The sequence below is a fragment of the Bittarella massiliensis (ex Durand et al. 2017) genome (assembly GCF_017566145.1).
Lineage (GTDB): Bacteria > Bacillota > Clostridia > Oscillospirales > Ruminococcaceae > Bittarella > Bittarella massiliensis_A.
Window position 1 is genome coordinate 114,983 of the sequence record NZ_JABFCL010000004.1, and the last position, 57,044, is coordinate 172,026.

At 64.9% G+C, this 57,044-nt stretch carries 46 protein-coding genes and 1 other RNA gene (1 of these 47 cut by a window edge); 13 read left to right on the top strand and 34 right to left on the bottom strand.

All coding sequences use genetic code 11. The features are described from left to right. Positions 1–1,631, bottom strand: partial view of a DNA-directed RNA polymerase subunit beta gene (rpoB, locus tag HJY11_RS06640; RefSeq protein ID WP_208075255.1) — the beginning only. The gene continues 2,089 nt to the left of window position 1, outside the view; 1,631 of the gene's 3,720 nt are visible here — the first part of the coding sequence; the start codon lies at positions 1,629–1,631; its stop codon lies beyond the left edge, outside the window. A gap of 451 nt (positions 1,632–2,082) precedes the next feature. Then, positions 2,083–2,583 carry a MarR family winged helix-turn-helix transcriptional regulator gene (locus HJY11_RS06645; RefSeq protein WP_208075207.1) on the bottom strand — a complete coding sequence of 167 codons (501 nt, stop codon included), beginning with the start codon at positions 2,581–2,583 and terminating at the stop codon, positions 2,083–2,085. A gap of 226 nt (positions 2,584–2,809) precedes the next feature. Here HJY11_RS06645 and HJY11_RS06650 point away from each other — a divergent pair, with 226 nt between their 5' ends. Further along, entirely contained in the window at positions 2,810–3,748 is a 939-nt protein-coding gene (locus HJY11_RS06650; RefSeq protein WP_208075208.1) for a hypothetical protein, read from the top strand. Positions 3,749–3,815: 67 nt separating this feature from the next. Here the strand turns inward: HJY11_RS06650 and HJY11_RS06655 are convergent, their stop codons facing one another. From HJY11_RS06655 to HJY11_RS06685, 7 genes are all read right to left on the bottom strand, one after another. Then, positions 3,816–4,211, bottom strand: a complete 396-nt coding sequence (locus tag HJY11_RS06655) for an RrF2 family transcriptional regulator (protein WP_208075209.1) — start codon at positions 4,209–4,211, stop codon at positions 3,816–3,818. A gap of 226 nt (positions 4,212–4,437) precedes the next feature. Then, the gene (gene rpoD, locus HJY11_RS06660) at positions 4,438–5,580 is read right to left on the bottom strand and encodes an RNA polymerase sigma factor RpoD (RefSeq protein WP_208075210.1); all 1,143 of its coding nucleotides are present in this window, start codon (positions 5,578–5,580) and stop codon (positions 4,438–4,440) included. Between the two features lie 11 nt (positions 5,581–5,591). Further along, complete coding sequence (gene dnaG, locus HJY11_RS06665) at positions 5,592–7,346, bottom strand: DNA primase (RefSeq protein WP_208075211.1); 1,755 nt, start codon at positions 7,344–7,346, stop codon at positions 5,592–5,594. 129 nt (positions 7,347–7,475) lie between these two features. Then, a complete protein-coding gene (locus tag HJY11_RS06670; RefSeq protein ID WP_208075212.1) occupies positions 7,476–8,483 on the bottom strand; it encodes a deoxyguanosinetriphosphate triphosphohydrolase in 1,008 nt (335 codons plus the stop codon). A 151-nt stretch (positions 8,484–8,634) separates the two neighbouring features. Further along, a complete protein-coding gene (locus HJY11_RS06675; RefSeq protein ID WP_208075213.1) occupies positions 8,635–9,261 on the bottom strand; it encodes an IMPACT family protein in 627 nt (208 codons plus the stop codon). Positions 9,262–9,344: 83 nt separating this feature from the next. Next, the gene (gene rpmE / locus HJY11_RS06680; RefSeq protein WP_044992125.1) at positions 9,345–9,548 is read right to left on the bottom strand and encodes a 50S ribosomal protein L31; all 204 of its coding nucleotides are present in this window, start codon (positions 9,546–9,548) and stop codon (positions 9,345–9,347) included. Between the two features lie 117 nt (positions 9,549–9,665). Next, positions 9,666–10,703: a threonine aldolase family protein gene (locus HJY11_RS06685; protein ID WP_208075256.1), complete on the bottom strand. Its 1,038-nt coding sequence runs from the start codon at positions 10,701–10,703 to the stop codon at positions 9,666–9,668. 281 nt (positions 10,704–10,984) lie between these two features. Between HJY11_RS06685 and HJY11_RS06690 the strand changes: the two genes are divergently transcribed. Continuing rightward, a complete protein-coding gene (locus tag HJY11_RS06690) occupies positions 10,985–13,615 on the top strand; it encodes a cation-translocating P-type ATPase (RefSeq protein WP_208075214.1) in 2,631 nt (876 codons plus the stop codon). A gap of 182 nt (positions 13,616–13,797) precedes the next feature. Here the strand turns inward: HJY11_RS06690 and HJY11_RS06695 are convergent, their stop codons facing one another. After that, entirely contained in the window at positions 13,798–16,359 is a 2,562-nt protein-coding gene (locus HJY11_RS06695) for a hypothetical protein (protein ID WP_208075215.1), read from the bottom strand. An 863-nt stretch (positions 16,360–17,222) separates the two neighbouring features. On the opposite strand from HJY11_RS06695, the gene HJY11_RS06700 reads away from it, so the two are divergent. After that, the gene (locus HJY11_RS06700; protein WP_208075216.1) at positions 17,223–18,371 is read left to right on the top strand and encodes an RNA polymerase sigma factor; all 1,149 of its coding nucleotides are present in this window, start codon (positions 17,223–17,225) and stop codon (positions 18,369–18,371) included. Between the two features lie 179 nt (positions 18,372–18,550). Here HJY11_RS06700 and HJY11_RS06705 read toward each other — a convergent pair whose 3' ends face one another. Further along, the gene (locus HJY11_RS06705) at positions 18,551–19,390 is read right to left on the bottom strand and encodes a metallophosphoesterase (RefSeq protein WP_208075217.1); all 840 of its coding nucleotides are present in this window, start codon (positions 19,388–19,390) and stop codon (positions 18,551–18,553) included. Positions 19,391–19,596: 206 nt separating this feature from the next. Here HJY11_RS06705 and HJY11_RS06710 point away from each other — a divergent pair, with 206 nt between their 5' ends. Continuing rightward, the gene (locus tag HJY11_RS06710; RefSeq protein ID WP_208075218.1) at positions 19,597–21,123 is read left to right on the top strand and encodes a YifB family Mg chelatase-like AAA ATPase; all 1,527 of its coding nucleotides are present in this window, start codon (positions 19,597–19,599) and stop codon (positions 21,121–21,123) included. Between the two features lie 71 nt (positions 21,124–21,194). Here the strand turns inward: HJY11_RS06710 and HJY11_RS06715 are convergent, their stop codons facing one another. The 9 genes from HJY11_RS06715 to HJY11_RS06755 form a co-directional block, all read right to left on the bottom strand. Continuing rightward, positions 21,195–21,458, bottom strand: a complete 264-nt coding sequence (locus HJY11_RS06715) for a hypothetical protein (protein WP_208075219.1) — start codon at positions 21,456–21,458, stop codon at positions 21,195–21,197. 35 nt (positions 21,459–21,493) lie between these two features. After that, the gene (locus HJY11_RS15470) at positions 21,494–22,348 is read right to left on the bottom strand and encodes a GNAT family N-acetyltransferase (RefSeq protein WP_208075220.1); all 855 of its coding nucleotides are present in this window, start codon (positions 22,346–22,348) and stop codon (positions 21,494–21,496) included. A 259-nt stretch (positions 22,349–22,607) separates the two neighbouring features. Then, positions 22,608–23,072: a 23S rRNA (pseudouridine(1915)-N(3))-methyltransferase RlmH gene (locus HJY11_RS06725; RefSeq protein WP_208075221.1), complete on the bottom strand. Its 465-nt coding sequence runs from the start codon at positions 23,070–23,072 to the stop codon at positions 22,608–22,610. Position 23,073: 1 nt separating this feature from the next. After that, a complete protein-coding gene (locus tag HJY11_RS06730; protein WP_208075222.1) occupies positions 23,074–23,874 on the bottom strand; it encodes an MBL fold metallo-hydrolase in 801 nt (266 codons plus the stop codon). A 31-nt stretch (positions 23,875–23,905) separates the two neighbouring features. Further along, positions 23,906–25,162, bottom strand: coding sequence for a UDP-N-acetylglucosamine 1-carboxyvinyltransferase (locus tag HJY11_RS06735; RefSeq protein WP_208075223.1), 1,257 nt, complete (start codon positions 25,160–25,162; stop codon positions 23,906–23,908). 402 nt (positions 25,163–25,564) lie between these two features. Then, entirely contained in the window at positions 25,565–26,770 is a 1,206-nt protein-coding gene (locus HJY11_RS06740) for a M20 metallopeptidase family protein (RefSeq protein ID WP_208075224.1), read from the bottom strand. Positions 26,771–26,925: 155 nt separating this feature from the next. Further along, positions 26,926–28,701 carry a M23 family metallopeptidase gene (locus tag HJY11_RS06745; RefSeq protein ID WP_208075225.1) on the bottom strand — a complete coding sequence of 592 codons (1,776 nt, stop codon included), beginning with the start codon at positions 28,699–28,701 and terminating at the stop codon, positions 26,926–26,928. Between the two features lie 232 nt (positions 28,702–28,933). Continuing rightward, on the bottom strand, positions 28,934–29,854 hold the full coding sequence (locus HJY11_RS06750) for an RluA family pseudouridine synthase (RefSeq protein WP_208075226.1): 921 nt from the start codon (positions 29,852–29,854) through the stop codon (positions 28,934–28,936). A 158-nt stretch (positions 29,855–30,012) separates the two neighbouring features. Beyond that, positions 30,013–32,331: a beta-glucosidase family protein gene (locus HJY11_RS06755; protein WP_208075227.1), complete on the bottom strand. Its 2,319-nt coding sequence runs from the start codon at positions 32,329–32,331 to the stop codon at positions 30,013–30,015. Positions 32,332–32,556: 225 nt separating this feature from the next. Between HJY11_RS06755 and HJY11_RS06760 the strand changes: the two genes are divergently transcribed. After that, the gene (locus HJY11_RS06760) at positions 32,557–33,015 is read left to right on the top strand and encodes a helix-turn-helix transcriptional regulator (RefSeq protein WP_208075228.1); all 459 of its coding nucleotides are present in this window, start codon (positions 32,557–32,559) and stop codon (positions 33,013–33,015) included. A gap of 17 nt (positions 33,016–33,032) precedes the next feature. Next, positions 33,033–33,338: a hypothetical protein gene (locus tag HJY11_RS06765; RefSeq protein WP_208075229.1), complete on the top strand. Its 306-nt coding sequence runs from the start codon at positions 33,033–33,035 to the stop codon at positions 33,336–33,338. A 146-nt stretch (positions 33,339–33,484) separates the two neighbouring features. Here the strand turns inward: HJY11_RS06765 and HJY11_RS06770 are convergent, their stop codons facing one another. Next, a complete protein-coding gene (locus tag HJY11_RS06770) occupies positions 33,485–34,558 on the bottom strand; it encodes a branched-chain amino acid aminotransferase (protein WP_208075230.1) in 1,074 nt (357 codons plus the stop codon). Between the two features lie 86 nt (positions 34,559–34,644). Further along, positions 34,645–35,997 (bottom strand): NADP-specific glutamate dehydrogenase, encoded by a 1,353-nt coding sequence (gene gdhA, locus HJY11_RS06775; RefSeq protein WP_208075231.1) that lies wholly within the window; start codon positions 35,995–35,997, stop codon positions 34,645–34,647. 336 nt (positions 35,998–36,333) lie between these two features. On the opposite strand from gdhA, the gene HJY11_RS06780 reads away from it, so the two are divergent. Both HJY11_RS06780 and rnpB read left to right on the top strand, forming a co-directional pair. Continuing rightward, positions 36,334–36,828 carry a TM2 domain-containing protein gene (locus HJY11_RS06780; protein WP_208075232.1) on the top strand — a complete coding sequence of 165 codons (495 nt, stop codon included), beginning with the start codon at positions 36,334–36,336 and terminating at the stop codon, positions 36,826–36,828. Positions 36,829–36,842: 14 nt separating this feature from the next. Then, an RNA gene (gene rnpB, locus HJY11_RS06785) (RNase P RNA component class A) lies at positions 36,843–37,191 on the top strand. 151 nt (positions 37,192–37,342) lie between these two features. On the opposite strand, the gene HJY11_RS06790 is transcribed toward rnpB, so the two are convergent. Next, positions 37,343–38,323 carry an ATP-binding protein gene (locus HJY11_RS06790; protein WP_208075233.1) on the bottom strand — a complete coding sequence of 327 codons (981 nt, stop codon included), beginning with the start codon at positions 38,321–38,323 and terminating at the stop codon, positions 37,343–37,345. A 3-nt stretch (positions 38,324–38,326) separates the two neighbouring features. Continuing rightward, positions 38,327–39,208 (bottom strand): DnaD domain protein, encoded by an 882-nt coding sequence (locus tag HJY11_RS06795; RefSeq protein ID WP_208075234.1) that lies wholly within the window; start codon positions 39,206–39,208, stop codon positions 38,327–38,329. Between the two features lie 279 nt (positions 39,209–39,487). Between HJY11_RS06795 and HJY11_RS06800 the strand changes: the two genes are divergently transcribed. Together HJY11_RS06800 and HJY11_RS06805 are read left to right on the top strand one after the other, a co-directional pair. Then, entirely contained in the window at positions 39,488–40,333 is an 846-nt protein-coding gene (locus HJY11_RS06800) for a PHP domain-containing protein (RefSeq protein ID WP_208075235.1), read from the top strand. Position 40,334: 1 nt separating this feature from the next. Further along, positions 40,335–40,589, top strand: coding sequence for a TIGR03905 family TSCPD domain-containing protein (locus HJY11_RS06805; RefSeq protein WP_208075236.1), 255 nt, complete (start codon positions 40,335–40,337; stop codon positions 40,587–40,589). A gap of 130 nt (positions 40,590–40,719) precedes the next feature. Here HJY11_RS06805 and HJY11_RS06810 read toward each other — a convergent pair whose 3' ends face one another. The 4 genes from HJY11_RS06810 to HJY11_RS06825 all read right to left on the bottom strand — a co-directional run bounded on the left by HJY11_RS06810 (position 40,720) and on the right by HJY11_RS06825 (position 45,237). Continuing rightward, on the bottom strand, positions 40,720–40,869 hold the full coding sequence (locus HJY11_RS06810; protein ID WP_208075237.1) for a hypothetical protein: 150 nt from the start codon (positions 40,867–40,869) through the stop codon (positions 40,720–40,722). A 259-nt stretch (positions 40,870–41,128) separates the two neighbouring features. After that, positions 41,129–43,009, bottom strand: a complete 1,881-nt coding sequence (locus HJY11_RS06815; RefSeq protein WP_208075238.1) for an ABC transporter ATP-binding protein — start codon at positions 43,007–43,009, stop codon at positions 41,129–41,131. A gap of 1 nt (position 43,010) precedes the next feature. Continuing rightward, entirely contained in the window at positions 43,011–44,732 is a 1,722-nt protein-coding gene (locus HJY11_RS06820; RefSeq protein WP_208075239.1) for an ABC transporter ATP-binding protein, read from the bottom strand. After that, on the bottom strand, positions 44,725–45,237 hold the full coding sequence (locus tag HJY11_RS06825) for a MarR family winged helix-turn-helix transcriptional regulator (RefSeq protein WP_208075240.1): 513 nt from the start codon (positions 45,235–45,237) through the stop codon (positions 44,725–44,727). Before HJY11_RS06825 ends, HJY11_RS06820 begins: the two co-directional genes overlap by 8 nt. A gap of 309 nt (positions 45,238–45,546) precedes the next feature. On the opposite strand from HJY11_RS06825, the gene HJY11_RS06830 reads away from it, so the two are divergent. Next, positions 45,547–46,680 carry an SIS domain-containing protein gene (locus HJY11_RS06830; RefSeq protein WP_208075241.1) on the top strand — a complete coding sequence of 378 codons (1,134 nt, stop codon included), beginning with the start codon at positions 45,547–45,549 and terminating at the stop codon, positions 46,678–46,680. Positions 46,681–47,074: 394 nt separating this feature from the next. Continuing rightward, complete coding sequence (locus HJY11_RS06835) at positions 47,075–49,789, top strand: hypothetical protein (RefSeq protein WP_208075242.1); 2,715 nt, start codon at positions 47,075–47,077, stop codon at positions 49,787–49,789. Between the two features lie 125 nt (positions 49,790–49,914). On the opposite strand, the gene HJY11_RS06840 is transcribed toward HJY11_RS06835, so the two are convergent. From HJY11_RS06840 to HJY11_RS06860, 5 genes are all read right to left on the bottom strand, one after another. Next, positions 49,915–50,598, bottom strand: a complete 684-nt coding sequence (locus HJY11_RS06840; RefSeq protein ID WP_208075243.1) for a hypothetical protein — start codon at positions 50,596–50,598, stop codon at positions 49,915–49,917. A 5-nt stretch (positions 50,599–50,603) separates the two neighbouring features. Then, positions 50,604–51,437, bottom strand: coding sequence for an ATP-binding cassette domain-containing protein (locus HJY11_RS06845; protein ID WP_208075244.1), 834 nt, complete (start codon positions 51,435–51,437; stop codon positions 50,604–50,606). Next, on the bottom strand, positions 51,434–52,165 hold the full coding sequence (locus HJY11_RS06850; protein ID WP_208075245.1) for a hypothetical protein: 732 nt from the start codon (positions 52,163–52,165) through the stop codon (positions 51,434–51,436). Before HJY11_RS06850 ends, HJY11_RS06845 begins: the two co-directional genes overlap by 4 nt. Beyond that, positions 52,158–53,918, bottom strand: a complete 1,761-nt coding sequence (locus HJY11_RS06855; RefSeq protein ID WP_208075246.1) for a hypothetical protein — start codon at positions 53,916–53,918, stop codon at positions 52,158–52,160. Before HJY11_RS06855 ends, HJY11_RS06850 begins: the two co-directional genes overlap by 8 nt. Before the next feature lie 378 nt (positions 53,919–54,296). Continuing rightward, a complete protein-coding gene (locus tag HJY11_RS06860; RefSeq protein ID WP_208075247.1) occupies positions 54,297–54,497 on the bottom strand; it encodes a hypothetical protein in 201 nt (66 codons plus the stop codon). 729 nt (positions 54,498–55,226) lie between these two features. On the opposite strand from HJY11_RS06860, the gene HJY11_RS06865 reads away from it, so the two are divergent. Beyond that, positions 55,227–55,703, top strand: coding sequence for an acyl-CoA thioesterase (locus HJY11_RS06865; protein ID WP_208075248.1), 477 nt, complete (start codon positions 55,227–55,229; stop codon positions 55,701–55,703). A 61-nt stretch (positions 55,704–55,764) separates the two neighbouring features. Here the strand turns inward: HJY11_RS06865 and HJY11_RS06870 are convergent, their stop codons facing one another. Further along, a complete protein-coding gene (locus tag HJY11_RS06870) occupies positions 55,765–56,694 on the bottom strand; it encodes a helix-turn-helix transcriptional regulator (RefSeq protein WP_208075249.1) in 930 nt (309 codons plus the stop codon). Between the last annotated feature and the right edge of the window lie 350 nt (positions 56,695–57,044).

Here is a 57,044-nt window from a genome sequence, read left to right on the forward strand (position 1 = left end):
TCAGGGGTCTCGATGGGGCACATCCGGCCGTAGTGGCTGTAGTGGACGTCCCGCACCTCAAACCCGGCCCGGTCGCGGGAGAGGCCGCCGGGGCCCAGGGCCGACAGGCGGCGCTTGTGGGTCAACTCGGCCAGGGGGTTTGTCTGGTCCATGAACTGGGAGAGGGGCGAGGAGCCGAAGAACTCCTTGATGGAGGCCACCACCGGGCGGATGTTGATGAGCGCCTGGGGGGTCACCACCTCCAGGTCCTGGGCCTGCAGGGTCATCCGCTCGCGGATGACCCGCTCCATCCGGGAAAAGCCGATGCGGAACTGGTTTTGCAGCAGTTCGCCCACCGAGCGGATGCGGCGGTTGCCCAGGTGGTCGATGTCGTCGGTGGTGCCGACGCCCTGCGCCAGGCAGAGCAGGTAGTTGATGGAGGAGAAGATGTCGTCGATGATGATGTGCTTGGGCACCAGGTCGTCCTTGCGCTCGCGGATGAGTTCGCGCTTCTCGTCGTCGGACTGGGCGGCCTCGAGGATCTCCCGCAGGACGGCAAAGCGCACCTTCTCGCGGATGCCCAGCTCGGCGCAGTCAAAGTCCACAAAATCGGCGATGTTCACCATGCCGTTGGAGATGCACTTGACCGGGCGGCCCTCCACGTCCAGCACCACGGTGTCCAGGCCGCTGCGCTCGATGCGCTCGGCCACCTCCCGCTTGATGGCGACGCCGGGCTCGCAGAGCAGCTCGCCGGTCAGGGGGTCGATGGCGGGCTCGGCCAGCTTCTGCCCGGTGATGCGGGCGGCCAGGGCCAGCTTTTTGTTGTACTTGTAGCGGCCCACCTTGGACAGGTCGTAGCGGCGGGCGTCAAAGAAGAGGTTGTCGATGTGGGTCTGGGCGCTGTCCACCGTCGGGGGCTCGCCGGGGCGGAGCTTGCGGTAGGTCTCCAGCAGTCCCTCCTCCACGCTGTCGGTGGTGTCCTTGTCGAGGGTGGCCATGATCTTGGGGTCCTCGCCGAAGAAGTCGATGATCTCGGCGTTGCGGCCCAGCCCCAGGGCGCGGATAAAGACGGTGACCGGGATCTTGCGGTTTTTGTCGATGCGCACATAGAAGATGTCGTTGGAGTCGGTCTCGTACTCCAGCCAGGCGCCGCGGTTGGGGATGACGGTGGTGGAGAACAGCTCCTTGCCGGTCTTGTCGTGATCCATGCCGTAGTAGACGCCGGGGCTTCTCACCAGCTGGGAGACGATGACCCGCTCGGCGCCGTTGATGACAAAGGTGCCGCTGTCGGTCATCAGGGGGAAGTCGCCCATAAAGATCTCCTGCTGCTTGACCTCGCCGGTGACCTTGTTGAGCAGCCGGGCGGTGACCCGCAGGGGGGCGGCGTAGGTGGCGTCGCGCTCCTTGCACTCCTCCACCGAGTACTTGGCCTCCTCGTCCAGCCGGTAGTCCACAAAGTCCAGCACCAGGTTGCCGGTGTAGTCGGTGATGGCCGAGACGTCAGAAAAGACCTCCTTGAGGCCCTGATCCAAAAACCATTGATACGAGTTTTTCTGCACCTCGATCAAGTTGGGCATTTCCAGCACTTCGTTGATCTTGGAGAAACTCATTCTCACGTTTTTCCCCAGTTGGACAGGCTTGACATTCACCATAGGCTCGATCACTCCATTCCTCTATTGCACAACCTGTTTTTTACAAAATCGACCCGTTCATTTTGTCAAAAATAAAGGTTGCTTTCGCCAGCGGTTAATGATATAATGCCTTTTAGCAAAGGCATAAATATCCATTTTGATACAGTATATCAGTATAGTACAAGTTGTCCCTTCTGTCAACTGATTTTCGTCGTTTTATAGGACTTCTTTTTCCCAGCGGGAAAAGGGGTCTTTTCTTTTTCCCCCTCTCCTCCCGTCCATCGCGGGCGAACGGAGAGGGGGCAGGGCGGCGCACAGGAGGCGGGCAGGAGGGGCCGCGCAGGCGCTGTGCAGGAAAAAGCGCCCGGCGCCGGGGGCAGGGGGGGAACGGGCCGGGCGGCGGGCGCAAAAAAGGGAGGGCGCCGCCCGCTGCCTGCAAGCGCGAGCGCCCCTCCCCTTCTCGATCTGTCTTTTAGCGGGACTCCGCTGGGGCCTCCCCCGCCATGGCCTGGCGCATGGCCCGCAATAGCAGCTGGTGACCGCCGGTGATGGCCTGGCGCTGCTCCTCGCTCAAGAGGCAGTAGGCCTGCTCCTCCGCCGCGGAGAGGGCGTCCAGCACCGGGTAGAGGGCCGCCTCCCCCGCGGGGGTGATCTGCACCGATTTGTTGCGGTGATCCCGCTCGTTCTGGTGGCGGCGGATGTAGCCCTGCCGCTCCAACCCGGAGAGGATAAAGGAGACCGTCTGCTTGGGGAGGGCGGTCTTTTCGCAGATGTGCTTTTGGGTGCAGCCCGCGGGGTTGTCGCGGATGACGTAGAGGGCCACCACGGTGTTAAACTGCAATCCGTGCCGCTGGCACCAGGCGCTGTACAGGCTGTCCATCTGGTACCAGTGCTCGTAGTAGGCGCGCACGTGTTCGCGTATTCTCTCCTGCTCGGTCATGGTCTCTTCCCCCCGGCCAACAAACGGTCTCATGTGATACGGTTTCTCCTGTCTTAGTATGGTCCTTTCCCCCACAAATTGCAAGGGCCACTTTCCCCAGAAAGAAGGCGTTTTTTTCGCCTTTGCTTAACCGGTGCGTTTTTGGTATAATCTTGTCAGAGAAACCGCCCGGCGGGAGGGGCTGCCGTCCTCCCCGCCGGGCGCCGGGGCCGCCAAAGGGCGGCGGCCGGCCATTTCAGGCGACGAGGAGGCGTGCGGTGTGAAGAGAGCGGCAACGGCCATTTTTTTGGCGCTGGCCCTTTTGCTCTTTGGCACGGGGCTGGGAAAAGAGCGGTCGGTGGACAGTGTCACCTGCAAGCGGATGGTGCTCTGCGGTGGCTCCATCTATGTAGAAAACCGGGGCGACACCCCTGTGCGGCTGCCCGACGAGAGCTGGCGCGAGGTGGGCGAGGTGCGAAATGCCGTCTTTGCCAACGAGCGCCCCTCCCTCCCCTACTACTCCAATGCGGTGGAGCTCATCGGCAGCAGCCTTTACGGCAGCGCGGACGCGCCCGAGACCCTCTATTTGCAGCTGGCCTCCGGCGGCATCACCAGCTACCTGCGCTTTGACCAGGCCAAGAGCGACGCCTCCATCTACCGGCCTGTGATCCGGCTGGACGGGCGCTACTACGCCGAGGCCGGCTATGTGGACAGCCTCCCCCCGGAGGAGGAGGGGTGGAAGGTGTCCGGGGTCATCACCCACTCCGGCGACCCGGGCAAGGCCCCCAAAAAGGACTACGCCGCCAACTGGCAGGACCTGGTGGGGGCCAAGGTCATCCGCCGGGAGGACGTCCCCGACACCCTCTATCTGCAATTTTCCCTGGGGGACCAGGACTATGTGATGCGCTGCACCTATGTGCCAGCGGACGAGGAGGGGGCCGTCCCCCAGCTGGTGGTGAACGGCAAACTCTACACCGAGGCGGGCGAGGTGGACGCCCTGCCGGAAGAGGGGTTTGTGCAGGCGGGCAACGCCGTCAAGGACGGCGGCGCCAACCGCTCCCCCAAAAAGGAGTTGGGCACCAACTACGCCGCCTTTGTGGGCAGCCCGGTCTACCGCAACCCGGAGGACGACAGCGCCGTCTACATCCAGTACTATCGCGGGGTCTCCAACCGCATTCTGGAGTTTCGCCTCACCGGCGCCGGGGGCGAAGGGAAATAGGCGGCCAAAAAGGGGCCGGTGGGAAGAAAATCCCACCGGCCCCTTTCTCTCTGCCCGGGGGCAGTGTTTAAAGGAATTGGTCCACCGTATAGCTCTCCATCTTTTGGTTGACGGTGTCGGCGATCTCAGAAAAGACGCCCCGCACCTTGCAGCCCTGCTTGTCGCCGCAGCTGCACTCCCCCTCTTCGTGGAGGCACTTGCTCAAGTAGACCGGGCCCTCGATGATCTCGACGATCTCCCGCAGGGTGATTTGGGAGGCGGGCTTTTGCAGCTCGTAACCGCCCTGGGTGCCCTTGTAGGAGCGCACCACCCCGCCGGACACCAGTTTGCTGAGAATTTTTAGGGCAAAGCGAAGGGTGACGCCGGTGGCCTCGGAAATCTTTTTGGCCTCGGTCCGGCAGTCCACCGCCGCCAGATGCCGCACGATCCGCACAGCGTAATCGGTCTCTCGGGTAAAATACATGGGACTTCTCCTCAAACTACACAAAATCACTATACATTTGTTTTAGTATACTCCAAACGGGGGCCATTTGTCAAATGCGCCCCCGGCAAAAAGCGCGCGGGCCCTGGGAGGAGAGGGCTTTGGCTTTACAGGGGCGGCGCCCCGCCACCGCGGCCCGGGGCAAAGGCAAAAAAGCCCCCCTCCCGCCGGGCGGCAGAAAGGGGGCTCTGTGGGGAGAGGGGCTCCCCTAGTCCAAAAAGTCCTTGAGTTTTTTGCTGCGGCTGGGGTGGCGGAGCTTGCGCAGGGCCTTGGCCTCGATCTGGCGGATGCGCTCGCGGGTGACGTTGAACTCCTTGCCCACCTCTTCCAGGGTGCGGGAGCGGCCGTCCTCCAGGCCAAAGCGCAGACGCAGCACCTTCTCCTCCCGGGGGGTGAGGGTCTGCAGCACCTCCCCCAGCTGTTCGCGCAGCAGGGTGTGGGAGGCGGCCTCGGCCGGGGCGGGGGCGTCGTCGTCGGGGATGAAGTCGCCCAGGTGGCTGTCCTCCTCCTCGCCGATGGGGGTCTCCAGGCTGACCGGCTCCTGGGCGACCCGCATGATCTCCCGCACCTTGTCGGCGGGCATGTCCAGCACCTTGGAGATCTCCTCGGCGGAGGGCTCGTGCCCGTTTTGGTGGAGCAGCTGGCTGGAGACCTTCTTCACCTTGTTGATGGTCTCCACCATGTGCACCGGGATGCGGATGGTGCGGGCCTGGTCGGCGATGGCCCGGGTGATGGCCTGGCGGATCCACCAGGTGGCATAGGTGGAGAACTTGTACCCCTTGGTGTAGTCAAACTTCTCCACCGCCTTGATGAGGCCCAGGTTCCCCTCCTGGATCAAGTCGAGAAACTGCATCCCCCGGCCCACGTACCGCTTGGCGATGGAGACCACCAGCCGCAAGTTGGCCTCGGAGAGGCGCTTGCGGGCATAGGGGTCGCCCTCGGCCATCCGCTTGGCCAGCTCCACCTCCTCGGCGGAGGTGAGCAGCTGCACCCGGCCGATCTCCTTGAGGTAGACCTTGACCGGGTCGTCGATGTTGGCCCCGTCGGCGGCGGTGGCGTAGCGCTTGCCCTCCTCGATCTCCTTGGAGGAGACCTTCTCCTCGGGGACGGCGGTCTCGGCGGCGGCCACCAGCTTGAAGTCCTCCTCCGGGTCGATGTCCTGGTCGGGGACCAGGTCGTCCATGATCTCGACCTTTTTGGATTCCAGCAACTCGTAGAGCTTGTCCACCTCCTCCACATCGAAGTCGTACTTCTCGATGAGGTCGGTCAGCTCCTGGGTGGTCAGCTTTCCCTTTTTGACCGCCATTTCGGCGATGGTGAGCATGGCTGCGGCGTTTTCGGTTTTCGACATATTCGCTTCTCCTATTTCTTTTTGTCCTTCAAACCGGCGATGAGATCGCCCAGTTGGGTTTCCGGTGTCTGCGCGATGCGCTCTGCCGTGAGCTTGCGGCTCTCCTCTTTCAGGTTGCGGATATTGAAGTCCACATCCTCTTTTCCCACCTTGAGCCCGGCGCTCTTGGCCAGCATGCGGGAGACCCGGGCCAGCTCTTCGGGGGTGAGAAACTTGGTCAGATAGGTCAAATCCGGCCCTTCAGGCAGGGGGCAGTTTTTGAGCAGGCCGTAGAGCCGGCGGTCAAAGTCGGTGACAAAGTCCCCCTCCTCCACCGCGGCAAAGATGTATTTGGCCCACTGGCCGTCCCGCACGGCGGTGGCGATGAGCATCTCCTCGGCGGTGGCGGCCCGGGGGTTGGCGGCGGCCTGGGGGTTGACGGTGTCCCGCCGGTCGAGGACGGTGTTCACCAGTTCCTGCCGCTCCCTCTTTCGCTCCTTGCGGCGGCGGGATTGGCGGATGTCCTCGACTTGCAGGAGGACGTTGTCCTTTTTGACCCCGCTCTTCTCGGCGGCCACCCCGGCGTAGACGTCCCGCTCCCCCGGGGTGGGGAGGGCGGCGATGGCCTGGGCGGCCTCCCGCAGGTAGGCGATGCGCCCCTCGGGGTCCTCCAGATTGTAGCGGCCCTCGATGCGGGAGAGCTCGTGCTCGGTGGAGCCCTTGGCCTCCTCCAGCAGCCGCTGGAAGCGGTGGGCGCCGTTTTTCTTGATGAACTCGTCCGGGTCCTTGGCCCCGGGGATGGTGAGGATGCGGATTTTCAGCCCGGTCTGGGCCAAAAAGCCCACCGCCCGCTTGGTGGCCACCTGCCCCGCCTCGTCGGCGTCGTAGGAGACGATCACCTCGCCGGTGTACTGGGCGATCAGCCGGGCCTGGCTCTCGCCGATGGCGGTGCCCAGGGTGGCCACCGCCGTGGGGAAGCCGGCCTGGTGCATGGCGATGACGTCCATATACCCCTCGGCGAGGATGAAGGGCTCGCCCTTGTGGTTTTTGGCAAAGCCCAGGGCGAAGAGGTTGCGGTTTTTGTGAAAGACCGGGGTCTCGGCGGTGTTGAGGTATTTGGGCTTTTCGTCCCCCAGGTTGCGCCCGCCAAAGGCGATGACGTTGCCCCGCACATCGATGATGGGGAAGATGACCCGATTGCGGAACTTGTCGTAGGCCCCGCCCTTTTTGGAGCGGGCCACCAAGTCGGCCGCCAGCAGCTCGCTGTCGGAAAAGCCCTTTTGGCGCAGGGCGTCCCGCAGGGACGACCAGCTGTCGGGGGCGTAGCCCAGGCCGAAGTGCTTGATGGTCTCGTCGGTGAGGCCCCGGCCCCGCAGGTAGTCCAGGCCCGGACGCCCGGCCGGGGTCTTGAGGACGGCGTAGAAAAAGCGGGCGGCGGCGCGGTTTGCCTCGAGGATGCGCAGCTTGAGCTTGCCCATGGAGTCGTCGACCCCTTGCTCGGGCACCTGCATCCCACAGCGCTGGGCCAGCCACTTGACCGCCTCCACGTAGTCGAGATTTTCGATGTTGCGGATGAAGGTGATGACGTCGCCCCCCGCCCCGCAGCCAAAGCAGTAGTAGGACTGGGTGTCCTTGTAGACCACGAAGGAGGGGGTCTTTTCGGAGTGGAAGGGGCAGAGGCCCTTGACGGTGTTGCTCCCCGCCCGCTTGAGGGGGACGTAGGGGGAGATGACGTCCTCAATGTCGTTTCGGAATTTCAGTTCGGTGATAAAGCTGTCGGGAATCAAGGGTCTCTCCCCTCCTTTTTTGCCATATTTTGAACCGTTTTGGCGCTATGATGGTACCGCGCTCCCCCGCCGGTCAAAAAGGGGCGTCCGAAGGCGGGCCCCTTTTGCGGAGGGGGGCAGGGACAAGCCCTACAAGCTGTCCTCCAGCCGCCAAGAGCGGGGGACGAAGATGCGCTCAAAGGCGGTGACGGCAAAGCCGTCGGTCATGCCGGAGATGTAGTCCACCGCCGCCCGCTCGGCCCCCTCGTCCCGGGCGATCTGCCGGTAGAACTCCGGCATCTTCTCGGGGTGTTTGACCAGGTGGCTGTAAAGGAGGGCCACCAGCTCACAGGCCTTCCCCTCCTCCTTCTTGGCGGCGGAGTTGGTGTAGACCACCTGGTACATGAACCGGTGCAGGGCGTCAAAGGCGCGGTAGACCTCGGGCCCCATGCGGATGTCCTCGCCGCTGTTTTCCAGCAGGGAGCGGACCATGGTGGTGATGCGGGGGTTCTTCCCCCGGCCCAGCACCGCCACGCAGTCGTAGGGGAGCTCGTTTTCCTCCAGGATGCCGGCGGTGATGGCGTCCTCGATGTCGTGGTTGATGTAGGCGATCTTGTCGGCAAAGCGGACCACCCGCCCCTCCAGGGTGAGGGCCTCCTTGCCGCGGGTGTGGCAGGCAATGCCGTTTTTGGTCTCAAAGGTCAAGTTGAGCCCCCGCCCCCCCTTCTCCAGACGCTCCACCACCCGCACCGACTGCAGGTAGTGCTTGTAGCCAAAGGGGGCCAGCTCGTTTAAGGTGCGCTCCCCGGCGTGGCCGAAGGGGGTGTGGCCCAGGTCGTGCCCCAGGGCGATGGCCTCGGTCAAATCCTCGTTGAGGCGCAGGCCCCGGGCAACGGTGCGGGCGATCTGCGAGACCTCCAGGGTGTGGGTGAGCCGGGTGCGGTAGTGGTCCCCCTGGGGGGAGAGAAAGACCTGGGTCTTGTGTTTGAGCCGCCGAAAGGACTTGCAGTGCAATATTCGGTCCCGATCCCTGGCGTAGGGGGTGCGGATCCCATCCTCCGGGGCGGGGACGCGCCGGCCCCGGCTCCTCTCCGACAGGGAGGCATAGGGGGACAGGGTCTCCCGCTCGATTTTCTGTGTCGTCTCGCAAACGGTCATCTTCGATTCACCCCTTTACCCCTATATACGCCAACTGCCGGGCGGTTTCCTTCTCCCCGGGACACTTTTTTGCAATTTTTTCTCACCCGCGGCGCCCCTTCCCTATTTAAGAGGGTGAAAAGGGTCGATTTCTGCCATCCCGCACAAAATTTTACAGATGGGAGAAGACGGTCTCCCCCAGCTGGGGCGTCACCCGGCCGCCGCTGCGCTCCACCAAGTCGGCGCAAAAGCCCTCGGCCGCGTCGGCGCGGACGGTGAGGCGCAGGGTCACCTGCTCCAAAAAGTCGCACCCCTCCTGGCGCAGGGGGTAGTTTGGCAGCAGGTTCTCCAGGATCGGGTAGAAGTCATAGGGCAGCCTGACCACCACCTGCCTGCAGGCGCAGACGGTGACGATCTCGGCTGCCGCCGCCGCCAGGGAGGCGGCTTTGGAGTAGGCCCGCAGCAGCCCCCCGGCCCCCAGGAGGACCCCCCCGAAGATGCGGGAGACCACGATCACCGCGTCGGTGATCTCCCCCTTTTGCAGCACTTCCAGGGTGGGCTTGCCACCGGTGCCCTGGGGCTCGCCGTCGTCGCTGCAGCGCTGGCCGTTTTGGCAGCGCAGGTTGTAGGCAAAGACGTGGTGGCGGGCGTCCCGGAGCTCTCCCCGCACCCGCTCGACAAAGGCCATGGCCTCCTCCGGCGAGGAGGCCGGGGCGATTCGCCCGATGAACTGGGACTTTTTAATGGTGACGCTGTCGCTTGCCTCCCCCGCCGGGGTGCGGTAATCCTGTTGGTCCAATCTGGGCCCTCCTCCCTCCTTGGCGGGACAAAAAGAAAGGCGGTGTGAACCACACCACCCTCATTTTTTGGACACGCCAAAAGCTATTTATCCAGATTAAAGCGCCGTTTGAAGCGGTCAACACGTCCGCCGGTATCAACCAGTTTCTGTTTGCCGGTATAGAACGGGTGGCATTTGGAGCAGACCTCGACGCGGATGTCGCCCTTCGTGGATCTGGTCTCGATCACTTCGCCGCAAGCGCAACGGATGGTCGCTTTGTCGTAGTTCGGATGAATCCCCTGTTTCAACGCAGTCACCTCTTTCACCAAAGAAACGTTACTCCAAAGATAATAGCACAAGCGTTTTTAAAATGCAAGATGGTTTGTCCCACTTTTTTGAAAAAAACGCCCGCCCAGGGACTTTTTTTACGAGAGGGCGGCGACGGCGTCCACCAGGGCCTGCACGTCCTCGTCCCGGGTGGCCCAGCTGGTGCAAAAGCGGACCGCCGTCCGGCCGTCGGGCAGCTCCCCCCAGCTCTCAAAGGCGAACTTCTCCCCCAACGCCTCCATCTGCCCGGGGGTGAGGACGAAAAACTGCTGGTTGGTGGGGGAGTCAAAGTAGAGGGGCGCCCCCGCCGCGAGGAAGGCCTTGCGGATGGCCATGGCCTGCTCCACCGCCTTTTCACAGATGGAGCGGTAGAGCCCGCCCTCAAAGAGGACGTCGAACTGGATGCCCAGCAGCCGCCCCTTGGCCAGCAGGCCGCCCCGCTGTTTGATGAAGTAGCGAAAGTCCTTTTTGAGGGACGGGCCGGCGATCACCACCGCCTCGCCGAAGAGGGCGCCGCACTTGGTGCCGCCGATGTAAAAGACGTCGCAGAGCCGGGCCAGGTCGGGCAGGTCCAGCTCGCTCTCCGGGCTGGCGAGGCCGTAGCCCAGCCGCGCCCCGTCCAGGTAGAGGGGCAGCCCCCAGCGGCGGCAGACGGCCGCCAGCTCCTCCAGCTGGGCCTTGGTGTAGAGGGTGCCGTTTTCGGTGGGGTGGGAGATATAGCAGACCCCCGGCTGCACCATGTGCTCGCTGACGTCGCTTGCAAAGTGGGCGCGGCAGTAGTCGTCCACCTGGGCGGCGGTGATGGTGCCGTCGCGCGAGGGCAGGGGCAGCACCTTGTGGCCGGTGGCCTCGATGGCGCCGGTCTCGTGGCAGGCGATGTGCCCGCTCTCGGCGCAGAGGGCCCCCTGGTGGGGCCGCAGCAGGGAGGCGAGGACGGTGGTGTTGGCCTGGGTCCCCCCCACCAGGAAGTGGACGTCCAGGTCCTCCCGCCCGCAGGCGGCGCGAATTTTTCGGCGGGCGCTCTCGCAGTAGTGGTCGGCGCCGTAGCCGGGGGTCTGTTCCAGGTTGCTCTCGCACAGTTTTTGGAGGATGGCCGGGTGGCAGCCCTCCACGTAGTCGCACTGAAAGTAGATCATCATTTCTCTCCCTCTCCGGCGGGGCGGGGCGGGACCCCTTTCCCCATTTTTCCCGATATATAGAGAGGATACCCGCACCGGCCGGGGCTTGTCAACAAGGGCGCGGGCAAAAGGCAAAAAAACGGCCGCCCAAGCCCCCCAACGGTTGCCAAAAGGAAAAAAGAAAGCTATGATAGTAGTATTCCCCCTGTCCAACCTTTGCATACTGATAACAGCCGGTTTTCTCCCCGCGCCCCAGGGAGCGGCAGGAAGGCGGACAGCAAAAAAGGAGTGTTGTAAACGTGACATGGCACAGCCAGACCCCAGAGCAGATCGCCGGACAGCTCGGCTCCGACCTGGAAAAGGGCCTCTCCCCCAGCCAGGCGGCCGACCTGCTGGGCCGGGTGGGAGAGAACAAGCTGCAGGGCAAAAAGCCCAAGACCCTGCTGCAGCGCTTTTTGGCTCAGCTCAAAGACACCATGGTCATCATCCTGATGCTGGCGGCGGTGGTCTCCACCATCATGGCCTTTGTAGATGAACACGGCGACTTCTTGGAGCCGGTGGTGATCGTGGGGATCGTCCTCCTCAACGCCTGTCTGGGGGTCGCCCAGGAGAGCAAGGCCGAGAAGGCGCTGGAGGCCCTCAAGGACATGAGCACCCCCCACGCCCGGGTCATCCGCGGCGGGCAGGCGGAGGTCATCCCCTCCACCGAGCTGGTGCCCGGCGACGTCATCGTGTTGGAGGCAGGGGACTTTGTCCCCGCCGACGCCCGGCTGATCTCCGCCTCCAGCTTGCAGTGTGAGGAGTCGGCCCTCACCGGCGAGTCGGTGCCGGTGCAGAAGGAGGCGGCTGGCACCGTGCCGGAGGACGCCCCCCTGGGTGACCGGCACAACATGGTGTACAGCGGCTGCAGCGTCAGCTACGGCCGGGGCACCGCCATCGTCACCTCCACCGGCATGTCCACCCAGATGGGCAGCATCGCCGCCCTCCTCTCGGGGGAGGAGGACGGCCAGACCCCCCTGCAGCACAAGCTGGAGCAGATGGGCAAGATTTTGGGGCTGGTGGCCCTGGCCGTCTGCGCGGTGATCTTCGTCATCGGACTGCTGGGGGGCACCCCCATCGGCGAAATTTTGCTGACAGCCATCTCCCTGGCGGTGGCCGCCATCCCCGAGGGGCTGCCCGCCATCGTCACCATCGTGCTGGCCATGGGCGTGTCGCGGATGGTGAAGAAAAACGCCATCATCCGCCGGCTGCCCGCGGTGGAGACCCTGGGCAGCGCCTCGGTCATCTGCTCGGACAAGACCGGCACCCTGACCCAAAACCGGATGACTGTACTGCAGACCTGGGTGGACGGCGAGAGCCGGGCCGAGGACATCTCCCGGGGGGAGCGGCCCTCCGACCCGGCGGTGGCCCTGCTCAAGCTGGGCACCCTCTGCTGTGACGGCACCGTCTCCGCCCAGCCCGACGGCACCCTCAAACACATCGGCGACCCCACCGAGACCGCCATTGTCGCCGCCGCCCTGCGCGCCGGCGAGGAGCAGGAGGCCCTGAACGCCGCCTACCCCCGGCAGTTCGACCTGCCCTTTGACTCGGACCGCAAGCTGATGACCACCGTCAACTTGATCGACGACCAGCTGCACGTGATCGTCAAGGGGGCCTTTGACATTCTCAGTGAGCGCTGCGTGGCCGGCGATGTGGAGACCGCCCGCCGCATCAATGAGGAGATGGCGGGCGAGGCCCTGCGGGTCATCTGCGTGGCCCACAAGGTCATCCCCCTCCTCCCCCTGCCGGAGGACGCGGCCGAGCTGGAAGAGGGCCTGACTTTGATGGGTCTCATCGGGATGATCGACCCGCCCCGGGAGGAGGCCAAGGACGCCATCGCCACCTGCCTGAAGGCGGGCATCCGCCCGGTGATGATCACCGGCGACCACGTGGTCACCGCCTCGGCCATCGCCCGGCAGATGGGCATTTTGAAGGAGGGGGAGCGGGCCATCACCGGCGCGGAGCTGGCCGCCATGAGCGACGAGGAACTGGACCGGCGCATCGCCGAGTTCTCGGTCTACGCCCGGGTCACCCCTGAGGACAAAATCCGCATCGTCAAGGCCTGGCAGAAAAACGGGCAGATCGTCTCCATGACCGGCGACGGGGTCAACGACGCCCCCGCCCTCAAGGCCGCGGACATCGGCTGTGCCATGGGGATCACCGGCACCGACGTGGCCAAGGGCGCGGCGGACATGGTCCTCACCGACGACAACTTCGCCACCATCGTGGTGGCGGTCAAAGAGGGGCGGGGCATCTTCCAAAACATCGTCAAGTCCATCGAATTCCTGCTCAGCTGCAACATCGGCGAGATTTTGACGGTGCTGGGTTCGATGCTCCTCTCCTTCGGCTCCCCCCTCACTGCCATCCAGCTGCTCTGGGTCAACCTGGTGACCGACGGGCTGCCGGCCCTGGCCCTGGGGATGGACCCGGTGGACAAACACGTCATGGACGAGCCGCCCCGGCCCAAGAGCCAGGGCATCTTCAACCCCGCCCTCTGGGTGCACATTGTGCTGCAGGGGCTGATGATCGCCGGGCTCACCATCACCGGCTACGCCCTGGGCCGCTACGTCTTCGGCAGCGACCTGGTGGAAGAGGGGCGGACCATGGCTTTCCTGGTATTGGCCTGCAGCCAGCTGGTGCACGTCTACAACATCCGCGCAAAGGGCTCCCTCTTCGCCCAGAACCCCTTTGCCAACAAGTATCTCAACGGCGCGGTGCTCTGCAGCCTGGCGCTGATCCTGCTGGTCTCCCTGATCCCGCCGGTGGCGGGGGTGTTCGGGATGTACCTGCTGCCCGCCAAGGCCTGGCTGGCCGTGGCAGGTTTGAGCCTGCTGCCCATCCCCCTGGTGGAAATCGCCAAGCTGATCTCCAAACTGTTTTCCAAAAAGTAAGGCGGGTTTCACCCCGCGCTGAAAGGGAGGCCGGCCGGAAAAATTTCCGGCCGGCCTCCCTTCTGTGTGTGAAAAGCCGCGCGATCTCCCCCCGGCGGCGGGAAAGAGGCACCGCCCCCGCCCCTGTCCATCCAACTGGCGCCAAAAAGAGAGGCCCCGAGGGGCCTCTCTTTTTGGCGGTTTTAGTGGCGCGGAGAGGGGTCTTTGGCCCGGCGGCCGGCAGATTCGGCCAACAGGGCTGAAAGAGCCACCAGGAAGGCCCCCAGCACCACCGCCGGGAGATCGAGGGGGCAGCGCGCCAGCAGGAGTGCCAGCCCCTCAAACCCGCCGGCGGCCAAAAAGGCCAGGTTGTCCCACCAGCGCGGCCGCTCCCTGTTCCGCCGCATCAGCAGGGCGTAGAGCAGGGAGACGACACCCGCCAGCAGGGCCAGCCAGTGCAGTCCGCAGCCAGAGATCGGCCTGCCCTCTCCGGTGTAGGGGCCCGTCCCCTGTCCGCCGCCTTGGCTTCCGCCTCCCCCATTGCCCCCGCCGTCGGGCAAGGGGGTCACTTCTCCCGAGGCGCTGCCGTCGGTGAGGGTGTAGGTCAAATAGAGGGTGGCGGTGTTCCCCGCCCGGTCGGTGATCCGGTAGGTGATGAGACAGCTGCCGGGGCAGTCGGTGGCAAAGCCCCCGCCGGTGATGTCGGCCCCGCTCTGCGAGAGGGCGACAACCCCCTCCACCGGGTCCCCGCCGCCAGGGACAATGCGGTACTGCTGGCGCAGCCACATCAGCGCCCGCTCGGCGGTGAGTCGCCCCTCAAACGCGGGGGGATAGGTCACCAGCTCGGTGACGGTGCCCCGATAGGTGTGGTGCACCCGGCCGTCTTTATCCACCGTCTCTTCCGGGCCCTGGGGTGGGTCGTTCGGATCGGCGGGGTCAATGGCCGGGGGTTCGGTGCGCTCTTTGAAACCATAGGTCAGTTCCAGGGTGGTGGTGTTGCCGTCCCGGTCCTTCACCGTGTAGGTGATGAGACAGGAGCCGGGAACGGCGGAGGAAATCCCCTCCACCGGCGCGCCGTCTCGCTCCATGCGCAGGGTGTGATCCACCAGGCTGCTGTCCTGGGCGGCGAAGTCGTAGTGGTGGCGGATGTACTGCAGGGCGTCGCTGTGGGAGAAGGCGCCGCCATAGGCCGGCGGGTCGGCAATGGGTTCGCTCACCCGGTCGGTGTAGCGGTGGTGGGCGGTGTTGTCCGGGTCGATCGTCTCCTGGGGACCCTGGGGCGGGTCCTCCGGGTCGGCGGGGAGGATAGCGGGCGGCTTGGGTTTCTCCACAAATGCGTAGGTCAACTCGAGGGTGGCGGTGTTGCCGTCCGCGTCGGTCACGGTGTAGCTGCCTAAGCAGGAGCCGGGGGCGGAGGTGGGCAGACCGGCCGCCGAGATGTCCTTCCCGCCTTGGGTCATGGCGAGGGCTGCCGTCCCCGCGCCGAAGGTGTAGCGGGACGTGATGATCTCCCGCAGCTTGTCCGCCGTGAGGGTCCCGCCAAACGCCGGCGGATCGGTCACCAGCTGGGTGATTTGGTCGGTGTAGACCGCGTGCACCAGCCCCTCTTCATCCGTCTGGGTCTCGGGGCCGCTGGGGCCCGGCCGGTCCGGGTCGGCGGGGTCCACCGCCGGCGGGTCGCCCACCGTCACCGCCAGGGAGGAGGAGAGGTTGCCCGCCGCATCCACCGCCCGATAGAGGCCATTTTGGGTGGGGGAAAAGGTCTGGGCGGCGGCCCCGCCGCCGTCGGTGAGGGCAAAGGCCTGCACCGTCTCCCAGGCTTTGGTGGCAGGGTTTTGCCGCTCCAGTTTCCAGACGCCGGAGCGGCTGTCCGCCAAAGTCAAGGTCCCGCCGCCGGCAGCCAGGGTGGGGGCGGTGGCGTCCACCCGGATGGTGTCGCTGGCGGTGGTGGAGACGGCCCCGGAATCGCTGTCCCGCGCCTGATAGGTCAGCGGGATGCCGTCGGTCTCCTCGGTGTACTGCTTTTGGGGGGTGACGGCGTCGAGGGTGGCCTCCACATCGCTCCCCTTTTTGATGTGGAACTGGTCAAAGGTACCGGGGCAGAAGGTCACCTCCACCGGCCCCCTGTTCCAGCCGTTTTCGTTGACCGGGGTGCGGGTGTAGTGGTAGTCGGTGCCGGGGACGGGGGCGGGCTTGTCCGGCTCCGGCTCGGCGTCCGGGTCAAAGGGCACCAACTCCACCGCCGGCACCAATTCGGCCTTGGAATAGCGGGCGGACCGAAAGAAGTTGTCTGTCATCACCTGCCCTACGGTGACCGCCGCCCCGCTGGGGTTATCGATTTTGGCCTTATAGGTGATGATGTTGTCATCGGCTGCGGTCATGTTAAAGGGGATTCCGGTGTTGACAATATCGGTGTCGGCGGCCACCAGCGCGCCGTTGGCCTTGATCTCCTGCCCGTCCGACGCGGTGAGGGGGACGATGCCGGCGGTGGGGTAGTCCCCATTGCCCTGCAGCAGCTTGAGGGTGCAGGGAATGACCTGGTCCTTGGCGTTTTTGTTGATGTTTTTCACCGTGGCCTGCACGATGACGGTGTCGCCGTCCACGGGCACCTCGCCCTCGCCGAACGCGCTGCCGTCCGCCTTGAGGAGCTTGGTCTCCACAAACTCGGGGTAATAGCGGGTGTAGGCGGCGGTGGTAAAGTGCATCGAGAGTTCAAACCTGGCAGGTGCGCCGACGTCCTTGCTTCTATCCTGTCCTCCCCCCATCCTTATTTCTACTTTTTTGGTGTCAGATGGAAAGATGATATATGGGCTGCAAGACAGAACCACGCGCTTCCCCCCACTGCTCTCATAGGTGGCCGTCATCAACCTTGCCGCACAGCTGTACTCTATCCTCAATGTCCCTTTTCCAGCAAAATCATCTGCCGATAGGGTTTCCACCCTTATCATCGTATCGCCGGCAGATGCGTTGGCTCTGTACTTGAGCACCATTTTATATACGCCGCTTGTGTCCCGAAAAAGCTGAGCACTAAAAATTTGCCCCGTCGGTGCTTCCAGCCCACAACCAAAGTACTCTGTAGTACCAGTGTAGTCGGACACTATCATCGAAAAATCAGCTTCGAAGGCCCAGTCTGCCTCCATTGACAGCTCGTTTTTACCGACTGCATGACTCTTTGACGCGCCCCATGTATTGCCGTCCCCATAGGGCGCCCACGCACTGCCGTCAGAGAAAAGCATATCGTTTCCGTGTATGCCGTATTGCGGGCCCACAAAGCCGCTGATGTTGTCCCACCAAAACACCTGCTCCAAACTGTTGGAGCCAATAAAGTCTGCAGTGGTCTCCCTGGCCGCACCGGCGGCCCCCTGCCCACCGGCGAGGGAAAAGGCGCCCAGCAGAACTGCCGCCGCCAGACCGGCGGACAGCGCCCTCCCCCCTGTTCGCCTAGTTCGCTTTTGCCGTGTCACCACAAGTTCACTCCTTCTCCTCAGCTTTCAATGCACTTTATTTATAATGTCTGAAAGCGACAAAAAGTGACAAATAAAAAAAGAAATTTTAAAATCTCTTCTTTTCCCGCCAAAACTGTTATAATGACAGCTGTGTTGACCACCATTGGAAGGGAGCGAGGGCGATGCTGTCACACCGGGAATTGGGAGGGCTGCTGCAGCGGGCCAAAGAGGGGGACGGGGCTGCCTTTGACCAACTCTACCGGGCCACCGCCCCCATTCAACTCAGCCAAATTCGCCGCTATTTGGGAGAGGAGGAGGGGGCCGAGGACCTGTTGCAAGAGGTCTATTTTGTGCTGTGGAAAAACCTGCACAAACTGCGCCAGACCGAGGGGTTGGTGGCCTATCTCAACCGCGTCACCTACAACCTCTGTATGAACCGGCGGCGCAGCAACTCCAAAGAGCGGGCGCGGCTGCGCTCGCTGGAGGAGCTGCCCCCCTATCAGGAGACGGCGGAATCGGTCAGCGCCCTGGAGGACTGGGAGGCCCGGGAACTGCTGCGGGAGGCCATGGGCTGGCTCGGGGAGGAGGAGTTGGAGGCCGTTTCCCTGCGCCACTTTCAGGGGAAGACAGTGCGCCAGACCGCGGCGGCCATGCACCTGTCGGAGCGGACGGTCCAGCGGCTGCTCAAATCGGCGGCGCAAAAGATGAAAAAGGGGGTTCTCCCCGCCTTTCTCCCCCTGCCGCTGGCCCTGGGGGGACAGCGCGCCAAACGGCAGGACGGCCGCCGCTGGCTCCTCCCCGCGGCGGCAATGGGGGCGGGGGTGCTGGTGGCGGCTGGAGGCGCGGCACTTCCCCCGCGGTTTTCCGCCGCCCTCTCCCCTGAGGGGGCGGCGCGGGAAAAGGTCGTCTCGGTGGAGGGGAAACCCGCCCTCGCCCGCGCCCAGCTCATCGCGCCCGGCGGCGCCGTTCTCCCCCTTGCGCGGGGGGAGGACGGCGTCTACCGGGCGGCGGTGCGGGAGAACGGCCGCTACCGGCTCGAGGTGTCCGGCCCCCTCTCCACCGCCGCCAGGGAGGTGGAGGTGGCGGGCATCGACCGGGAGGGCCCCCGGCTGACCGGCATCGACCGGGAGGGGGGACTGGTAACATTGACCTTTGCCGAGGAAAACGGGCTGGCCGACGCCCGCTGTACCGGGGAGGACGGCGCTGTCTACCCGCCGGTGCGCGCCGAGGGGGAGACCCTCTCCTTTGCCCTGCCCGAGGGCGACTACCGCGCCGAGGTCGCCGACGGCCTGGGCAACCGCTCGGCAGGTCAGGTGACAGTCGCCCCCTGATCGGGGCAAAAAAGGGAGAGCCGCTGGGCCCGTCTGGGCGCACGGCTCTCCCTTTGCCGGGTGGGGAGATGGGGGCTTTCTTCTGCACAGGAGGGAAATTGCGGGCGGGGAGCGGGCCGCTTCTCCGCCTGCGGGGCCTTTTCCCCAGGAGGAGGCGGCCCGCTCGGCGCACACTGCCCCTAAGCCGCGGGGCGGATGGTGATGCGCACCACCTCGGGGCGGTTGAACAGCCGCAGGGGCAGGGGATAGTTGCCCAGCCCGCTGGAGATGAAGAGGTTTGTTTCCCCCTTGGTGTAGAGGCCCTTGTCGTAGATGGGCCGGCTGCCCTGGAGCCGGGGAAACCACTGTCCGTCGACCTGGGCCGGGCCCAACAGGGGCAGGCGCACCTGGCCGCCGTGGGTGTCGCCGCAGAGGGTCAGGTCGGCGCCAAAGGAGAAAAAGGCCCGGGGGTTGGGGATGTGGGCCAGCAGGATGCTGAAGCGGTCTTCCGGCGGGGAGGGGAAGGCGTTGTGCAGGTCAAAGGTGCCGGTGTAGGACTGGTTGTCGATGCCGTAGAGCAGGATCGTCTCCTCCCCCACCGTCAGTTCGGCGGTCTCGTAATCGAGCACCGTGACCCCCTGCTGGCGCAGGGCGGCGAGGAACCCCTCCTCCCCGTCGTGCTCGCCGGGGGCAAAGTAGACCGGGTACTGCCCGGCCAGCTCCCCCAACAGGGAGAGGGCGGTGGCCCGCCCCTTTTCGTCGCCTCGGGTGTACATGTCGCCGGTGACCAGGACGGCGTCGGGTTCTTGCCGCTTCACCCGCGCAAGCAGGGCGCGGTTATCCCTGCCGAAGGAGGCCCCGTGCAGGTCGCTGAGCTGCACCAGGGTCACCGGGGCGCTCACCTTCCCGCTCTCGATCGTCGCCTCGGTGGTGACGAGGGTGCAAGTCTGCTGCCACCAGAGGGCGAGCAGCAGCAAAAAGGCCAGCAGGGCCCCCATCCACCAGCGAAGGCGAAATCCTCTCTTCCCGCCCTTTGTCACCGGGCACTCCCCCTCTCTTTTCCCCTTAGGATAGCGCCAAACGATGACAGAGGGCCGCACAAATTTCTTACAATTTGCAAAATCTCCCCTCCCCCCTCCCGCCCTCGCCGTCCCCTCCCTTTCCTTTCGACAAATTCTGCGCTATAATGAATCCAACAGCGCCGCCGGGCAACTTCCCGGCAGCGCAAAAAGAGGAGGCGAGGCCGTTGTTCTGCGCACTTTCCAGCTTTGGGGTGTATGGGATGCACGCCTACCCGGTGTCGGTGGAGGTGGACGCCGCCCGGGGGCTGCCCACCTTTGACATTGTGGGGCTGCCCGATGTGGCGGTCAAGGAGGCCCGGGACCGGGTGCGCGCCGCCGTCAAAAACACCGGCTTTTCCTTCCCCGTCAGCCGGCTCACCGTCAACCTGGCCCCGGCGGACGTAAAAAAGGCCGGGTCGGTCTACGACCTGGCCATCTACCTGGGGGTGCTCTGCGCCTCGCAGCAGCTGAGAGCCGATCTGTCCGGGGCGGCCTTTTTGGGAGAACTCTCCCTCAAGGGCGATCTGCGGCGGGTGGCCGGGGTGCTGCCCATGGCCATTGAGGCCAAGCGGCAGGGATTTGCCCGCCTCTTTCTGCCCCGGGAGAACGCCTGGGAGGCCGGGGTGGTGGAGGGGATCGACATCCTGCCGGCGGCCACCGCAGAAGAGGTCGTCGCCCACCTGACGGGGGCGGCCCCCATCCCCCCCTTTGCCGGCGGGCGGGAGGGGGGCCCGGAAAGGGAGGAGCCGCTCCCCGACCTGGCCGACGTCAAGGGCCAGTACCTGGCCCGCCGGGCGCTGGAAGTGGCGGCCTGCGGCGGCCACAACCTGCTGATGGTGGGGCCGCCGGGGGCCGGCAAGTCGATGTTGGCCAAGCGGCTGCCCTCCATCCTCCCGCCCATGACCTTTTCCGAACAGCTGGAGACCACCATGGTCCACTCCATTGCCGGGCTGCTGCCGCCCGACGCCGCCCTGGTGCGCCGGCGGCCCTTTCGCGCCCCCCACCACACCATTAGCCCGGTGGGGCTCACCGGGGGCGGCTCCACCCCCCGGCCGGGGGAAATCTCCCTGGCCCACAACGGGGTGCTGTTTTTGGACGAGCTGGCCGAGTTTTCCCGCGCGGCGCTGGACGCCCTGCGCCAGCCCCTGGAGAACGGGACGGTCACCATCACCCGGGCCCAGCACGCCCTGACCTTCCCCTGTGAGATCATGCTGGCCGCTGCCCTCAACCCCTGCCCCTGCGGCTACCTGCACCACCCCACCCGGCCCTGCACCTGCACCGCCAGCCAGATCGCCCGCTACCGCGGGCGGGTCAGCGGCCCCATCCTCGACCGCATCGACCTGCACCTGGCGGTGGAGCCGGTGGAGTACAGCGACCTCTCCTCCCGGGAGCGGGGGGAGTCCTCCGCCGCGGTGCGGGCGCGGGTGGCGGCGGGCCGGGAGCGGCAGCTGGACCGGGCGGCGCGCACCGGCGCCCTCTGCAACGCCCGGCTCTCCCCGGCGGCGGTGGAGGCAGTTTGCACCCTGACCCCCGGGGCTGAACGGCTGCTCAAAGGGGCCTTTGACACCCTGGGGCTGTCGGCCCGGGCGCGGGACAAGCTGCTCAAGTTGGCCCGCACCGTGGCCGACTTAGACGGCTGCGACCGAATTGCCGAGGCCCATATGGCCGAGGTCATCCAGTACCGGCAGCTGGACCGGCAGGGCGGCTGGTGAGCACAAAAAAAGAGGGCCCGGAGGGAGGAAAACCGCCTCTCTCCGGGCCCTTTTTTGCCGCAAAACCGGGCTCAGCGGCCCCGCTGTTCCCGCCGCACCTGGGCGACGATCTGCTCTGCCGCCCCCTTGTCCCGCTTTTTGACGCAGATGTAGTAGGGCTTTTCAAAGTGGGAGGCGCAGCCGTCGCCGCCCCAGTCCCAGCGGCCCATCCGGTCGCTGCCCGGGGTGCGCCAGCAGTAGGGGATGCCGGCTTTGGTCAGAGCCCGGGTGATGGCCGTGCTCTCCGCCAGGGAAAAGCCCATGTAGATTTCTGGCCGGCCGATCCAAAAGAGCATTGCAAACGCCTCCTTTTGGCGCAGTGCGCCTGCGGCTAGGTGTGGCTTAACAGGGGGATGCGCCCCCCGGGCAGCCAGTCAAAATTCCCCTGCACGAAGAGAACGTCCTCCCCCTGGCAGGGGGCGGGGGCAAAGCCGGGGGCCCGGTCCTGCCAGAAGCCCAGCTCCACCCGCCGGGTCGCCGGCCCCGCCAGGGCGGCCACCGCCTCGTCCAGGCTGTCGGGGCCCCAGTGCTGCCAGAGGGTGAGGGTCTCCCCCTCTGTTGTGGCGGCGGCCACCCCGCCCCGGGGCAGGCGGTAAAAGCCGCTTTTCAGGGGGCCCAGGGCGTAGAAGAGGCAGAGCGGGCCCCCGCCTGTCTGCCAGATGTCGGCCCCCGCCGGGGCGCCCTCGGCCAGGGAGAAGAGCTCCCGCCGCACCGCCGGGTCGCCGGTGTCCAGGGGGCGGGCCGTCCCCTCCCCCGCCCCGGGCAGGGGGCGAAAGAGAAGCCTCTCCCCGGCCCGGACAAAGCCGAATTTGGGGTAGAACTCCAACACACTGGGGTTTGCAAAGAGGAAGAGGCCGTCGCACCGCCCCTCCCAGTCGGCGAGCACCCGCCGGATCAGCCGGGCTGAAAGGCCCTGCCCCCGGCGGGCGGGGCAGGTCTCCACCGTGCCCAGCTGCAGGTAGCGCCGCCGCTGCCCCCGCACCCGGAACTCCATGGGGCTGACCGAGACGTTGGCCACCACCCGCTCCCCCTCCACGAAGGAGTAGGGGATATAGCCGTCCCCCCAGTAGCCGGCCCGATACCACCCCTCAAAGGAGAGGCCAAAGACCGCCTCGGTGAGGGTGTTCAGGCTCTGGCGCAGGGCGTCGTCCTGTCGGTAGCCCACCGCTATTTTCATCTCCGGCATGGTCTCTCCCCCTCTCTGCCCCCATCATACCCGGCGGCGGCCACCCTGTCAAACGGGGCGGGAGGGGCGGCTTGGCGAGGGCCGCCCCCGGTCCTGGGACGGAAGGCTGCGCGCGGCGACGGCTGGCTTTTCACTCCAGCGCTGAGGGGAAAAATGGGGGGCGTTTTCCGCCGCCGGGAGAGGTCTCCGCTCCCATTTGCCGGGCGCTTTTCGCGCCAAAAAGCGCCCGCCCGGCTCCCTCGCCGGACGGGCGCTCCCTTCACTTGTGGTATTTGATGTTGCCGCCGATGCAGAAGGCCCGGTAGAGCTGTTCCAGCAGCATCACCCGAAACAGCTGGTGGGGAAAGGTCATCTCCGAGACCGAGAGCCGCAGCTGACAGGCGGCCTTGACCCGCTCGTCCAGGCCGTAGCTGCCGCCGATGATCAGGTCCAGAGAACTGTGCCCCGAGAGGGGCAGGCCGGACAGCAGCTCGGCAAAGGCGGGGGAGGACATCTGCCGCCCCTCCACGCAGAGGGCGATGGCGTAGCTGCCGCTCATCTTGGCCAGCAGCCGCTCCCCCTCCCCGCGGATCACCCCGTCCACGCTGTCGCGCAGCCGCTCCTCCGGCAGCTCGATCACGTTCAGCTTGCAGAAGGCCTGCAGCCGCTTGGCGTACTCCTCGCAACCCTGCTGCAGGTAGCGCTCCTTGCACCGGCCCACGCAGAGCAGATTGACCCGCATCATCTCAAAACGCCCAGAGGAGGGAGGCCTCGTCCCGGGGCATGACCTCCAGCATCACGTCCTGCCCGGCGCCGACTGCCGCCCCCATCTGCCGCAGTTTGGCGGCGCTGGTCTCGAAGGCCAGCCCAGGGAAGTTGGAGTTGATGCTCAGGTGGGCCAACAAAAACCGGCTGACCCCCCGGCGGGTCAACTCCTCCACCGCGTCGGCACAGCAGTCGTTGGAGAGGTGCCCGCTCTCGGAGATGATCCGCCGCTTCAGGTAGTAGGGGTAGCCGCAGGCGCGCAACATGTCCTCGTCGTAGTTGGACTCGATGAGCACCGCGTCGCTGCCCTCCACCCGCTCGTAAAACCGGTCGGGCAGCACCCCCATGTCGGTGGCCACGGTGATCTTGCGCCCCTCGTCGGTGGTGACGATGTAGCCCTGGCTGCCCTCGCAGTCGTGGCTGGTGGCCATGGCCTCCACCGAGAAGCCGGGCAGCCGGGCCGGGCAGCTCTCGTCTATGTAGCGGACCTCCACCCCGGGGGGGAGGGCGTCCTTCTGGCGCAGGGCGGCGGCGGTGGCGGGCGAGGCGTAGAGGGGGACCGGCCGGTTTTTCAAAAACACCTTGAGCCCCCGCACGTGGTCGATGTGCTCATGGGTGACAAATACCCCCAGCAACCCGGCGGGGTCGATCTCCCGCCGGGCCATCTGCTGCAGGGTTTGGCGGCAGCTCTTGCCCATGTCCACCAGGATGCCGCCGCCCTCGCCGCCGATGTAGGTGCTGTTGCCGCTGCTGCCGCTGTAAAGGGAACAAATGGAAGTCATAAAATCTCCTTTTGGGAAGGGGGCGGAGGGGTTACTCCTCCACCTTTTTGATGTCCGCCCCCAGGTCGCGGAGTTTGGAGATGATCTCCTCGTAGCCGCGCTCGATGTGGCGGATGTCGCTGATCTCGCTGGTGCCCTCGGTCATGAGGGCGGCGATGACCACCGCCGCGCCGGCCCGCAGGTCCACCGCCTTGATGTCGGCGGCGTGCAGGGCGGGCACCCCGCTGACCACCGCCACCCGGCCGTCCACCTGGATGTCGGCCCCCATCTTCCGCAGCTGCTCGGTGTAGGCAAAGCGGTTGTCCCACACCCCCTCGGTGATGATGCTGGTGCCGTCGGCCACCGAGAGCAGGGCGGTGATCTGGGGCTGCATGTCGGTGGGGAAGCCCGGGTGGGGCAGGGTCTTGACGTTGCACTTGCAGACGGGGCCCTCCCGCTTGACCCGCACCGCCTCGTCGTACTCGGTCACCTGCACCCCGGCTTTTTGCAGGGTGGCGGTGATGGATTCCAGGTGCTTGGGGATCACCCCGCTCACCAGCACGTCGCCGCCGGTGGCGGCGGCGGCCACCATGTAGGTGCCCGCCTCGATCTGGTCGGGGATGATGCCGTACTCGGTCTGGCCCAGGTGCTCCACCCCGTGGATCTTGATGACGTCGGTGCCGGCGCCGCGGATGTCGGCCCCCATGGAGTTGAGGAAGTTGGCCAGGTCCACGATGTGGGGCTCCTTGGCCACGTTCTCCAGGATGGTGACCCCTTGGGCCTTGACGGCGGCCAGCATCACGTTGATGGTGGCCCCCACCGAGACGATGTCGAAGTAGACGTGGGCGCCGGTGAGCCGGTCGGCCTTGACGTGGATCACGTCGTCGTTGATGGTGGCCTGGGCGCCCAGCGCCTCCAGCCCCTTGAGGTGCTGGTCGATGGGGCGCACCCCGAAGTTGCAGCCCCCTGGCAGGGCGACCCGCGCCTCGCCGTACCGGCCCAGAATCGAGCCGATGAAGTAGTAAGAGCCCCGCATGTACTTGGTCAGCTCGTGGGGCACGTCGGTGCAGTTGATGGTGGTGGGGTCGATTTGCAGGGTGTTTTTGGTGATGGGGGTGACGGTGGCCCCCATGGACTGCAAGATGGCCACAGTGGTGGCGATGTCGCTGATGGCGGGCACGTTTTCGATGATGCAGGGCCCCTCGGCCAGCACCACCCCGGGCAGGATGGCCACCGCCGCGTTCTTGGCGCCACTGATGTTCACATCGCCCATGAGGGGCTTTCCGCCCCGAATAACGATCTTTTCCAAATCCAAACTCTCTCCCTTTATTGGCGGGCAAAGGCCCGCTCCCCAAACCCGCGCCAATACACCCACAGGGGTTGGCGCGGTGGCCGAAAAGAGGCGGCTGCCCTTTGCCCGCCCGGGCGGGACAGCCCCTCTGATACTCTTCTGCAGTTGTTTCTGCTCTGGCCGACGAACGGCCTGCTGCGTCTGTTGGGCCGGCAAAAGCCGGTGCGTCCCGAAAAAGGGCGGAAAAGCCCTTCTCGGTAAATCAAATTATAGTATATCATCTTTGCCGTTTGTTGAAAAGAGAGTGCGGCGCATTTTTCGGCGGCTCCTTCCCGGCAGAGCCGGGAGGGGCTCTCTACTAGAATGCCCCAAAAAATTTTCCAGATTCCGGTGGGCGGGCGATGGGAGAGAAGAAATGATTCAGCCGGGCAGGCGGTTTTTGCGCAGCCACTCCAGGGCGCAGTTGGCGTAGAGCGCCGCCCCGGTGGGCAGGGCCCGGTCGCGCAGGTAGAGGGCGGATCTCTCGGCCCCGTCCGACCCGCCGTCCCCCGGCTCGCCAAAGCCCAGGTAGAGGTGGGCGGTGGGCACCCGGTTGGAGAGGAAGGAGAAGTCCTCCGACGGCATCACCGGGCCGGCGGAGAGGTCCACCCGTTCGGGGCGGACGATCTCCCGCACAGAGGGGGCCAGTTCGCTCAAGAGGGCGCTGTCGGTGTGGATGGAGCCCAGTTTCAGCTGCTGGTCGATGGAGGCGGTGGCCCGGTAGAGGGGCGGCAGCTTCCAGCAGAGCTCCTCCATCCGCCGCAGCAGGTGGATGCGCAGGTCCGGGTCGTAGGCCCGCAGGGCGCCCCACATCTCACAGCTGGAGGGGATGATCCCCCCCGGGCCCCCGGCCCGGATGCCGCCGATGGTGAGCACCGCCGTGGCGGAGGGAGGTGTTTCCCGCGCCACCAGCTCCTCCAGGGCCTGGTAGAGGCGGACGGCCACGGCGATGGGATCGGCGCAGTTGTGGGGCATGGCCCCGTGACCCCCCAGGCCGTTGACGGTGATGTGAAAGCTGTCGGTGGAGGTGAGCACCCGCCCCGGGTGGGCGCAGACCGCCCCCAGGGGATAGGGGGCCAAGGCGTGCAGGGCCAGGACCGCGTCCACCGGGGGGTCCTCCAGCACCCCGGCCTCCACAATGGCCTTGGCGCCGGGGCAACGCCTGTCCACCCCCTCCTCGTTGGGCTGAAAGACCAGCTTCACCGTTCCCTCGATCTGGTCCTCCACCCGCTTGAGGAGGCGGGCGGCCCCCAGCAGCATGGCGGCGTGGGCGTCGTGCCCGCAGAGGTGGGCCGCCCCCGGGTTTTGGGAGCGGGCGGGGTGCCCGGCGGGCTCGTCCACCGGCAGGGCGTCGTAGTCCGCCCGCAGGAGGATGGTCTTTCCCCGGCCGCTGCCCACGGTGGCCACCAGGGCGCAGGGGCAGATCTCCTGCGGGTCGTACCCCTCCTGCTCCAGCTGGCGGCGGATGTGGGAACACCCCACTTTTAGGTCAAAGCCCAACTCCGGGTGGGCGTGAAAAAAGTCGCGGTCGGCGACCATGGCATCCATCATATCGCTGCAAAAAGCCCGCGCGGACAGCTCGTACATCGGACATCTCTCCCCTCTTCCCGCCGGTCCAGCCGGCGGCCGTTTCTGCCCTTCACTATACCATCCCCCCTGCCCCCTTACAAGGACAAGCGCCCCTGCAAAAAAAGCGGGGCGGCTCAAAAGAGCCGCCCCGCTGGGGAAAAGGCATTTGCCGTTTAGACGTAGCTGGCCGGGTTTCTGGCCGAGCCGCCGACGCGCACCTCAAAGTGGCAGTGGTTGCCGGTGGCGTTGCCGGTGCGGCCCACGGCGGCAATCTTCTGCCCGCGGGAGACCGACTGGCCGGCCGACACGTAGAGGGCGCTGCAGTGGGCGTAGAGGGTCTGCATCCCGTTGCCGTGGTTGATGATGACGTGGTAGCCGTAGGGCCCGCTGGTGCTGACCTTGGAGACCACCCCGTCGTCCGCGGCGTAGATGGCGGTGCCGCTGGGGGCGGCAATGTCCATGCCGGTGTGGCCGTAGTAACCCCAGTAGCCGCAGCTGACATAGCCGCCGGCCACCGGCCACCGCAGGGACCCGCTGCCGGTGGGGCCGCTGCCGTTATAGGTCTGGGTGCTGCCCGAGTAGGAGGGGGCGGGGACGTTGGTGCCCACCACCTTTTTCTCGGTCACCGGCTCGGAGATGACCTTGGCCGCGAGGATCTCCTTGTCGGTCTCCTCGCCGCCGATCAGGGTCTGTTTGGCGGTGATCTCCTTGACCCCTTCCCGGCCCTGGACCACGACCTTCTCGTAGCCCTTGTTGTAGCTGTTGGTCTCGCTGGTCTCGGTCTCGTAGGGGATCGACTCCTCATAGGTGATCTCCCGCACCACCTTCACCTGCAGGTAGGGGACCGACTTCTGCACCCGCACCGGGGTGCCGGCGTAGAGGCTCTCTTCGATGGTGGGGTTGAGGGCCACCAACTCCGAGAGGGTGACGTTGTTCTTGGCGGCGATGCCGATGGGGGTGTCTCCCGACTCGGCGGTGTAGGTCTTTTCCGCCTGCTCCTCCGAGTGGAGCAGGGCGATGATCTCCTCATCGCTCATCACCGTCTCGTTGGGGTAGAGGCCGGGTTTGATCTCCACCGATTTGGAGAAGTCGACGGTGCCTTCGGGGTACTCCTCCACATAGGGGGCCTTGATGGCCGCCAGTTCCGACTGCAGGGCGGTGTCGTCCACCACGGCCCCCTGCAGCACCCCGTCCACATAGAGGCCGGCGGCCTCGGTGATCTCCTCGCCGGAGGAGGCGATCAGGGTGTCGGCCAGGGCCTCGGTGGTGACCACCTCGGCCTTGGGGACCACGGCGATGGAATAGGTGGGGCTCTTGATGAACTCGCTCCCCTCCTCGTCCTTGATGGCGATGCGGTCGTTGACCACCTTTTTGGCCTCGTTGAAGGTGGTCTCGCTGTCCACATAGCCCACCACCTGGTCGTTGTACTCGACCTTGAGGACAAAGTTGAAGTTGAGGATGAGGGCGATGACCGCGGCGCTGGCCCCCAGGGCCGCCACCGGCATCAGGTAGTTGAGCACCTTAAAGAGGGTGGGTTTGGTGCGCCCATACCAGTGGCCCAGCTGTTCACGGCCCGAGCGGTTGGGGTCCTTGTGGGCCCGGTGCACCTCTTTGGCGCCCTGCACCACGTGGTGAAAGGCCCGCTCCAGGGGGTAGGCGATGTGTTTTTTCGCCCAGACCAAAAAGAGGGCGAAACTCTTGCGGATGTTGTGGGGGAGACGGCGGAGGGCGATCCCCAGGGAGGTGAAGAACTTCTTCATCACCTTTGAAAACCGAACCCACCGGTGTATGGCCACAGTGCCGACATAGCAGCCGTAGCGATCAACTCTTTGGAGGATGTATCGACAGGTGCGCTTCCAATCTCTCTTCTCTTTTCCGGTGCCCCCGCTGTGGCCCTGCTCGTCAAGAGATCTCTTCTTGCCAAACAGGCCGCCAGACAGATGCGACATCCAATCACTCCTTACTCACTTACTGGTTGCAAATCTTACAGAAAGGTTACAACTTGGTTACTATTATACCTCTGTACTGTAAGATTTCAACCCCTTTTTCTCAATTTCAAGGATCTTCCACCGGGGTAAAAAAGAGAAAAACGGCTCTACTATGCGATTTTTTTGCCTTTTAAAAAGTTACAAACTCTGTAACTTTTTGCGATTTTCCCCTGTCAAGAGACCCTATTTGCCCCTATTCCAGGTCTTTTTGCCGCCAAAAGGGGAGGCTTTCCTCCCCCACCGGACCGCAGAGGGCGGCCATGTCCGGCGGCAGGGGGGCAAACAGCCGCACCCACCCGCCCCTTTGCGGGTGAAAAAAGGCCAGGCCCGCGCAGTGCAGGGCCTGCCGGGGGAGGGCGGCACAGTCCCCGCCGTAGAGGGCGTCGCCCACCAGGGGGTGGCCCAGGTGGGCCATGTGCACCCGGATCTGGTGGGTGCGCCCGGTCTCCAGGGAAAAGGCCAGCAGGCTGCGCCCGCCGGGCAGGGGGCCCAGGGTGCGGTAGTGGGTCACCGCCCGCTGCCCGGCCGGGTCCACCCGGCGCAGGCCGCTGTCCTCCCCCGCCCGGGCGATGGGGGCGTCCACCGTCCCCGCAGGGGGTTGGAGGTCGCCGGACACCGCCGCCAGGTAGACCTTTTTCACCCAGGCCGGGCGGGCCACCAGCAGGGAGGCCGCCAACTGGTTTTTGGCCACCAGCACGCAGCCGGTGGTGTCCTGATCCAGCCGCCCCAGCACCCGAAAGGGGGCCTGCGTCCCCAGCCGGTCGCAGTGGGCGGCAAAGACATTGGCCAGGGTGTCGGCCGGGTGGGCCCAGGAGGTGTGGCAGGGCATCCCCGCCGGCTTGTCAAAGGCGATGAAGTCCTCGTCCTCCCAGAGGATGGGGACCGGGGTGTCGCAGCGGGCGTAGGTGTTGGCCTCCTCCCGCAGGGTGACTTCCAGCCTGTCCCCCTCGCAGAGCAGGTCCACGGTGCGGACGTGCGCCCCGTTGCGCAATAGGCCCAGGGGGTCTTTTTTCAGGCGGGTCAGGGCCCGGCTGGAATACCCCTTTCCCTTTAAAAGGGACTTGACCGTCCGCCCGGCCTCCGCCGGGCCGATGGGGTAGACGAATCGGCGCACCGCTCTCCCCTCCCCTCTCCGCGCGCGGCGCAAAACAAAAATCAGTATAGCGCATCCGGCCGAAAAAAGCAAAAAGCCGCCGCCCGGATGGCCGGGACAGCGGCTCTGCCGCGCTTTGGCGGGACTGTGGCCGCCGCTTTTGGGCGGCGGGGGAAGCGCTATCTCCCGGCGGCCAGGGCGGCGTTGATCTTGGCCGTCAGCTCTTCGGCCATGGCCGGGGTGAAGCGGTTGCCGGTGGCGCCGTCCAGGTGCTGGGCCATCCCCCAGAAGATGAGCTTGAAGTGCTCGTCCAGCGCGGGGCCGATCTGTTCGGGCAACAGCAGCCCCTTCTCCACCAGGTAGTCGTAAAAGACCCGGCGGGCGGTGGGGTTTTCCAGCAAATCGGTGTAGTGGGTGTCGCTGGTCATGACAAAGGGGGCCGCCCGGTCGCTGACAAGCTGCAGCCGCTCCTCCAGGCGGATGTCCCGGGAGTGGGGGCCCACCTGCAGCAAATATTCGCCGCTGTCGGCCACCCAGCCGCAATCCGGGTCATAGTAGCAGAAGTCCCGGCTGTCCAGCCAGATCTCCACCCGCTTTTTCTCCCCGGGGGCCAGCTCCACCCGGCAGAAGGCCTTTAGCTCCCGCTCGGGGCGGGGCAGTTTGGAGCAGCGGTCGCGCAGGTAGAGCTGCACCACCTCTGTCCCGGCCACGGAGCCGGTGTTCTCCACCTGGCAGGAAAAACAGACCCGGCCGGGCAGCGCCAGTTCCCGGCTGGAGAGCCGGGGGTCGCTGTAAGCAAAGTCGGTGTAGGAGAGGCCGTAGCCAAAGGGGTAGAGGGGCTCCACCCGCTTTTTGTCGTAGTAGCGGTAGCCGGCGTAGATGCCCTCGCAGTAGAAGTGGCTGTCCCCCGCGCCGGGGAAGTTGAGGTAGGCCGGGGTGTCCTCCAGCCGTTTCGGCAGGGTCACCGGCAGCCGGCCGCTGGGGTTTTGCAGCCCCCAGACGATCTCGGCGGCGGCGCGGCCGCTGCCCTCGCCGGAAAACCAGAGCTCCAGCACCCCGGCCACCCGGTCGATCCAGGGCATGGCCACCGACTCGCCGTTGTAGAGCAGCACCACCGTGTTGGGCTGCACCGCGGCCACCGCCTCGATGAGGGCCTCGGTGGCGGGCTCCAGGTCCATACTCTTGCGGTTAAAGTCGTCGTCCTCGGGGGGGAGGAAGGCGCCGGCAAAGACCAAGGCCACCTCGGCTTCTGCCGCGGCCTTCGCCGCCTCGGCCAGCAGGGCGGGGTCGGTCCGGTAGTCGGCGGTGTAGCCCGGGGCGAACTGCAGCTGGCAGCCGGGGGCGGCCAGGGCGGCCAGCTCGTCGAGGGGGATGTCGGGGCAGCGGGCGTTGATGGCGGCGCAGCCGGTGCCGTTGAACTGGGGCTTTTGGGCCAGGTTGCCCAGCACCGCCACCTTTTTCACCCCCGGCCCCAGGGGGAGGACCCCGTCATTTTTCAGCAGCACGGCGCACTGGGCGGCCGCCTTGCGGGCCAGCTGGTGGTGGGCCTGCCAGTCGATCTGGGGGCGCTCCTTCCCCTCCTTGCTGTATTGCAGCACCAGCTTGAGAATCTGCCGGCAGCTCTCGTCCAGCCGCCCGGCGGGGATGCTGCCGTCCTCCACCCCGGCAATGAGGGCGTCGACACAGCTTTGGCTGGGGGGCATTTGAAAGTTGAGCCCGGCCTTGAATGCCTCTTTGGAGTGTTTGACCGCCACCCAGTCGCTCATCACCAGGCCGTCAAAGCCCCACTGCTCCCGCAGGATGTGGGTGAGCAGCTCCTCGTTCTCGCAGGCCTGCACCCCGCCTACCTTGTTGTAGGCCCCCATCACCGCGCAGGGGCGGGCCTTTCGCACCGCCCGCTCGAAACCGGCGAGGTAGATTTCGTGCAGGGCGCGGGGCTCCACCACCGAGTCGATCCAGGTGCGCTTGTAGTCGGCGTTGTTGCAGGCGAAGTGTTTGATACAGGCGGCCACCCCGCCGCTCTGGATCCCCTCCACCATCCCGGCGGCCATCTCCCCCGAGAGGACCGGGTCCTCTGAATAGTACTCAAACCCGCGGCCGGCCAGGGGGTGGCGGCGCAGGTTCATCCCCGGGCCCAGGAGCATCCCCACCCCCTGGGACTTGCACTCCTCGGCGATGGCGGCGCCCACCTCCCGGGCCAGCTCGGGGTTCCAGGAACAGGCCAGGGCCGAGCCCGCCGGGTAGCAGGTGCTGGGGATGGTGCGGGCCAGGGCCTCTTCGCTGTCAAAGGAGAAAAACATCACGTTCTCGTAGAGGTCGTTTTCCTCCTTGTCCTCGCTCCCCCGCTGCAGCCGCAGGCCGCTGGTGCCGTCGGCCATCACCAGGCTGGGCACCCCGTACTGGGGCATGGCCACCGTCTTCCAGTGGGTGGCGCCGGTGCAGAGGCGGGCCTTCTCAGCCAGGGTCATCTTCTGCAGGATCTCTTCGATTTGGTACATTTTTTGCCCTCCTTTTCCTGCCGCCACGCCCCACGGCGGGCGGATGGCGATCTCTGACTGCATTGTACCGCAATGGGAGGGAGACTTTCCTTCCCATTCCCCCCAAAAAATAAGCAAAATTTGCGTTTTTCCGTTGTGTTTTGCCCTCCTTTCGGCTATCCTAAAGGCAGAGAGAAGGGGGCTAAAGGGCCATGACAGAGGCCATTTGGGAGCAGATGCGGCCCAGTGGGCGACTGCCGGGCGGCAGACGTTCCCCCGGGCGAGGGGAGCGTCCGCCAGTGGGAGCGCTGCCGCCAGGCCCTGGACTTTTTGGCCGGGCACTTTCGGGAGCCGGTGAGCTTGGAGGGGACGGCGGCGGCGCTGGGGCTCTCGGCAGCCCATCTGTCGCGGCTGTTCCGGCGCTGCCTGGGCACCGGCTTCAAGGCCCACCTGCAGTCCCTGCGGTTGGACTGGGCACTGGGACAGCTGGGCGGCTGGGAAGGCGGGCTTTTGGACCTGGCCCTGGCGGCGGGCTTTGCCGACTACCGCGCCTTCTGCGCCGCCTTCCGACGCCGCTTTGGGGTGACCCCCCTGCAGTACCAAAAGGGGCGGCAGATGGGGAACGAGCCCTTTTCCCGCGCCCCCTGGATCGGCTGGGAGCGGGACGAGGAAGGGAAAGCGCCGAGCCAAACGGCCGATCAATAAAGCAGGAGGAAAGAACTGTGAAGCGATGGTACGCCCGCTGCGGGCTCTGGTTTCCGACAGCCGGCGCTCTGCTGGTGCTGGCGAGGGAGTGTGTCCTGACCACCTCCCGCTGGCAGAACCTGCTGCCCCTGGCCAACCTGCCCCTCACCGCCCTGCTGCACTGGCTGGCGCCGGGGGTGATCTCCCCCCTCTCCGACGGGGTGGGCCTCACCCGCTGGCAGGTGCTGGGAAGGCATCTGCCCTACTACCTGCTCTTCGTCTTGAGCTACCTGGGATACGGGCTGCTGCTGGACTGGTTCCTGCGGCGGAGAAAGCGCCGCTGACAGGTGCAAAAAGGGGAACCGCCGGGCGCGGTTCCCCTTCTCTCTCCCCTCTTTCCCCCTGCGCGAGGGCAAAAAGCGAGGCCCCGGCTACACCTCTGCCAGGGCCTCGCCTGTGCGCTGGGGCACAGGGGATTTGTTCTCTCTATTTACTTGCAGACTTCCACCGACCAGCCGGCAGGGCCCTCGATCTTGCCCCACTGAATGCCGGTGAGGGTGTCGTAGAGGCGCTGGGAGACAGGGCCGATCTGGCCGCCGCCGATCTCCATCACCTTGTCGCCCCACTTGAGCTCGCCCACCGGGGAGACCACGGCGGCGGTGCCGGTGCCAAAGCACTCCCCCAGCAAGCCCTTGTCGTAGGCCTCGGCCACCTCGTCGATGGCCAGGCGGCGCTCGCTGACTTTCAGCCCCCAACTGGCCATCAGCTCCAGGGCGGATTTGCGGGTGATGCCGGGGAGGATGCTCCCCTGCAGGGCGGGGGTCACCACCTCGTCGCCGATGACGAAGAAGATGTTCATGGCGCCCACCTCCTCGATGTAGCGCCGCTCGACCCCGTCGAGCCAGAGGACCTGGGCGTATTTCTGCTCAGACGCCTCCTCCTGCGCCTTGAGGCTGGCGGCGTAGTTGCCGCCGGTCTTGGCAAAACCCATCCCGCCCCGCACAGCGCGGACATAGGACTTCTCGACGTAGATTTTGACCGGGTCGAGCCCGGCGGCGTAGTAGGGGCCGGAGGGGGAGAGGACCACCACGTAGTAATAGCTGTTTGAGGCGTGCACCCCCAGCTTGCCCTCGGTGGCGATGATGAAGGGGCGGATGTAGAGGGAGGCGTCGGGGATGTGGGGCACCCAGTCGCGCTCGATCTCCACCAGCTGCTCCAGGGCCTTCAGGCAGAAGGCCTCGTCCACTTTGGGGATGCACAGCCGCTCGCAGGAGGTGTTGAGCCGCTTGAAGTTCTCCTCCGGGCGGAAGAGGAGGATGCGGCCGTCGGCGGCGCGATAGGCCTTCATCCCCTCAAAGACCTCCTGCCCGTAGTGCAGGCACATGGCGGACGGGTCCAGCGGCAGGGGGCCGTAGGGCTTGATGACGGGGTCGTGCCAGCCCTGGCCCTCGGTGTACTCCATCACAAACATGTAGTCGGTAAAGATCGAGCCGAAGCCCAGCTTGCTCTCGTCTTGGGGTTTGGCCTTGAGGGCGGCGGCCCGCTCAAATTTGATCTCGCTCATGGTACTCTCTCCTTTTTTCATGGCTTTTTTCCATTGTAACACGCGCAGGGCGGTTGTCAATCGCGCGCCGGGCGGGAGAGAGGGCCCTAGTAGGCGACCCCCTGGGCCAGCATGGCGTCGCAGACCTTGGTGAAGCCGGCGATGTTGGCCCCCACCACCAGGTTGCCCCGGCGGCCGTATTTCTCGGCAGCCGCGTAGGCGCTGTGGAAGATGCCCACCATGATGGTTTGCAGCTTCTGGTCCACCTCTTCGGCGCTCCAGCTGTAGCGCATGGAGTTCTGGCTCATCTCCAGCCCGGAGGTGGCCACCCCGCCGGCGTTGGCGGCCTTGGCGGGCCCAAAGAGAACGCCGGCTTGCAGGAAGGCCTCGACGGCCTCGGGGGTGGAGGGCATGTTGGCCCCCTCGGCCACGGCCATCACCCCGTTTTTGATGAGGGCGGCGGCGCCGGCGGCGTCCAGCTCGTTCTGGGTGGCGCAGGGGAGGGCGATGTCGCAGGGGGTGTTCCAGATGCCGCGGCTGCCCTCGGTGTAGGTGGCGCCGGACACCCGGGCGGCGTACTCGCGGATGCGCCCGCGCTCCACCTCTTTGATCTGCTTGACGACCGCCAGGTCGACCCCCCCCTCGTCGACGATGTAGCCGGCGGAGTCGGAGAGGGCGATGACCTTGGCCCCCAACTCGGTCGCCTTCTGGGCGGCGTAGATGGCCACGTTGCCCGAGCCGGAGATGACCACCGTCTTCCCGGCGAAGGAGTCGCCCTTCATCTCGGCGAGCATCTCCTGGGTGAAGTAGCACAGGCCGTAGCCGGTGGCCTCGGTGCGCACCAGGCTGCCCCCGTAGGTGAGGCCCTTGCCGGTGAGGACGCCGGTGAACTCGTTTTTCAGCCGCTTGTACTGGCCGAAGAGATAGCCCACCTCCCGGGCGCCCACGCCGATGTCCCCGGCGGGCACGTCGGTGTCGGGGCCGATGTGGCGGTAGAGCTCGGTCATAAAGCTCTGGCAAAAGCGCATGATCTCCAGGTCGGACTTGCCCTTGGGGTCAAAGTCGGACCCGCCCTTGCCGCCGCCCATGGGCAGCCCGGTCAGGCTGTTTTTGAACACCTGCTCAAAGCCCAGGAACTTGATGACCGAGGCGTTGACGGTGGGGTGCAGCCGCAGGCCGCCCTTGTAGGGGCCGATGGCCGAGTTGAACTGGACCCGAAAGCCCCGGTTGACCTGCACCTTGCCGCTGTCGTCGACCCAGGGGACGCGAAAGACGATCATCCGCTCGGGCTCGACCATCCGCTCGATCACGCCCCACTTCTCGATCTCGGGCCGGGCCTGAATCACCGGCTCCAGGGACTCCAACACCTCGCGCACGGCCTGCAAAAACTCCGGCTCCCCGGCATTTCTCTTGCAGACGGCGTCGTAGACTGTGGTGAGGTACTCGCTTTGAAAGGACATACTCATTTCCTCCTTCTTCTCCCCGCAGGGTGTGCTTTCATACTTTATATCGGTACAGTATGGAGTTATTGTACTGCGGGAAACCCCGCCAATGCAACTGTTTTTGCGAGAAAGCCGCCAATCGCCGCCACTTTCAGAGCATTTTATAGTTCACTGGGCGGCAAAGCGGTTCTGCTTTGTGAAAAATTGCAAGAACCGCCCATCCAAAATTGCAAAGTGGCGGTTTGGCTTGCGAAGGGGGCCAACTCCTGCTATAATAAACACGCTCCAACAGCGAGACAACTGCAAACGACAAAGCTGCGGGCGGCAAGGCCCGCGCGCGAAAGGAACATCGCTATGACCTGTAAACAGTGCGGCGCATATCTCCCCGACGACGCCACCTTCTGCCCGGTCTGCGGCTGCGCCAAAGACCCCGGCCAGGGGGCCGGGGGGCAGCAGTCCAGCGGGTACCAGCAGCAGGGGCAGCCCTATCAGCAGCCCCACCAGCAGCAGGGCCAGGGGGCCTATCAGCAGCAGGGCCAGGGGCACTACTGCAGCACCTGCAACAACTTCCTGCCCGCGGGCACTGCCGTCTGCCCCTACTGCGGGGCGCGCCAGTACGTGCCGGGCTACCCCCAGAAGTCCAAGGTGGCGGCGGGGGTGCTGGGCATCCTCCTGGGCGGCTTTGGCGCCCACAACTTCTACCTGGGCTACACCGGCAAGGCGGTCTTGCAGCTGGTTTTGACCCTGTGCAGCTGTGGCATCGCCAGCCTCTGGGGCTTTATCGAGGGGATCTTGATCCTCACCGGCTCCATCGGCACCGACGCCAACGGCGTCCCCCTGAGCAACTGATCTTTGTTTTCCAGCGAGTAGACCATGTGGCGGCGCGCGAGGCTCGAAAGGGCCCGCGTGAGGAAAGTCCGGGCTCCATCGGGCAAGGGTAACTGCTAACGGCAGCCGAAGGCGACTTTAGGGAAAGTGCAACAGAAAGAAACCGCCGGGGGGAGCCCCCCGGTAAGGATGGAAAGGCGAGGTAAGAGCTCACCAGCGCACAGGAGACTGTGCGGCTCTGTAAACCCTACCCGGAGCAACACCGCACAGAGGGCAGATGGGCGCCCGACCCGTCCTCGACAAGGTGGCTAGAGCTGCGCGGCGACGCGCAGTCGAGATAGATCGTCACACATGACAGAACCCGGCTTATGGTTTAGTCGCTTGAAAAGAGCCCGGCGCACAGCGAGAGCTGCGCGCCGGGCTTTTCTTCTGTCCAACCGCCGTCAGTCAAACCGGGCAGGTTTTCCCCCGCTGGCGGCACAGCTGGGAGAAGGCCGCCCCTCCCGCTGGAAAGAGGCGGCCCCGTCCACGGCCTTTAAAGGCCGTTTTTCATGGCCAGGCGCACGTCACTGCCCACAAAGCGGACGTCCACATAGGAGCCCGCCAGGCGGGAGGTGATGCGGTCGGTGTAGGCCTGGGAAATTTCGGCGAAGGTGAGGTTGGTGTTGACGATGGTGGGCCGCCCGGCGGAGAGCCGGGTGTTGACCAGGGTGTAGAGGGTGGAGACGGCAAAGGGGGTGGAGAACTCGCTGCCCAGGTCGTCGAGGATGAGCAGGTCGCAGCCCAGCAGGGAGGCCAGGGTGTCCCCCTGCCGGTCGGCGCCGAACTTCTCTTTTTCCAGGATGGCGACGAAGTTGCCGAAGCTGCCGTAGAGGGCGGAGAACCCCCTCTGGATGACCTGGCTGGCAATGGCCAGGGAGAGGTGGGTCTTGCCCAGCCCGGTGGCCCCCATCATCAGCAGGTTGGGGCTGTGCAGGTCAAAGTGGGCGGCGTAGTCCCTACAGTAGGCCAGCACCTCCCCCATCACCTCAAAGGGGGTGTCGCCGGGGCGGCCCTCCCTGCTGTAATAGCGCAGATCAAAGCTGTCGAAGGAGCACAGCCGCAGCCCTGACTGGCGGTTGATCCGCTCGGCCTCCACCTGGCGCAAAAGGGCGCCGTAGCAGTGGCAGCGGCGGGTGCCCACCGCGCCGGTGTCCTGGCAGTCGGGACAGGTGAAGGGGGGCTTGAGGTAGTCCTCCGGCCAGCCGTTTTCCCGCAGGAGGCGGGCTTTCTCCTCGGCGAGGGCGGCCCCCCGCTGGCGCAGCCCCTCCAGCAGTTCCCCCCGGTCGGCGCCCGAGGAGATGACGGCCTTGGCCACCCCGGCCCCGGTGCGGCGCAGCTGCCCGTCCACCTGGGCCAGGCGGGGGCAGCTCTCGTAGCACTGCCGCCGGCGGCGGGCCTGTTCCTCAAAGGCGGCGCGGCGGCGCTGGGACAGGATCTGGTGGACCCGGTCATAGACGGCTTTTTCGTAGGCCATCGGCTATTCCCCCTCTCTCTTTTTGGCGGTCGGCAGGCGGGTGCGGGACTGGTCCAGGGCGGCCACGTCGAAGGAGGGGGCAAATCCCTTCCCCCTGTTGCCGGGGGCGGCGGGCCGCTTTTCGGCCTGCACCTCCCCCAGGGTGCGGTAGCCCTTGAGGTACCAGGACTTGAGGATGGAGTGGATGTAGGAGAAGAGCACCTTGCCCTTGCGGTCGACGCAGATCTCAAAGGCCTCCTTCACCACCTCGTCGGGGAAGCCGTACTCCTCCAGCCAGGTGTAGCAAAACTGCTCCTCCTTCTTGGTGAGGACCCGGTCGTGGATGCCGAAGAGGGCGCGCACCCGCTCCTGGGCATCCCGGCTGCGCAGCAGCTTTTGGATGTGGGCGTCCGCCTTCTCCACCGTGTCGATGCCGCTCTCCAGCCAGCCGATGCCGGTGCGCTCGATATAGCCCACCTTGCAGCGGCCCACCGAGCGGCAGTAGCCCACCAGCATGAGGATCACCGCCACCGGCAGCCCGTGCAGGGCGTGGAGGCTGACGAGCATGTTGGCCTCGGTGGGGGAGATGGGGCGGCCGAAGACCGACTGGCACTCCCCCAACAAAAACTGTACCTCCTCGCTGTCGGCGGCAATGGCGTTGACCTCCTGCCGGGAGAGGCGGGCGGTGGTGCCGATGGCGGCGGTTTTGACCGGCTCGGCCTGGGGGGCCGGGGCCTCGCTGCGCACCAGCAGTCCCTGGCCGGCCCACCACTCCAGCGCCCGGTCGACCTGCAGCACGCTCAGCCCCAGCTGCTGGGAGAGTTCCAGCGGGGCGATGGTGGCGGGCTGGGCGGCGAGGATGTGGCAAAACACCTGGGCCATCTCCTGCGGGCAGCCGGCAGCCATCAGCTGCAGCGCCCGCTGCGGGACAGCGGCGGCCTGGGCGTAGGAGTGGTAGTTGAGCTGGTACAGGATGGACGACCCCCTCTCTTTGGCGGGGCGGCGGCCCCGAATGGTTCCCTTCTATTATACGGGAGGGGCGGGGGTTTGTCCAAACCTATTTTTCCCTGCCGCGGCAGGGGAAGGGGCGAACACCTCCCTTCCCCCTTACCCCGCTGGACTTTTTCGGGCTTTTGTCGTATACTTTTTGGGAAATCCACCGTCAAGAGGAGGGAGAGAGACGCCATGCTCGCCGATTTGCACTGCCACAGCCGGTTTTCCGACGGGGCCATGGAGATCCCCCAGCTGCTGAAACTGGCCCGCCAGGCGGGGCTTAGCCACCTGGCCATCACCGACCACGAGACCTTTCACGGCTACGACTACGCCGCCGAACTGGCGGCGGGCTACGGCCTGGAAGTCATCAAGGGGATCGAGCTGTCGGCCAGGGACCCGGCCAACGGCCGCAGCGTACACGTTTTGTGCTACCTGCCCCGGGACACCGCGGAGATCGAGGCCCTCTGCGAGCGGACGAGGCGGGCGCGGATGAGATCCGGCTTTGTCATGGCCCGGCGGCTCTGCGCCCTCTACCCCCAGCTGACGCTGGAGGAGATTTTTGCCCGCAGTTACGACAGCGAGTGCCTCTACAAACCCCACATGATGCAGGCCCTGCAGCAAAAGGGGGTGGCCGAGGACGCCCGCTACGGCGGACCCCTCTTCCACCAGCTCTTTGACCCCGGCACCGGCAGCTGTTTTGAGCCCATCGACTACCCCAGCGTCTACGAGGTGCTGGAGATCGCCCGCCGCAGCGGCGGCTGGGTGGTGCTGGCCCACCCCTCGGTCTACCGGAGCATGGCGCTGGCCGAGGCCCTCTGCCGGGAGGGGACTGTCGACGGGCTGGAGATCAACCACCCCCGCAACACCGAGGCGGACAAGGCCCGGCTGCGGCAGCTGGCGGCGGAATACGGGCTGCTGGTCACCGGCGGGACCGATTACCACGGCCACGCCCCCCAAAAGGACAACCCGCTGGGCACCGGCAACACCGCCGGCGACCAGCTGGCGATCATACTGAAAGGCAAAAAGGAGAGACTGTAAAATGAAACACACCTATATTCCCAAAGGCGTTTGCTCCCGTCAGATCACCGTCGAGGTGGAGGACGGGATCATCAAGAGCGTGGCGTTTGTGGGCGGCTGTGCCGGCAATACCGCCGGGGTGTCCAAGCTCTGCGTCGGCCGCAAGGTGGACGACGTGATCGAGCTGCTGCGGGGCACCCAGTGCCGGGGCGGCACCTCCTGCCCCGACCAGCTCTCCTACGCGCTGGAGGAGACCAAGGAGCTGGTGGGCGCGTAAGCGCTGGTTTTTTCGGCAAAAGAGGGCGGGGCTTCCCCTGGGGGAGGCCCCGCCCTCTTTGTTTGCCCATTTGGCCTCGGTTTGGCAGTCCTCGCCCGCACGGGCGAGGACAAGGGCGGAGGAGAGGAGGTCACAAATACCGCCGCACCGACCTGGTCCACCCCCACATCACCGCCCTTTGGGGGAGGAGTTTGGCGACCAGGTGCATCCACTTGACATAGGGGGTGCAGACCGACTGGTCCCGGCCCCGCTCGGCGTCTTTCAGGGCCTTTCGCGCCACGGGGGCGGGGGGACCAGGCCGGGATAGCGCCCCTCCCCGCTCAAGGGCAGGCGGGCAGATACCACCCAACCGGAGAAAGTCTCCACAGGCGCAAAAACGCCCCCTGTTCCTCTGCGGCATGACCGCAGAGGAACAGGGGGCGCCGCGCGCGACCGGCGGCGGCCGTCAAGCGCCTTTTGGGCAGAGGCCGTGTCCGGCCGGGCCGGTGCACCGCGGTCTCTCTGGTTTATGGCCCGTTTGGACCGGGGCCCGTCTCCCGTTACTCCAGCTCAAACTGGCCGGTGTAGAGCTGATAGTATTTGCCCTTTTGGGCCAACAGCTCCTCATGGCTGCCCCGCTCGATGATCTCGCCGTGTTCCAGCACCATGATGCAGTTGGAGTTGCGGACGGTGGAGAGCCGGTGGGCGATGACAAAGACGGTGCGCCCCTGCATCAGCCGGTCCATCCCCCGCTCGATCAGGGCCTCGGTGCGGGTGTCGATGGAGGAGGTGGCCTCGTCCAGGATCAGCACCGGCGGGTTGGCCACCGCCGCCCGGGCAATGGCCAGCAGCTGCCGCTGCCCCTGGGAGAGGTTGGCCCCGTCGGAGTGGAGCATGGTGTCGTACCCCTGGGGCAGATGGCGGATGAAGCCGTCGGCGTTGGCCAGCTTGGCCGCCTCCTCCACCTGCTCGTCGCTGGCGTGGAGGTTGCCGTAGCGGATGTTCTCCCGCACGGTGCCGGTGAAGAGGTGGGTGTCCTGCAGCACCATGGCCAGGCTGCGGCGGAGGTCGGCCTTTTTGATCTTGCCGATGTTGATGCCGTCGTAGCGGATCTTGCCGTCGGGCACGTCGTAAAAGCGGTTGATGAGGTTGGTGATGGTGGTCTTGCCCGCGCCGGTAGAGCCCACAAAGGCGATCTTCTGCCCGGGGTTGGCGTAGAGGCTCACGTGGTTGAGGACGGTCTTTTTCTCGTCGTAGCCAAAGGTCACGTCGTCAAACTGCACGTCCCCCCGCAGCCAGGTGTAGGTGAGGGTGCCGTCGCCGTGGGGGTGCTTCCAGGCCCACTTTCCGGTGTGGTGGTCGCACTCCACGATCTCGCCGTTTGGCCCCTCCTCGGCAAAGACCAGCTGCACGTAGCCGTCGTCGGCCTCGGGCTCCTCGTCGATGACCTCGAAGATCCGCTCGGCCCCGGCCAGGGCGGCGAGGATGACGTTGAACTGCTGGGAGATCATGGTGATGGGGTGGGAGAAGGAGCGGGTGTACTGCAGGAAGGAGGCCACCGACCCCAGGTCCATCCCCCCGGTGATCACCAGGAACGCGCCCACGGCGGCGGTCATGGCGTAGTTGACGTAGGAGAGATTGCCCATGATGGGCATCAGGATGTTGGCGAAGGTGTTGGCGTTGGTGGCCGCCTGGCGGAGGTTCTCGTTGCGGCGGGCAAACTCGCCCTTGACCTCCTCCTCGTGGCAGAAGACCTTGACCACCTTCTGGCCCTCGATCATCTCCTCGATGTAGCCGTTGACGCTCCCCAACTCCTTTTGCTGCAGTTTGTAGAAGTGGGCGCTGCGCTTGGTGACGAACTTGATGATCAAGAACATCACCGCCAGCATGGCCACGATCAACAGCGTCAGCAGGGGGCTGAGCACCAGCATCATGGTGAAGGTGCCCACCACCGTCACCGTGGAGGTGATGAGCTGGGTGACCCCCATGGTGAGGGCCTCCCGCAGGGTGTCCACGTCGTTGGTGAAACGGCTCATGGTCTCGCCGTGGGTGCGGGTGTCAAAGTAGCGGATGGGCAGGTCCTGCAGGTGTTCAAACAGGTCTTTGCGAATTTCGTTGAGGGTGCCGGTGGAGACCAGCATCATCATCCGGTTGGTGGCAAAGGTGCAGGCCGCCCCGCAGAGGTAGACCGCCCCCATGGTGCACAGCAGCCGGATCAGGGGGCCAAAGTCGGGGTTGGCCGCGCCGATGAGGGGGATGATCCCCTCGTTGATGACCGGCTTGAGCAGGTAGTTGCCCACCACCCCGGCCCCCGAGCTGACGGCCACGGTGAAGAGCACCGTTAACAGCATCCACTTGCGGTGGAGCATGTAGCCGAAGATGCGGCCCAGGGTCTTTTTGGCGTCTTTGGGTTTTTGAAAATTGGTGCGCGGTCTCGGCATCCTAGGCCACCCCCTTCTGCTGGGACTCGTAGACGTCCCGGTAAATGTCGCTGGTCTCCATCAGTTGATCGTGGGTCCCCACGGCCGCGATTTTCCCGCCGTCCATGACGATGATCTGGTCGCAGTCGCAGACCGAGGTGATCCGCTGGGCGATGATGATCTTGGTGGTCCCCGCCAAATCGGTGGCGAAGGCCTGGCGGATGCGGGCGTCGGTGGCGGTGTCCACGGCGCTGGTGGAGTCGTCGAGAATGAGGATCTTCGGCTTTTTCAGCAGTGCCCGGGCAATGCAGAGGCGCTGTTTCTGCCCGCCGGAGACGTTGACGCCCCCCTGCCCCAGGTCGGTGTCATACCCGTCGGGGAAGGACTGCACAAAGTCGTCGGCCTGGGCGGCCCGGGCGGCGGCTGTGATCTCCTCGTCGCTGGCCGCCCCGTCGCCCCACTTCAAATTGTCGCGGATGGTGCCGGAGAAGAGGACGTTTTTCTGCAGCACCATCCCCACGGCCTGGCGCAAGTCAGCGATCTTGTACTCGCGCACGTCCCGGCCGCCCACCAGGACGCGGCCCTCGCTCACGTCGTAGAGGCGGGGGATCAGCTGCACCAGGGTGCTCTTGGCGCTGCCGGTGCCGCCGATGATCCCCACCATCTGCCCGGAGGCGATGTGGAGGTTGACTCCCTCGAGCACCTTCTCGGAAGCGTCTTTATTGTACTTGAAGGAGACGTTTTCAAAGTCGATGGAGCCGTCGGCCGCCTGGGCCTCGCCGCTGCCGTCCCGGATGTCCGGCTCCTCGGCCAGCACGTCGGAGATGCGCTGGAGGGAGGCCCGGCTCATCACCAGGTTGACAAAGACGTTGGCGATCATCATCAGGGACATGAGGATCTGGTTGACATAGCTGACAAAGCTGATGAGCTCGCCTGTCTGCATGTTGCCCACCACGATCTTCTGCCCGCCGAACCAGAGGATGGCCACGATGCAGCTGTAAACGGTCAGCTGCATCACCGGCATGTTCCAGTTGAGAATCCGCTCGGCCTTGCGCTGGGCGGCGGTGAGGGCGTCGTTGGCGTCTTTGAACTTGCCCTTTTCAAATTCGGAGCGGGCAAAGGCCTTCACCACCCGGATGGCGATGAGGTTTTCCTGCACCGAGGCGTTGAGGTTGTCGTAGCGGTCGAGCATCTTGCGAAATTGGGGGTAGGCCTTGACGGCGATCAGGGCCAGGAGGCCGGCGAGGACGGGGATGGCCACCAGGAATATCAGGGCCAGTTCCCCGTTGATCTGCACCGCCATGATGGTGGCCCCCACCAGCATCACCGGGGCGCGCACCAGCATGCGGATGGTCATCATAAAGGCCATCTGAATGGTCTGCACGTCGGTGGTCAGCCGGGTGATGAGGGAGGCGGTGCTGAATTTGTCCACGTTGGCAAAGGAGAAGGACTGCACCTTCTCAAACAGCCCCCGCCGCAACTCGCTGCCAAAGCCCATGCCGGCCATGGAGGCGAAGCGGGAACTGGTGGCCCCAAAACAGAGCCCCAACAGCGCCATCAGCACCATCATCCCCCCGGTGCGCAGCACGTAGTCCATGTCCCCGGTGCCAATGCCCACGTCCACAATTTTGGACATGTAGTAGGGGATGCGAATTTCCAACAGCACCTCGAAGATGACCGAGATGGGCGCTAAGATCATGTACAAAAGGTATTTTTTCGTGTAGGGGGCCAGTTGTCTAACCATCCTTTTCCTCCTCCTGTTCTACTTGGTGGCGCAGGGAGCGGGCGGTGTCCATCAGCTCCCACCAGGGGCGGTCGCGGTACTCGCTGCCCAGATTGTCGATCATCCGGTCCAAAAGGCCCTGCAGCTGCTCCAACTCCTGCGGGGTGAACCCGGCAAAGAGCCGCTCGTCCACCTGGTCAAAGGCCGCCCGGCTGGAAGCGGCGTAGGCCCGCCCCTTCTCGGTGACGTGCAGCCGGGTGCAGCGCAGGTCCTCGGGGTCGCTGCGCTTCTCCACCAGCTCGTGCTTTTGCAGCCGCTTGACCGAGGTGGCGATGGAGGGGGCGGAGATGCGCATCCAGGCGGCCAGCTCCTTCTGGGTGCAGAGGTCGTGGTCCATGATGTTTTCGAGGATGGGCAGCTGCCCAAAGTAGAGGCCATTTTCCAGCGCGGCCCGGCTCAGGTAGATGCGGTGGAGCACCTGCAGCCGGTTGATTCGCCAGACAATACTTCTGAGTTTGTCTCCCATGGGTCTCTCCTCCCCTGCCGGCAGAGGGGCCGCCGTCTCCCCCCGCCAGCGTGGAGGGATACGGCAAAACACCGTTTGCCAGCTAAATATAAATCGGTTAATCATTAGCCAACTAATTAATAGTATATGCCCAGCCCGGCAAAACGTCAACTGTTTTTTGCCCCTTCTTTTTCCCCTTCCTCCGCCAGAATCGACAAAAAGAGGGCTGAAATTTTGGCGGCCCCCTCTCCCCCATTTGTGTTATACTGATTGGGAATATGAACCCAATCTCCGCCGCTATCCGGCGGAATTTTTAGGAGGTAACGCCAGATGGACAGAAAACAGTACGACAGCGCCGGCGCGCGCCAAAGCCGCTACACCCCCGAATTCGGCAGATTGATCTTACAGAACATGGCCGCCCCCAAAATCAGCGAGGTCATCCCCGCAGAGGAGCTGCTGGCCGTTCACAGGGTGTACATCACCGGTTGCGGCGACTCCTATCTGGCCGGGCTCTCGGCCCTGCCGGCCTTTCAGGCCCTGTCGGGGGTGAAGTGCACCGCCGTCAAGGCCACCGACTTTGCCCGCCACCTCCCCGCCGAGAAGATCGAGGGGGCCCTGGTCATCGGCATCAGCATCTCGGGCACTGTCAGCCGGGTGGCCGAATGCCTGCAGCGGGCGGTGAAACACGGCGGGGTCGCTCTGGCCATCTCCGACAACCCCGAGTCGCCGGTGGCCTCTTCTGCCAACTATGTCCTCCCCCTGGGGATGCCCCAGCTGGAGCCCGCCCCCGGGGTCTGCTCCTATGTGGCCTCCACCCTGGCGCTCTTCTGCCTGGCCCACCACATCGGCCGGGTGGGCGGGGCCAACAACCTCACCCACGAGCAGTTCAACGCCTGCATCACCGCGCACCTGGACCAGGCGGCCGCTGCCCTGCCCGCGATGGAGGAGACCTGTTTCGCCGCCGCGCAGGAGCTGCAGAACTGCCGCGCCTTTGACTTTGTGTCCGACGGGGAGAGCCGCTCCACCGCCGTCTTCGGCCAGGCCAAGATGGTGGAGTTCTTCGGCGGCCTCGTCACCGGGGACGACTGCGAGGACTGGTGCCACATCAACTACTTCACCGAGGAGCCCTCCACCCTGGGCACCTTTATCACCATCTTCGCCGATTCCCCCTCTCTCTCCCGCACCAAGGAGCTGGTGCAGTGCGCGGTGAACATCGGCCGCAAGGTCTATGTGATCACCGACTGCGCCCCCGGCACCTTTGCCGAAGGGGCCCACATCATCGCCCTGCCCACCCCCGCGCACACCTGGGTGCGGCCCATCGTCAGCCACCTGCCCTACGACTTCATCGGCGCCTTTATCTCCGAACTCAAGGGAGCGCCCCCCTTCCGCGCTTACGAGGGGGCTGTCTGGCACACCCCCGAGGGCTCTTCCCACATCCGCGACAGCGAGATCGTGGTGCTGTAAAACGACATTTTGCAAAACCGACTGCCGGGCGCAGGGCGGGCTTTTGGGCCCGCCCTGCGCCTTTTTGCACCCTCCGCAAAAAATGCCGCGGCGGCGGAAAGCACTGCAACGCACACCGGCCAAAAGGGGGAAATTCCCCCGCCGCCCCGCAAAATCCTTGTCTTCTTTTGGCGAACCCTGTATACTGGATAAAACGTGTGCTTTTCCGTTCGGCCCTTCTGAACGGGGATGCACCATCAAAAGGGGAAAAAACAACAAAAAAATCGATTGACCCAGCGGATCAATCGACCAATATGGCAATTTTTTGTGTGGCTTGGGTGAGAACGGAAAAGCACACCTTCTTTGACGGGCCTGACGATTTGCCGAATTTCCCTGTTTAAGGAGGCTACCTCTCGTGAAACACGCGCGTCTCACACTGCGGCACTGGGCCGGCGCTCTGGCCGCCGCCCTGGCTCTGCTGGCCCTCGCCGGCATCCTGTGGCTCTCCCCCTCGGCGGCGGGGGAGGAAATCCCCCTCACCCCCGAGCTGACCACCTTGACGGCGGGGAACACCTACGCTGTCCCGGCGGGGGAGCGAATTGTCCCCACCGGCCCCGTCACCATCGAAGAGGGGGCCGTTTTGCTGGTGCGGGGGGAACTGGTCCTGGAGCAGGAGGTGACCTGCGGCGGCGTCCTCATCGCCGAGGGGGAGGGCAAGATCCTCCAGCAGGACAGGCGCTTCACCCTCACCGGCCAGGTCAACCGCATCACGGTGCAGAACTTCACCGCCTCCTTTTCCTGCGAGAGCGGCGCCACGGCCGGAGAGGTGACGGTCCTCTCCGCCCGCCTCTACAACAGCGGGCACATTGAGCGCTGCACCTTTGAGGCGATGGATGCCGACGCCCTGCGAAACACCCGCTTCTCCTGCTCGGCGGGCAGCTCCATCACCTCCCTCTCCTTTCGCTCCTGTGGGCAGGTGCCCCAGCTGGTATGTGCGGGCGCCCGCATCGACAGCCTGACCTTGCTGCCCGGCGACTACTACTTCTACCTGGGCGACGCCAGCACCGGCGCCAGCGCCCACACCTCGGTAGGGGTCGCGGTGGTGAGGGGGGAGGAGGGCGCCCGCCCCACCCTGGGCGCTGTCAATTACGTGGCAAACCCCGTTTTTGACACCGCCATCTCCACCCTGTACTTGGATGGGGGGAATTTCAGTTGCCCCGGCAGAAGCAGCTGCGCGGTGGAGTCGGCCGTTTTGCTGGGCGCTTCCCAGGCGGACGGCCTGACGGCCGAGACTGCCTGTCTCGCCGCCGCCGGAACAGACCAGCCCACCCTCACCGGCGGGTCTGTGGGCGCTGTCTACCGCCGGGTGGAGGTGGGCGGCAGCGCCTCCCAGGCCCTCGCCCTCTCCGCCCCGACGGGCAGGCACATCTCCGGACAGGGGGATTTTGACGGCCTCTACTGCAAGGAGGGGGACACCCTCACCCTCACCGCCGCCGGGAGCGACCCTCTCGCCATCACCTGCAACGGCGCCCCCCTAGACTTGGTGGACGGAAGCGCCACCCACACCGTCTCCGCCGGCTTTGACCGGCTGGAAGCACGTTACCTGCCTCCGCTGACCATAACGGCGACTTGGGGAGGACAGCCAGGGGTGGAGGGAAGCGACTACACCTACGACCCCGCCACCCGCACCCTCACCGTTCTCAAAGATGAGCGCACCCTCAGCGGTCCAGTGTTGGGGGATGTACACATTCAGATCGCCGAAGCTGCCCTCAACACCACCTTTATGGAAGTGGACCAGGGGGCCTATTCTGTCACTCTGGAATCCCTCGACAATGCAGGACAACTCATGAGTGGCACCACTGTCAGTTTTAAGGGGGCCAACCATCTGACTTCCTGTACAAGTGAGCACAGCGGCCTCTATTTGTCGGTTCCATATGACGGGACAGCTTCCCTCGCGGTGGACGGGGACATCTCCTCCGCGTGGAGTTTACAGCTCGCCGATTTTGACAGCGTCACCTGTCAAAAAGTCATTGGCCAGGAGGTGCGGATTCTCAACACCGCCCTCTCCTGCACCCGAATTGAGGGGACCGACACCCCTATGGTATTTGTAAACAGCAATGTGAAGGCGTCGGGGCCAGTCATCCTGCACTCCCAATACAAGGACTCTTGGCTGCGGGTCGACTCCTCCCACCTCAATATCTGTGCGGTGGGAGAAACGCCCCTTCAAACCGAGGGGGAGTTGCACATCGGCGGCAATTCCCAAATCTTCGCCCGCGCTCTCCCCGCTGCCGGGGAAAATACCCCCATTCCCGCCGTTGTCGCTGGAGGAGGCGTCTTCCTCTTTGACGGGGAATTCGCCGATTGGGACCCCGCCTCTAAGGAAAAGTTCTTCCACGCCCTCTCCTGCGGTGGGGCCCCCGCCGTTCAAACCGAGGGGGAGATCGCCTTCGCGCCGGAAAACCCCGAGGCCACTCCCCCCACCATCGCCCAGCCCCAGGGCGGTGAGGTCATCCCCCTCGAGGGCGGCGGCCGCACCTTTGGTGTCGGCAACCAGCCCGCCACTGAAGTGCTGGTCTCTGTCGAGCCCGCCCTCTACCCTCTCAAGGTGGAGGGGGGGAGTGGCTCGGGCAGCCAACTCATCGGCCAGCCCGCCTACCTCACCGCCGACCCGGCCCCCGAGGGGATGGTCTTTGACCGCTGGGAGGTGGTGTCGGGCGAAGGCACTTTTGCCGACGCCACCGCCGCCGAAACCACCTTTACCGCCAGCGCTGCGGCCGCCGTCCGCGCCCTCTACCGCGAAATCCCGGTGGAGCCCGGCCCCGACGAGCCGGTGATCCCAGGGCCGGACGACCCCGCTCCCCCGGCTCCCGATGAGCCGGTGACCCCCGATCCGCCGGCCGACGACACCCCGCCGGCCGGGGAGGGCGGCGGACAGACGCCCCCTGCCCCAGAGGAGGGCGGCCCCTCTGGCGGCGAAGACACACCCCCGGCCCAGGGGCCGGAGGACAGCGGTTCCCAGACGGGAGACGCCTCCGCCCTGCCCACCTGGCTGGCCATCCTCGCCGCCTCTCTCCTCCTCGCCGCCCTCTGCAAGCGCCGCTCTGCCGGTTGGAAACACCTGCGGCGCTAGGGAGTTTGCTCTGTATTTAAAAAGAGCCGCTTTTCTGCGGCTCTTTTTTCTTTTCGCCCTTGCCAAAAGCCCCCGGCAGCAACTCGCTGCCGGGGGCTTTTTCCACTTTTCCCCGGTGTTCTCCCCTACCCTCTGCCCCTTTCGCGGCCAGCGCTCCCCTCAAAATGCCGATCCAAATACCACCCCTGGGCAAAGGCGGCCACAATCAGGGCAAGGATGGCCGCATACCGGCCAGTAAAGAGGCTGGTCTCCAGCCCTGCCGGCCCCCCGCACAGATCCAGCCAACTTGGCAGCTGCCAAATCGCCCCCGACAGCAGCCGGTACGCAAACAGCAGAACCAGGGAAAAAATCGCGGAGCGCAGACCGTATGCCAGCGCGTAAAACAGGCCGCTAAAAGCCAGGACCAGGAGGCACTCTCTGAGAAAATGAATCCAGACCAGCGCCCCTATTTCCGGGAATTGCCCGGCCAGCCAACTGTACAAGCCCGCCGCCAGCAGCAAATACAGGCCGTCGCAAAAAAGCACAAAGCCCAGCTGCGCGCCCCGGCTGCCGGTATAGCCGCGAAAGAGCTCCCACTCAGCCGTTTCAATCCCCGCCCGCAGGGCAAAAGCCGGCCACCAAATGGCAAACACAGGCAGCAGAAGCTCGATGCCCCGGCACGCCTTTTCCAGGCTGGCCACATCGCCCTGTCCCACCACGGTAAATTGAACCGACACCGGGAGGATCACCATTAGTACCACCAGCGGCGGCAAAATCAGGTAGCGCAGGTGCAGCAGCAGCGCCCCATATCGCCTCAGCCGCCTCCTCACGCGGCTCATATCCCCTTTATGGCGCACAGATAGCCATCCTCCGTACGGGGCTCCACCAGCACCCCTCCCGCCGGCTTTTGGCGAGACAGCACCCGGTACCGCTTCTCCCCCTCCAGCGCCTGGGTCTCCACCAGTTCCCCCACCTCTGGAAACTGGGCGGTCTCGTACACCAGCCCGTCCGCCAAGTGGCGAACCTCTTTCTGGGGCAGGTTGTGCAGCACCCGCCCCTCCTTTACAATGACGATGAAGTCGCACAGCGCCTCTACATCCGCCAAAATATGGGTGGACAGCAAGATGGTCTTCTTCCCCCACATGCCCTCCACAATGGATTTGAATCGCATCCGCTCCTCCGGGTCCAACCCGACGGTGGGCTCGTCAAACAGGAGGATTTCCGGATCGCCCAACAGGGCGGCGGCAACCCCCAGCCGCCTGAGCATCCCCCCCGACAGGGTCTTCACCTTGGTGTCGATTCGCCTCTGCAAATTCACCTTCTCCAGGCAGCGGGTAATCTCCCGATCCAAACCGGCAACCTGCAACTCCCGCACGGCCGCTATATATTCCAGCGCCTCGTACACCCGCAAATCGCCGTACACCCCAAACTGCTGGGGCAGGTATCCCGCACGGTCAGCCATGCTGTTTTTGCGGGAAACGGGCTGCCCATCCAGCAAGATATGGCCCGCCGTGGGGCGGTAAATCCCCATCATGCACCGAATCAAGGTGGTCTTGCCCGAGCCGTTGGGCCCCAACAGGCCGTAGACGCCTTTCCCCAACTCCACGCTGAGCTCTGAAAGGGCCCACTTTTTCTGAAACCGCTTGGAGAGCCCAGATACTGCAATCATGTCAGCGCCCCCTCAATAATCGAATCAATTGGATAGCCGTTGTAGTACAGCTGGTGAAACACCAACTCCACTTCTCTGGCACGGGGCCGGGCAATCCACTCATTGAATTGGGTCTCTTCTGAAAAATAGTAGATTTCCATGTGCAAAACAGGTCGGCCTTCCTCCATCTGTAGGTACATGTTCATACAGACGGGGGCGGTCTGCTCTTCCCCCACCCGCACTTCCATCCACCGGCCCATATCCATTTCGTAGGTCCCAAAACTCGCCGCCCTTCCCAGCAGGGCAACCCCCGGCTCAAAGGGGACCATCCGCTCCTGGTAAAAGGAGTCCCCCAGCGGCGGGAAGGGAAACGGGCAGGGAAATTGCAGCCTCCCATCTTCCAGCTTCCCCACAAAGGCAAAGTTGCCGACAATCTGCCGCCCCGCATCGGCGGCAAACGGGTCGCCCTGCGCATAGGCGGTGGGGGTGCAGTGATCCACCCGGACTGCGTACCCCCCCTCCTGGTACAAAACCACCCCTCCGTGGTCGCTTCGCGGGGCCTCCGGGTCCATGGCGAAAACACAGGGCTTATCGGAAAGCACCCCCGCTTGGTGCTCTTTGCTCTTTACCAGCCAGAGCAAAATATCATGGGAGGGCATCAGGTAAAAGCGTATGTTGGTCCCCACAAAAAGCCCCGTCACCAACGCCATGGCCAGCAGTCCCCCCAAAAGCGGGAAAAACTTACGCATTGGCCGCCATTTCCGCCTCAACGCGGCTCACCTCCTCATCCCAACCGGCGAGATCGGAGAAAAAGGAGTAGGCGTCCCGCCGGTCATCCGGGTTTTGCAGATAGCGGATAATCTCTTTCTGCACCTTCTCCTCCCCCTGTCTCTCGATGGCCAGTCCCAACATGGGGGGGAAGACAAAGCGCGCCTTGTTCCCTTCGTAGCGGTACCCGCGGTTGCTCTCTTCCTCGTAGTGAACATCGTGCCGGTAATCGTCGTCTGTCAAATAGGAAAGGTAGATTTGGGCGACCACGCGCTTGTCGTGATCCCGCAAGTCCAGGGTGCGGTACAGGTACTGAATCGCCGCCTGCTCCGGATCCACCCGCGCCGTTCCCGCAAGCAGATGGTCGGAGAAAAAAATCATTTCTCTGTTTGCCGGCATCAAGTTCGCCGGTATTTCAAAGCCGGAAAAATGGGCGGGCAGCGCTGGGGCGCCGGCGCCGAAAAGGGCGCTCGCCCCCGCCAGCTCCCGGTCAATTTCCGCGCGGCTCATCTGCATTTTTCCATTTTGCAAAGGGAGGGTGTAGAGGTGAATCCCGTCAATCTCCCCACGCTGGGCCAGCCCGCCCAGCAAGGTAATCGTCTCTGCCCGCCCGGCAAACCCCTCTTCCGTTTGGGGGAGGTTGCAAGCTACCTCCCTGCCCCGGACGCGCAGGGAAAATTCCTTTTCCCCGGTGGGCAGCACCGGCAAGTAGGCCTGATAGCTGCTGTCATAGGTGGGCCAGTACCCGGCAATGGGGTAAAAGGCGAAAAAACCCGGCAGCAAGACCGCCGACCGGCCGGCATAAAACACCGTGTCGAAACCGGCATAGACCACCTTGACGGCCTGTTGCCCCCCCGCCTCCACCGCCAGATAGTCCGATTCGCGCTGATAGGGCAGCGGGGTCCCTTCCGCGCCTGTCACTTCCTTGACCCGATAGCGGTGATTGAGGGTAAAATACAGCACTTCACAGGGCACATCGACGTTCATCTTCACTGTAGCCTCTAGCTGGGCGCCAAAATGCAAATCCATCTCGTAGTGCTGAACTGAAAAATCAGCGGGCTTTGTTTTCTGCGCCGCCCCCTCTTTCTCGTAAAAGTGGTAAAGCTCCTCGGAAAAACCGTAGGAGCGCGCCAGATGGTCGTCCCCGTACTTGGAAAAGGAGCCGACCCTCATAAAGGACGTGGGCAGCAGGGCCGCGCAGCAGGCCAGCGCCACTGCCATTGCCCCCCACCGATGCCCCGGCTTTTTGAGCAGCGGCAGACAGAGAGAAAAAAGGGTCAACACCAGCCAGAAGCCCGCCAGCAAAAACCGGCACCACTCCGCCGGCAGGCCGTACAGCGGGTCGGGCACCCACAGCAGCCCCTGGGCAAAGAGGGTGAAAAAATCCTTGCCCCGTCCCATCTCCAACCTCCCCGCGGAGAGGGCGTTCAGAAACGGGTCCAGCAGGGGGGAGACAAAGACCACCAGCCCCGTCAAAAGGGCATACCCAGATGCCCGCTTCAGCCGCTGGGAAAGGGCCAGCCCCCCCAGCACCGCCACCGTCCCGGGCAATAGGTAGTTGAGACACCCCGCCCGCAGCGCCTGCCAAACCAGAGGGCCGGTAGCCGTCTTTACCCGCAGGATCCAAAACAGGTCAAACCCCAGCACGTTCAAAGAGAAAAGAGCCACCAGCCCCTCTAAAATCAGAACCTTGGCCGCCAACACCTTTCCCGCAAAAGAGGGGGCTCCCGCCATCCACTCCCCTGCTCTCGACTCCCGCAGGCGGCTGCCAAATTCAAAAGCCAGGAACAAAAACACAAAAAAGCTCAAAAAGCCCTGGCGCTGATCTTCTGTCAAGAAAAACAGGACTGTATCTGGCGTCGCCTTGTCAACTTTCGCCAACAGCCGCCCCAAATGAATATTTAAGTATCCCCAGGCAGCCAAAAACAAAAACGGCAAATAGAGAGAGCGGGTAAAAACCCGCCACTCCCCCTTTAAAACGCGTCTCATCCAGCCCTCCCCTTTTCTCGTTATTTCACAGAAAGGTCCATGTATCCCGTCGCCCGGCAGAGTCAGTGGTTACTTATCGGCAAAGATCCCTCTTCTGCAGAGAATAGGGCTGTGCGGTGGGCTTTAGTAGGTCGTGTAGTTGCAGTAGCCGTGTCCCCCCGCAAAGGTAGAGGGCGCGTTGGCCCGGATGCTCACCCTGTAGTTGGGCTTTTCCGAGGGTGCCCGATCCGAAGGGGTCTCCACATTGGTGCTGCCAGAGCTCACTGTAATGGAGTAAATGTACCGCTCCGGCTTCATGTCGGTTCGCCACAGGCGCAGATTCATCGCACTGCCGCCCCCGTAGCAAGTTCCTCTTCCGTAAGCAGAAGTGGCTCCCGGCGTATAGTTGGTAAATACTTCTTGTCCGGACCTTGCTGCGAGGGTCACTGTGTTGGTGCTTGCGGCAAAGGTCGTACCGACAATCAGCGCCGCCAGGGCAATCGCCGTGGGAATTGCTTTACACAGCATCCGTTTCATTTTTTGCCCATTCTTTCATTGGCTGCCTTTTTAACAGGATACATTTTCCTTCCTATATTTATACTACCATATTTAGCAACTGTTTTTCACTCTCATTTCTACATAAATATTCTATACTTTTTTATTAACATTGCCAAAATTACAGCATATTTTCACATTTCCCGCCCTCCCTGGGCCACTTCCCGATACCTCCCCCGCTCGGCACCCCTGCCCGTCCCGCAAAAAAAAAGAGCCCCCGCGGAGGCTCCTCTCTCTCGCTTTTTTCTCAGCCCAAAAACAGGGGCATACAGGCCCCCACAACGGCCCCCAGGCCCAGCAGGATCGCCAGGGCCAGCGCCCCCACCTGCACCCATCGCTTGGACTTGTTCATCCTCTTCGCCCCCCGCATCTTTTTCCGATTCATTTTACCACCGATTTGCCCGGTTGTGTGACCGCCCTGTAAATTTTTTGCCGCCAAAATTTTTTCGCCTCATCCCCCTGAAACGTGGTATACTAAAACCTGTTTGAAATACAGCCAACCGAAAGGAGGGCGCTTTTATGCCCCGAACCCCCAAACCCTCGTCCCTCTCCCGCTCCGAGCAGACCAACATCGTCATGTCCGGCCACATCAACGGCGCGGGCCGCCTCTTCGGCGGGGTGCTGGTGGAGTGGATCGACGTGGCGGCTGCCGTGGCCGCCCGCCGCCACAGCGGCCGGGACGTCACCACCGCCGCCATCGACAACCTGCAGTTCAAGTCGGCCGCCTACGCCGGGGAGACGGTGGTTCTCATCTCCCGGGTCACCCACACCGGCACCACCTCGATGGAGGTGCGGGTGGACACCTTCGTCGAGTCCCTGGACGGGCAGCGGCGGCTCATCAACACCGCCTACCTGGTGATGGTCGCCCTGGACAAAGAGGGAAATCCCGCCCCGGTGCCCCCCCTCCTGGTGGAGGGCGAGAAGGAACAGCAGGAGTGGCAGGCCGCCGAGCGCCGCCGGGCCCTGCGCAGCGAGCGCCGCCGCCAGGATTACTGATCGCACAGAATCCCTTCCCAGATATGGGGAGGGATTTTTTGCCCCTGCGGGGCAGCGGGGTTCATTCTTTCTTTTCGCCCTCCCACCCGGCGGCTGATGCCACTGCGGCCGCCCGGCGGGCCAGTTCCCGGCGCACCGGGGCGGGGGACTCCACCAGGCACCCCTCCCCAAAGGAGAGGAGGTAGCTGTACAGCCACTCCCCCTGGGGAAAATCCAGCTCCACCACCGCGCCGCCGTCGGCCTGCCGCTGCAGCTGGGAGGGGGCGAACTCCTCCGCCAGGCGGAAGGCGGCCGAAGGGGCAAACCGCAGCCGCAGGGAGACGGGGCGGCCAAAGCCGTCCGGCCCCACCTCGATCTGTTCGGGCGGGGCGGCGCGGGGGGTGAAGGGCTCGCCGGTGTCCCGCACCCCCTCCATCCGCAGCAGCTTGAAAAACCGCCAGTCCCCCCGCTTGCGGCACCAGGCCCAGAGGTACCAGGCCTGCCCCTTGAAGACCAGCTGCCGGGGCTCCACCTCCCGCTGGGTGGCCTCTCCCCGGGCGCTGTAATAGCGAAAGGCCAGCACCCGCCGGCCCAGGATGGCCTCCTTGAGCAGGTAAAAGCTCTTCTGCGCCCCCTTGTCCCCGCCCCAGGGGGAGAAATCCACCGCCAGCCAGCGCTCTTCCTCCTCCCCCCGGGCAAAGAGGGCCGACAGCTTGTCCAGGGCGCTGGCCCCTTCGGCCCCGGCGGCGGCCGCCCCCTGCAGGGCGGCCAGCACTGCCCTCTGCTCGGCCCCGGTCAGCAGGGTGCGGGGCAGGGCAAAGCCCGGCAGCAGGGCCACCCCGCCGCCCCGGCCCCGCTGGGTATAGACTGGTATGCCCGCCCCGCTCAAGACGTCCATGTCCCGGTAGATGGTCCGCGGCGTCACCTCGTAGAGGCGGGCCATCTCCTCGCAGGTGACCCGCTCCCGCCGCAAAAGCAGGCAGAGCTCTGAAAACAGCCGCTGAATCTGCACGGCAATCCCTCCTTCTCGACGGCGGATGGCGTTTCGCTTGCGCCGACAACGCTGCAGCGCCGTGGCCGTTTAGCCCCCTGATCCCACGGGCCCGGCGGGCGCAGTGGAATTCGGCCACAGGGGGGGCAGACAGCGCCTGTGGATCCGCCTGACCGTCCCCCATACAGGAGCCGCGTTGTGACCATTATACCACAAGTGCGAAGCACGCAGTGGTATTGGCCATCAGGCAGGGAGCAAACACAGTTTGCGCATCTGCCTGGCCATCCCGGTGGCACAGCCGTTTTGCGGCTATGCCACCACAAGTGCGAAGCACGCAGTGGTATTGGCCATCAGGCAGGGAGCAAACACAG

Bases quoted from the DNA above. Each gene is read 5' to 3' on its own strand.
- HJY11_RS06645 (WP_208075207.1), bottom strand. From the start codon at position 2,583: ATGAGACCGTTTGTTGGCCGGGGGGAAGAGACCATGACCGAGCAGGAG.
- HJY11_RS06655 (WP_208075209.1), bottom strand. From the start codon at position 4,211: ATGTATTTTACCCGAGAGACCGATTACGCTGTGCGGATCGTGCGGCAT.
- rpoD (WP_208075210.1), bottom strand. From the start codon at position 5,580: ATGTCGAAAACCGAAAACGCCGCAGCCATGCTCACCATCGCCGAAATG.
- HJY11_RS06670 (WP_208075212.1), bottom strand. From the start codon at position 8,483: ATGACCGTTTGCGAGACGACACAGAAAATCGAGCGGGAGACCCTGTCC.
- HJY11_RS06685 (WP_208075256.1), bottom strand. From the start codon at position 10,703: ATGATCTACTTTCAGTGCGACTACGTGGAGGGCTGCCACCCGGCCATC.
- HJY11_RS06695 (WP_208075215.1), bottom strand. From the start codon at position 16,359: ATGGGGGGAGGACAGGATAGAAGCAAGGACGTCGGCGCACCTGCCAGG.
- HJY11_RS06700 (WP_208075216.1), top strand. From the start codon at position 17,223: ATGCTGTCACACCGGGAATTGGGAGGGCTGCTGCAGCGGGCCAAAGAG.
- HJY11_RS06715 (WP_208075219.1), bottom strand. From the start codon at position 21,458: ATGCTCTTTTGGATCGGCCGGCCAGAAATCTACATGGGCTTTTCCCTG.
- HJY11_RS15470 (WP_208075220.1), bottom strand. From the start codon at position 22,348: ATGCCGGAGATGAAAATAGCGGTGGGCTACCGACAGGACGACGCCCTG.
- HJY11_RS06725 (WP_208075221.1), bottom strand. From the start codon at position 23,072: ATGATGCGGGTCAATCTGCTCTGCGTGGGCCGGTGCAAGGAGCGCTAC.
- HJY11_RS06730 (WP_208075222.1), bottom strand. From the start codon at position 23,874: ATGACTTCCATTTGTTCCCTTTACAGCGGCAGCAGCGGCAACAGCACC.
- HJY11_RS06740 (WP_208075224.1), bottom strand. From the start codon at position 26,770: ATGTACGAGCTGTCCGCGCGGGCTTTTTGCAGCGATATGATGGATGCC.
- HJY11_RS06745 (WP_208075225.1), bottom strand. From the start codon at position 28,701: ATGTCGCATCTGTCTGGCGGCCTGTTTGGCAAGAAGAGATCTCTTGAC.
- HJY11_RS06755 (WP_208075227.1), bottom strand. From the start codon at position 32,331: ATGTACCAAATCGAAGAGATCCTGCAGAAGATGACCCTGGCTGAGAAG.
- HJY11_RS06770 (WP_208075230.1), bottom strand. From the start codon at position 34,558: ATGAGCGAGATCAAATTTGAGCGGGCCGCCGCCCTCAAGGCCAAACCC.
- gdhA (WP_208075231.1), bottom strand. From the start codon at position 35,997: ATGTCCTTTCAAAGCGAGTACCTCACCACAGTCTACGACGCCGTCTGC.
- HJY11_RS06780 (WP_208075232.1), top strand. From the start codon at position 36,334: ATGACCTGTAAACAGTGCGGCGCATATCTCCCCGACGACGCCACCTTC.
- HJY11_RS06790 (WP_208075233.1), bottom strand. From the start codon at position 38,323: ATGGCCTACGAAAAAGCCGTCTATGACCGGGTCCACCAGATCCTGTCC.
- HJY11_RS06795 (WP_208075234.1), bottom strand. From the start codon at position 39,208: ATGGCTGCCGGCTGCCCGCAGGAGATGGCCCAGGTGTTTTGCCACATC.
- HJY11_RS06800 (WP_208075235.1), top strand. From the start codon at position 39,488: ATGCTCGCCGATTTGCACTGCCACAGCCGGTTTTCCGACGGGGCCATG.
- HJY11_RS06805 (WP_208075236.1), top strand. From the start codon at position 40,335: ATGAAACACACCTATATTCCCAAAGGCGTTTGCTCCCGTCAGATCACC.
- HJY11_RS06815 (WP_208075238.1), bottom strand. From the start codon at position 43,009: ATGCCGAGACCGCGCACCAATTTTCAAAAACCCAAAGACGCCAAAAAG.
- HJY11_RS06820 (WP_208075239.1), bottom strand. From the start codon at position 44,732: ATGGTTAGACAACTGGCCCCCTACACGAAAAAATACCTTTTGTACATG.
- HJY11_RS06825 (WP_208075240.1), bottom strand. From the start codon at position 45,237: ATGGGAGACAAACTCAGAAGTATTGTCTGGCGAATCAACCGGCTGCAG.
- HJY11_RS06830 (WP_208075241.1), top strand. From the start codon at position 45,547: ATGGACAGAAAACAGTACGACAGCGCCGGCGCGCGCCAAAGCCGCTAC.
- HJY11_RS06845 (WP_208075244.1), bottom strand. From the start codon at position 51,437: ATGATTGCAGTATCTGGGCTCTCCAAGCGGTTTCAGAAAAAGTGGGCC.
- HJY11_RS06850 (WP_208075245.1), bottom strand. From the start codon at position 52,165: ATGCGTAAGTTTTTCCCGCTTTTGGGGGGACTGCTGGCCATGGCGTTG.
- HJY11_RS06855 (WP_208075246.1), bottom strand. From the start codon at position 53,918: ATGGCGGGAGCCCCCTCTTTTGCGGGAAAGGTGTTGGCGGCCAAGGTT.
- HJY11_RS06860 (WP_208075247.1), bottom strand. From the start codon at position 54,497: ATGAATCTGCGCCTGTGGCGAACCGACATGAAGCCGGAGCGGTACATT.
- HJY11_RS06865 (WP_208075248.1), top strand. From the start codon at position 55,227: ATGCCCCGAACCCCCAAACCCTCGTCCCTCTCCCGCTCCGAGCAGACC.